Here is a 55,433-nt window from a genome sequence, read left to right as displayed (position 1 = left end):
AAGCCTTGGGCCGACAGGTCTTGCAGCAGGTCGCTCGACGGCACCATCGTGCAATCGGCCAGGTTGTGGAATTTGCGAAGGTAGGCCGCGATCGGCTTGCGAAGCCAGCCGATGCCGTAGTGCTGGCTGTAGGCATGGAAGTTGGTGCGGAAGTCGGTGCTCAGCGGCAGCCGCAGCTTGCGGGCGGCCTGCACGGCCGACCAGCCCAGCGGGCCTTCCGTGGCCACGTGCACCAGGTCGGGCCGTTGCCGGGTCCATTGCGCGAGCAGTGCGCGCTTGATCGGCATGCCCAGGCGAAGCTGCGGATACCGGGGAATCTCCAGTCCCCGAACCAGCAGTTCGTCCGAGGTGGTGTCGCGATCCTTGTCGGTCAGGGGCTGGCGTGGCCGGATCAGCTGGATCTGGTGGTTGCCGGCCTGCAGCCGCTGCACCAGCTGCTGCAATGTGACGGCCACACCATTGACCTCGGGCGGATACGTCTCGGTGACCACGGCAACCCGCAGGCTGGGTCGCGGCACGGGCAGGTGTTCGACCAGCAGGGCATCGCAGACGTCGGATGTGTTCATGGGGACGATGTTCATCGCTTGCGATAACAGTTGTGTGACAGGTGGTCCGCTGCACAACAGCCTGTCGTGTCATTGCCATGTCTCGGTTGATGTCACGGCCGTTTCATGTTGCCGCCTGAGCATCCGATGCAGGACCGCTCATTGTGATCGGGCCCGTCCGTGACTGAACAAGAGGAATTGAATGAACACGTTTTTCAAAGAGCTCGAGACACAGCGCTGGGACGACCACCGCTACTACCACCACAGCCGCATCAACCAGAGCCTGCACCTGCTCAGCGCAGTGAGCTTCCTGGTGGCCTACGCCTTGTTGTTCACCGATCCGGCGCTGGCCGCCCTGGTGGCCTGGCTGGTGTCCATGGTGAGCCGCCAGGCGGGCCACTTTTTCTTCGAACCCAAGGGTTACGACGAGATCAACCAGGCCACGCATGCGTACAAGGAGGCCGTCAAGGTGGGCTACAACCTGCAGCGCAAGGTGGTGCTGATGCTGATCTGGGCAGCCTCGCCGCTGCTGCTGGTGGCACAGCCCGACCTGTTCGGCCTGATGGAGCCCCACACCGACTGGCTGGGCCTCGCGCACAACGTCGGCTGGATGTGGCTCTGGGTGGGTGTTGGTGGTCTGGCATTCCGTGTCATGCAGCTGTGGGTGTTGAAGGACCTGCGCACGGGATTGGTGTGGGCCAGCAAGATCGTGACCGACCCATTCCACGACATCAAGCTGTACCACCGCGCGCCGCTGCAGTTGTTGCGCGGCGAGTGGATGGAGCCGGGACCGCGGGCGAGCTGAATTTTTCAGGCGCGTGCGCTCCAGCGGGCGCGCCACATTTCCTTGACCACCTGCCGCTGCAGATCCCGGGCCGTCGCGCCGGTGGGGTTGGCCCACCAGCCGTCCTCGGTCATGCGCTGGCAGGCCAGCACCAGGCGCCGAAGCACTTCAGCCATGTCCTGCTCGCTGTAGTTCAGGCTGAAGACCATGCGGCCGGTGCCCACCCAGCTCAGCGCCAGCCCCTGCTCGCGCAGGTAGAACTGCAGCATCCAGTGGTAGCGCGAGGGTGCCGTGAAGTTGACGGTCCAGATGCTGGAGAGCCCGGCCACCCGAACCGGCACATCGGCCTGCTGCAGCGCGTGGTTGAAACGGGTCAGATGGTTCTGCCAGCGCTCGTCCAGGCCGTCGTAAATGGCTTGGACTTCAGGCGTCTCCAGCCGCCGCAGGAAAGCGTTCATCGCTCCCATGACGTAGGGGTGCGCATTGAAGGTGCCGCGGGCAAAGCAGATGTCGGCCGGGCGCTCGGGGCGAAACCGCTGCATCCAGGCGGCCTTGCCACACACCACCCCCACCGGCAGACCACCACCGAGCGTCTTGCCGTAGGTGACCAGATCGGCCTGCACGCCGTAGTGTTCCTGGGCTCCGCCGCGCGCCAGCCGGAATCCCACGAAGACCTCGTCAAAGATCAGCGCGATGCCACGCGCGGTGCAGACCTCGCGCAAACGCGCCAGCCACTGCGCGTAGGCCTTTTGATCGGCGGGATCGCTCTGGCGTGCGGTCATCACCGTCGAGTCGCCCGGTGCGTTGCGGTTCGGATGCAATGCCTGCAGCGGGTTGACCAGCACGCAGGCAATGTCCTTTCGGGTCCGCAGCACGTTCAGGCTGCGTTCGTCCATGTCTTTCAGTGTGTAGGTGTGGCCCGGCGGCATCGGGTTGCCGGGCCCGGGCTGCACGTCGTCCCACCAGCCGTGGTACGCGCCGCAAAAGCGCACCAGCTTCTTGCGACCGGTGTGAAAACGCGCCAGCCGCACCGCCTGCATCACCGCTTCGGTGCCGGACATGTGGAACGACACAGCGTCCAGCCCCGAGATGGCTTTCAGCCGCTCCACGTTGTCGGCCACGCAGGGGTGGTAGCCGCCCAGCACCGGCCCCAGTGCGGCGCCCAGTTCGGCGCCTTCGGCCATGGTGGCCTTGTAGAAGTCGACACCGAAGACGTTGACGCCGTAGGAGCCGGTCAGGTCGAAACAGTGGTTGCCGTCGATGTCGGTCAGGCCAACGCCTTCGGCCTGCGCCCAGAACGCGGGCAGCGCCAGGTGTTGGCGCACCAGTTCGCTGAACTGGAACGGCACGCGGTACCGGCCGGTGAACTGCAGGTCCGGCAGTCCACTGCGCAGCTGTGCCGTGAGTGCCAGCCCCTGCGGAGCCTTGGCGTTCAGCTGGGCCGAGAGCCGATAGAAGGCCGCCTTGCGCTGGGCCGCCACGCCGGGCGGCGCACCGTCGGCCGCGAAGAAGCGGTCTTCGGCATAGCTGTAGCCGGGCAACCAGCGCGCCAGGCGCTTGGCCATGAGCGAATGCCCCGCCAGCGAGCGGTGCTTTGCCCGCGACAACTGGATGCGCTGGTGAACGAAAGGAAAGGACGCTGCCAGTGCGCTGGCTGAAAGAACCCATGCGGTGGACATCTGACACACACCTGAAAAGTGAAGGTGTGACATTTGTAGAACATTGCTTTGACAGAACCATGAACAAAAACGCCTGGCGCGAAAAATTCCTTCTCAACGAAGATCTCAACTTCCTGTTCACCAACCGCATACCGCGTGTGGCGGCCACCCGTTTCATGGGCTGGTTCAGCCGCATCCAGAGCCCTGTGCTCACGCGGCTCTCCATCGGGGTGTGGCGGCTGTTCACCGATCTCGACCTGAGCGAGGCGAAGCAGCAAAGCTTCCAGAGCCTGCGCGACTGCTTCACGCGGGAACTCAAACCCGGCTTGCGCCCCTTTGATCCCGACCCGGCCGTGGTGTGCAGCCCCAGCGACGCCATCGTGGGCGCCTGCGGGCCGATCGATGGCACCGACGTGCTGCAGGCCAAGGGCTTCCCCTACCCGTTGCGCGAGTTGCTGCGCTCCGAAGACATGGCGCAGCGCATGCAGGGAGGGCGCTACACCACCTTGCGCCTCACCTCGGCCATGTACCACCGCTTCCATGCCCCGCATGCGCTGGCGGTGGACCGGGTGACGTACATCAGCGGCGACACCTGGAACGTCAACCCCATCGCGCTCAAGCGCGTCGAGCGCCTGTTCTGCAAGAACGAGCGCGCCGTCATCGAATGCCGCTTGCCCGCTCTGGGCGATGCCCCGCTGATCCTGGTGCCGGTGGCCGCGGTGCTGGTGGCGAGCATTCGCCTTCACTGGCTCAACATCCTGCTGCACCTGCGCTGGCCCGGCCCCAACGTGATCCCCTGCGCCGCCAGCATGACCAAGGGCGAGGAGATGGGCTGGTTCGAACACGGCTCCACCATCATCGTGCTCACACCGCCCGGCCTGGACCCGGTGCCGGGCATCGAGAACGGTGTGCGCATCCAGGCTGGCCAGGCCTTGTTGCGGCAACGGGTCGATGGATCGTAGGCAGGCTGGAGCGAAGCCGGTTACTTCCTCTTCACGGACAGCAGTTGCACCTGGAACGTCAGAACGCTGTTGCCCGGGATCACGCCGGGAATGCCCCGCTCGCCGTAGGCCGTGGCGGGTGGGCAGGTTATGTCAGCCGTGTCGCCCACTTTCATTTCCTGCAAAGCTTGTGTCCAGCAAGGCACGACGCGGTTGAGCGGGAAGGTGGCGGGCTCGCCGCGTTTGAATGAGCTGTCGAACTCTTTGCCGTCGGTCAATGTGCCGCGGTAGTGCACCTGCACGGTATCGGTGGCCAAGGGCTTTTCACCCGTTCCGGCCGTGGTCCATTTCAAAGCGACGCCTGATGGGAGGACTTTGTTGGCAGGGAGGGCAGGCGTCGTTTGGGCATGAACAGAAGAGATGACCGACAGGGTGGCCAGGAAGGCGGCGATTTGAAGACGTGTTTTCATGGGGCGAAGGGTGGGGAAAGAAGAGGGTGCACGGGCACGGGTGGGTGATCGGTCCGACTTTAGCGGTCACGCCGCGGTTTGGCTGGCAGATCAATTCATTGAGTAGATCGATGGCTCATGACTGACATTGCACATTCGGCTTGTTGAACGGCGTGCATTCTTCTTCTGCAGAACCATCGCTTCTGCCAAAGCCGACCATTGACCATCATGCGAGCTCCACCAACGCTAGCCCTCAGGAACCCGAATGAACACTCTCTCGCCTCTTCATCTCATCGCCGCGGCCACACTTGCAGCCACCGTCGGCATCGCCACCGCTTCCCCCGCTACCGGACCCGTGCGCCATGTAGTCCTTGTTCACGGAGCCTTCGCCGATGGATCCGGGTGGAAGCCGGTCGCCGACATCCTGCGTAAGGACGGGTACACCGTCAGCATCGTTCAGCAGCCCATGACTTCCGTGGCTGAGGACGTTGCCGCCACCACCCGCATCCTCGATCTGCAATCCGGTCTTGCCGTTCTGGTTGGCCACAGCTATGGCGGCGCAATCATCACCGCCGCTGGCAACCACCCTAAGGTGGCCAGCCTGGTGTATGTCGCCGGCTTCGCTCCGGACGATGGTGAGATCCTGGGCAAACTCTCGAGCACCCGGCCACCCGCCGCCCACAGCATCGCACCGACCGCAGACGGCTACCTGTTCGTCAACGCGGCGCAGTTCCCCGCGGATTTCGCCGCCGACTTGCCGGCTCCATTGGCCAGCTTCATGGCGATCTCCCAGATGCCGATCAACGGAAAAGCCTGGGGAACACCGTTCACCGCACCCGCTTGGAAAGTCAAGCCCAGCCACGGCATCGTCTCGAAGCAGGACCGGATGATCAACCCCGACCTGCAGCGGTTCATGTATGCCCGCGCCAAGGCCCGTGTGACGGAGATCGACGGAAGCCACGCGGTCTTCCTGTCCCAACCACAGGCGGTGGCCAACGTCATCATGGGCGCTGCCTCGGGCGAACAGAAATGAGGACCGGCATCCCGGCTGCAGGCGTCAGTGGCCGTGCCCTCGCAGGCGTGGCATTTGGCGGACCCTAAGCCACCTGCTGCGCCGCGCTCGCCACGCATTCCCGCAGCCACACATGGGCGGGGTCGTGGTCGTTGCGGCTGTGCCAGACCCCGCGAAACGTGGACAGCACCGATGGGTAGGGCGGCTCGCGCATGAGCAGGTCGCCACCCACGGCCAGGCTGCGCGCCAATGACGACGGCATGATGGACAGCATGTCGGAGCCGCGCAGCAAGGCGGGAATGGCCAGCGAGTGCGGCACCGTCGTGCGGTAGCGCGGTGTGGCGCCGATGCCCGCCAGGGCTTCCTCCAGCGCGTGGCGGTCGAACATCTCGGCCTGGCGCGCCAGGCCGCGCTCCAGGATGAAGCCGCCCACCGCCCCCTCTTCCTGCCCACCCACCGACACCGTCACCAGCGGGTAACGCGCCAGATCGTGCAGCGCCAGCTTGCGGCGCGTGGCCGGATGGCCCTTGCGCATGACGATGAGTTCGCCTTGGGTCATCAGCGTGCGCGCGCTCAGGCGCGACGGCACCTGGGCAAAGATGCCCAGGGCCAGATCGATCCGGCCCACGTCGATCTGCTCGGCCAGGTCGATCCGTGTGGAGGGCCGGATCACGAGATCGATGTGGGGGGCCTCCACCGCCATCAGGCGGCTCAGTTCGGCCACCAACACCACCGTCAGGTGGTCGTTGGCGGCGATGGCGAAACGGCGCGTCGACTGGCGGGGGTCGAACGGCTCGACGCCCAGCGTCGCTTCGATCCTGCGCAGTGAACTGCGCAGGTCATCGGCCATGGCGATGGCGCGTGCGGTGGGCACCATGCCCTTGGCCGTGCGAACAAACAACTCGTCGCCCACCACCTCGCGCAGACGCGTGAGCGCGTGGCTCACCGCCGATTGGCTGAGGTTCAGGCGTTTGCCCGCACGCAGCAGGTTGCGGTCTTCGAAGACCGCGTCAAACACCTTGATCAGGTTCAGGTCGATGCGTCCGATGCTCATTGCAGGTTCCTGACATGTTGCATGGCATGCATTCTGCTCTTGCAAAACCTGCGCTTCCGTTCAAGTTGAAGTGTGCCGATCATTCATTGCATTCCCACCACGCAAACACACGGAGCCCCTGATGAAAAACCTCTCACGCCGGCACTTTGGCGCCGCCAGCCTGGCTACCCTGGTCTCCGTGGCCTGGCCGCTGGCCGCGGTCGCTCAGGCTTCTGCAAGCAACCGCAAGATCCTGGTGGGCTACCCCGCCGGGGGCACGCTGGACCAGACGGCGCGCCGCGTGGCCGAGGCCTGGCGCAAGCAGGGCAGCACGACCATCGTCGACAACCGTGCCGGCGCGGCAGGTCGCATCGCCAACGCCATGCTCAAGCGCGAGCGCGCCGATGGCACAGCGCTGCTGTGCACGCACACCTCGGCGCTCAGCATCTACCCCCATGTCTACACCAAGCTCATGTACGACGCGGTGACGGACTTCGTGCCGATCACGCCGGTGGTTTCCGCCACGTGTGCGCTGGCGGTCAGCACGGCCGTGCCGGCGTCCGTCAAGACGCTCGCCGACTACGTGAAGTGGGTGCAGCTCTCGCCCAACCACGCCATGTACGCATCGCCCGCGGCGGGCTCCATGGCGCACTTCCTGGGCTTTCAGCTCTCCGAGGCGGCCCATCTGAAGCTGCAGCACGTGGGTTACCGTGGTTCGGCGCCGGCCATGAACGATCTGCTGGGCGCCCAGATACCCGCTTACCTGGGCTTCGTGGCCGATTTCCTGCCCTACCTGCAGAGCGGCAAGCTGCGCATCCTGGCGGTGAGTGGTGACAAGCGATCGCGCTTCATGCCCGGGGTGGCGACCTTTGCCGAACAAGGCTATCCGGCCATCAACGGCATCGAGACCTACGGCATCTTCGCGCCACCGGGAACGCCCGACGCGGTGGTCAACTCGGTGCACGCTTCGGTGCTGGCCGCGACCCAGGACGCGGCCCTGATCGCGGGCTTCGAGGAGGTCGGCCTCGAGTTGCTCACGCTCACGCCCAAGGCGTACGAGCGCCACATCCAGCAAGAGCGTGACAAGTGGGGGCCGGTGGTGAAAGCCTCCGGCTTCCGGTCGGAGGAATGAACATGCAGAACGACGAGCGAGAAGCGCTGATCCTGCGCAGCGCCCGGTTTCTGGACGAGGTCAAGGACATGACCGCGGGCACCGACGTGGAGCGTTGGCTGAACGAGCGCTGCGGGCCGGGCAGCGAGGTATACGAGACCCTCGCGCGCCTGGTGAAGGCCGGCGTGCGCGATGGCTGGGCCGCCAACATCGAGATCGGTGGGCCCCACTACCGCCGCAGCCGCATCGCCGAGCCCTCGGCGCAAACACACTGGTTCAGCATCACGGCGGTGTACATGGACAGCACCGGCAATGAACAAGGCAACCCGGAGAACAGCTTTCGGGGTCAATACCACGCGCATCCCTACGGCGAGCTGAACATGGTGATCCCGCTCAACCCAGGCGCTGCGCTGGCCGGCCCCAACGGTTGGTGCGAAGCGGGCTGGACGGCGCCGGGCCCCGGCAGCCACCACTACCCGGAAGCCCGTGGGGGCGCCGTGATCGCCTTGTTCTACCTGCCCGCCGGACGCATCGCCTACCATCAACCGCCGGCCGAATCGGCGGTGGAGGTTTGATCATGTCCGAACACGAAACCGCCGACATCACGCGCGTAGTGGACAGCGTGCTGCGCTCGCGCCGCAGCCTGCGCGCCTACAGGACCGACCCTGTTCCACGCGAACTACTGGCGGAAATCCTGGAGGTGGCCGCCAGCGCCCCAAGCAACTCCAACACGCAACCCTGGCAGATCCACGCCGTCGCGGCCGCACCCAAGGCGACCCTCAGCGCGGCGCTGCTAGCCGCCTTTCACGAAGGCACGCTGCCGCCGTCTCTGCATTTTCCCGACCCGCTGCCTGCGGAGTACGCGCAGCGTCAGCAGGACTTTGGTGCGCGGTACTACCAGTCGCTGGGCATTGATGTGGCCGACATGGCGGGTCGTGCACGACAGACCGCCAGGAATTTCGACTTCTTCGGCGCGCCGGTCGGCCTGATCTTCACCATCGACCAGCGCCTGGCGCCACACAGCTGGCTGGACCTGGGGCTGCTGGTGCAGAACGTGATGATCGCGGCCACCGCGCGGGGCCTTGGCACCTGTCCGCAGGTGTCGTTTGCGCGTTTCCACCCGGTCATCGCGCGGCACCTGGCGTTGGGCGAGCACGAACTCACGGTGTGCGGCATGTCCCTGGGCTACCCGCAGCACGACGCGGCTGTGAACCACATCGCCATGCCGCGCCGAGCGGTGCGGGAGTTTGCGAACTTTGACGGCTTCGAATGAACGACTTTCCATGAAACGCCAATTCTGTTGCCTGCGTTGGTTGCTGGCTCCCACCTTGCTGACCTTGGCCGTTTCCTTGACTTTCTTGTTCTGGGGTATGTGGGTACTCGGACCAGCGTGAAGAGTTAGGCCAGTGGGTGGCCGCCTCAAACGGGCAACACGGGCGGATCTGCACACCGAACTCAGGAGGCGATACCACCGTCAGCAATCGCTGAGACCTCAGGTCTGCGTTTGCACATGCGTGCTCCAGACTGGTCTCGGTCATTTGAACCCGGAGTCTGAACGGTCGCGGGTAGGCCGCAAACGGCCATTCGCCTAGAAGGGCGTAAAGCGGCTTCTCGGCCACCCCGCCCGGAAATCCAGATATCGAGTCAGTGGGCCAGAAAGTCGAGCGTGCTGCGCACGAAGTCGGCATGAAACTGGAATGCACCGCCGTGTCCGGCATCGGGATAGATGATCAGTTGGCTGTTCGGCAGCCGGCGTGCCAGGTCGTGCGAGTTGACCGTCGGGACCATGCGGTCATCGTCACCGTTGACCACCAGCACAGGCTGTTTGACCACGGACAGATCGGCCGGTGCTTTCAGACCCCACAAGCGCAGCGCCTGAAGCTGGGCAATGAATGCGCTCACGGAGATTTCCTTGTCACGGTCCTCGGTGCGTTCCTTCAAGCGCTCCAGGAAGGCCTTTCCGGCATCGATGCCACTGGGCGTTCGCGTGAAGAACAGGAACTGCTTCGCATCCTGGCCCGTGAATAAGCCCCGGAGCATGTCGTAGAACGTGACCGCACCCACTGTGCTGATGCCTTCGCCTCCAGCGGGGCCGGTGCCCGCGAGCACCATCTTGCGCACGAGTTGTGGCTCCTTCAGAACGATTTCCTGGGCCACCATGCCGCCCAACGAGAACCCCAGGAGGTCCACCTGCGTGAAGCCCATGGCCTGAATGAAGGTGATGGCATCGTCGGCCATGTGCTCCATGGAGTTCGACGGTGAGCCACTGGATGCCCCGATGCCGCGGTTGTCGAAGGCGATCACGTGGTGCCTGGCCGCGATGCCGTCCATGATCCGCGGGTCCCAGTTGTCCAGCACCGCGGCCAGATGAACCAGGAACACCACGGGCGTTCCGCCGTTGTGCTTGCCCAGTTCCCGGTACGCGAAGTCCACGCCGCCAGCCGTGATGGTTTGGGTGGGGACGTTCTTCCAGGTGACCTCGGCTTTTTGCCCGACCGAGAGCTGGTTGGGGGTCGCCCCCATGACGACAGGCTCTGCCGCAAGCACGGTTGACGTTTGGAGGGTCGTTGACAGGGAAAGACCCAGCACTGCCGTTTGGAAAAGATGTTTCATGGTGGGTCTCCTGTCAGGCGGCAAGGGTTGGGTAGTCGGTGTAGCCCTTGGAGCCGGGCGTGTAGAACGTCGCCATGTCCACGGGGTTCAACGCGGCTTTGACTTGCATGCGCTCCACCAGATCGGGGTTGGCGATGAACGGGCGGGCAAAGGCAATGAGATTCGCGTGACCCGCATTGAGCGCAATTTCCGCAGTGGTCCGGTCAAAGCCACCGGCCAGAATGAACACGCCATGGAACGCCACGCGAAGGCGAAACTTCAACTCCGCGGGCACGGGCGGCGCGCCCATGGCCGAGTGGTCCAGCAGGTGCACATACAGAATGCCCAGCTGCGCCAGTTCTTCGGTGAGGGCCAGGTACTGCGCATCGACGTCGGGGTACCCACCTGTGCCGTTGAACACGCCGTAGGGCGACAGCCTGATCCCCACCCGATCGGCTCCGATGGCGGCGACCGTGGCGCGAACCACTTCCAGTGCGAAGCGGTTGCGCCCTTCGATGCTGATCCCGTACGCATCGGTGCGGCGGTTCACATTGGCGTTCAGAAACTGCTCGATCAGATAGCCGTTCGCGGCGTGCAGCTCGACACCATCGAACCCGGCTTCAATGGCCAGTTGCGCCGACCTGGCGTATTCCGCGACGGCGTGGGCCATGTCGTCTGCGGTCATGGCGCGCGGAGCGCTGTGCGACTGCTTGCCCTGTGTGTCGGTGTGCATCTGGCCGGGGCAGACATCGGCCGTCGGCGCAAGCACTTCGGCACCGGCGGGCAAGTTGGCCGCATGGGCCACGCGCCCGGTGTGCATCAGTTGGACAAAGATCTTGCCGCCTCGGGCGTGCACGGCCTCCGTCACCTGCTTCCACCCCCGCACGTGCGCATCGTTGAACAGACCAGGGATGCGGGCGTAGCCCAATCCGTTGGGCGACGGCGAGGTGCCCTCGGTGATGATCAGACCGGCCGTTGCGCGTTGGCCGTAGTACTCGGCCATCAGGGCGTTGGGCGTGTTTCCTTCCACCGCCCGGCTTCGCGTCATGGGCGCCATGACGATTCGGTTGCGGAGCTGCAAAGAGGGTTCAGTGAGTGTGGCGAAGAGCATGGTTGTCTTTCTATCGGGGTGGGTCGGTGTTGGAGTGGGTCGGATGGTCTGGGCTCAATGGCCTTGGGGTAGATAGACCGGGCGCGGAGCCGTCAGGCCCTGCCGGACCTGTTGGGTGAGCACGTCGGCCAACACCTCTTCGGCGCCCGCCTCCAGCCCGTCCAGCGCGCGCTGCACGATCTCCTCGGCGCTGCTTTTCTGAACCTCGAAACCCCGTGTGAGATCGGTATCGACATACGCCATGTGCAGGCCCAGCACCTGGGTCTTCTGTCCCGCCAGTTCGTGGCGCAGTGCGTTGGTCAACGACCACGCCGCCGACTTGCTCGCCGAATAGGCGGCCAACTCGCCGCCGTTGACCCACGACGCCACAGACAAAACGTTGAGCAGTGCGCCACCGCCGTTGGCATTGAGCACAGGCGCAAAGGCCTTGCTCACGTTCAGAACGCCGAAGAAGTTGGTCTCGAAAATGCGGCGTGCCAGCGCGTCACTGTCCTGCGCAAGGAAGCCACCGGGTTGGGCAATCCCCGCGTTGTTGATCACCAGGTTCACATCGGCGGCCTGCCGTACCGCGGCAGCGACCTCATCGGCCTTGGTGACGTCGAGCTGCAAGGCCTGGACACCTGGCAAGGTCACGGTGGCGGGATCGCGTGCGGCGGCATAGACCTTGCGGGCACCGCGTGCGAGCAGGGCACGCGCAAACGCGAGGCCAATACCACGGTTGGCGCCGGTGACGAGGACAACGGAATTTTCAATGTTCATGGGAGGCTCCAAAAAGTTGAATGAAACGGAATATGACGAACGTCATATTTAAGGGCGTGCGATGGCAGTGCGTTAAAAGGGCTCATCGGACCTTGATGACCACCTTGCCTCTCGAACGGCCGCTTTCGACGTAGGCCAGGGCATCGTTGGTGGATTCGAACGGGAAGACCTTGTCGACCACCGGGCGTATGGCGCCAGACTCGATCAGCGGCGTGATCTGCCGCAACTGGTTTCCGCTGGCCTTCATGAACAGGAATGAGTAGCCAACCTGCAGGCGCCGGGCTTGCCTCCGGGCGCCGAAGCTGATGGCGCGCGTGACCTGCCTAACCAACCATGGGGCCTTGATGTCTTCGGCAAACCGGGGATCGGGTGGCCCCGAGATGGAGATGAGGCTGCCCCCGGGTTTGAGCACGCCCAGGGACTTCGCCAGGGTCTTGCCGTCCTGGCTGTTCAGCACCACGTCGTAGCCGCTCAGGCGTTCTTCAAAAGCGTCCTTCTTGTAGTCGACGATCACATCCGCACCCAGGCTCTTGACCAGGGCGGCGTTGCCAGCGCTGGTGGTGGTGGCCACCGTCGCACCCAGGTGCTTGGCCAACTGGATGGCAAACGTGCCCACGCCACCCGAGCCCGCCTGAATGAACACCTTCTGCCCCTTTTTGAGCTTTGCTCTTTCAACCAGCGCCTGCCATGCCGTCAAGCCCACCAGAGGGATGGATGCGGCTTCTTCCATGGTGATGTTCCTGGGCTTGATCGCCACAGAGTCTTCCTTGACGGCAATCAATTCAGCGAACGTACCGATGCGGAAGTCATCGGCCTTGGCGTAAACCTCGTCGCCCACCTTGAACTGGCGCACGCGCGGTCCGACACGAATCACCACGCCGGCCACGTCGTGCCCCAGGACGAAGGGTGGACGGTACGGCAGGATGAGCTTGAATTCCCCGTTTCGAAGCTTGGCATCCAGCACGTTCACCGCTGTCGCATGCACCTGGATCAAGACCTCGTCTTCACGCACATCCGGTTCCGGCACATCGGCGGCCCGCAGTTGTTCTTTCTTCCCGTAGCGATCCAAGACGAAGGCTTTCATGGCTTTTCCTTTTTCCAAAAAGTGCAAGGGACGACCTCAGCGGACTGGGGCGGGAAGGCATTTGACATGATGGTCATCATACTTATGGGCAAAAAAAACCGGTCCATGGGTCACGCCCCGGAAGGGGACAGGTTCTTCATGGCAGCGCTGCACAGCGATTCCGACAACGCAGGATCATCGACGGCACGGGCCAGCGTCAAAGTGCCCACCAGGGTTGCCACAGTCACCAGCGCACGCTCATGGGCGCCGGGCTGCCCCCAATCCGGCGACTGACGGGCAACCAGATCGATCATCTCCTTGATGCGGCGTGTCGCCGCCCGGCGAACTTGCGGCGACTGGCGGGGCATTTCAGAGCCCAGGGCTGAAACAGGGCAGCCTGTCTCGATGCTCGCCAGGTGCTCTTTGGAAAGATAGACCTGCACCATCGCCTGCAGAGACTGCTCGGGCGGTACGGCGGCAATGACACGTGCCGCCACGGCGTTGGCCTCGGCACCCGCACGGTCCGCAGCCTCGGCCAGCATGGCTTCGCGGGACTCGAAATGGGCATAGAACGCACCGTGCGTCAAACCCGCCTCTTTCATGATGTCGGCCACGCCGGTGCCGTCGTAACCGCTGCGCCGGATGGCGCGGGCGGCGGCCTGCACGATGCGTTCGTGCGAAGCCTCTTTGGCGGCGGAGCGGATGTTGGTTGGCGTTTTTCGCATGACGTCCATCATATCAAAAGGCAATCAACAGTGCAACAGGTGCGTTGAAATGGCCGAGAAAAGAGAGTTCGCTGCGTCAGCTGTGCGCCTGCGAACAGCCGTGAGTCACCGAGGAAAGCTGCTTTTCGAATGTCTGCTGCAGCACAACAACCGGGAGGTCACGACGCACCCACCACAGGCAGCACCCGCTGCCAAGCCGCACTTCAAACCCCCGAAAGCTGCTTCACTGGACTGAGTCATTTCCGGCCGACGTCCTCAAGATGAAGCATTTGAGGAAGGAAAATTGGACCGTCGGCGCTCCGGGTGACCGCTGTACCCTCGAGACAGGGTGGTCGTCGGTCTGTACCAATGCTCGCCCGCCATTCAAGTGAGGCGAATGCGATACCGCGAGACGGGTCATTTGTGAACGCTTTGATGGGGTGCGCTCCCGCAGGTGCCGAGTCCACAGGCCCTGGAGGTGGAGTCTCTGCTGGTACGCTATTGCCTTACTCACATGCGACGCACTGCACTCGCGACCTCGATATGAGCCCGGCCCTGATCCAACATTTGCGCCAAGGTCAATGGGCCGAAACAGCTTCATGTTCGGTAACAAGGGCATGAAGCAAGGCATGTTGCTGGTGTGCGTGATGGCAGACGGGCAGGCACTTCAACTGGTGCGGCACGCCTGCCAGCTCCAGCAGGCCAGAGCGGGCTCCTGGCGGGTGCTGCATCTGGACACGGTCTCCGCACGCTACGCGAGTCAGGCAGTGAAGCGGGATCTCGAGCAAGCCCTTCAACTGGCGCATGTCGAAGGCGCGCAGATCGTGCACTCCAACCTCAACTTGAACGCCAGCGGCCATCTGATGGCGCAAATAGTGCAGCAAGCTCAGGGCGCTATGGTCAGCGACGTGCTGCTGGGTGACCAGGCCACTGGCACTGTCTACTGGCCAGGCTCCGGCGAGCGCCTGAGCGATTTCACGGCACTGCTGGGCGCCAGCCTTCCCAGTGCTCAGGTGCATGTTCTGGTGGCACAGCCTCGGCAAATCCGCAGCTCGGGCCAAGGTGCAGGATGGACCTCGCGTCCTCCGACGATTCGGTCATGGCGGTATTGGAGCTTGCCGCTTGCCATATTGCTGGTTTGCACGGCCTTGGGTGCCCTGATCGCGGACCACCTCCATCCCATCAACCTGATTCTGATCTACCTGGTTGGCGTGCTGTACGTGGCGCTCCAACGCGACCTCGTCGCCTCGGTGCTCACGGTTCTGTGCGCCATTCTGATCTTCGACTGGATTTTCGTGGAACCTCGCTGGTCGCTCAAACCGGCGGATCCAGAGTACTTCTTCACCTTTGCGATTGCGTTGTGCGTGGGGCTCGCAGTCAGTCGACTGGCAACGCGTGCGCGCGCGGCTGCAGCAACTGCCCTGGCGCTGGCCGATCGCGCCCAGTCGCTCAGCCTGATGGCGCAAAGTCTGTCGACAGCGCGCACACCCGATGAAATCGAGCGCACGCTGCTGCATGCGGTGGAGCGTGGTGTGGGCGCCAAGGGGCGGCTGACGCTCGGCGCGGTGATGGCGCCCGAAGCACCGTTGCATCCCGTCCTGCCCGCGCCCGACGGCACCTACCGCTTCGGTCTGGATGCAACCCATGGCCCCTTGGGCGTGCTTCATGTCGAGCAACTTCCGGCCGAGCGACAGACAGCCGAAGACCTTCACTTCCTGCAGGCGCTTAGCAACCAGGCCGCCATCGCTCTTGACCGCTGCAACGCCGACTTGCGAAGCCAGCAGGCGGCGATCCAGGCGGAAACAGAGCGGGTGCGCAACACCTTGCTGGCGGGCATCTCGCACGACTTCCGGACACCTCTGACCACCATCATCGGCGCGGCCACCACCGTGCTCACGCAGGGGAGGCAGATTACACCCGAGCAGCACGAGGCGCTCTTGCGCAATCTGCTCGATCAGGCGCAGCGCCTGCAGTCCCTGACAAGCGACCTGCTCGATCTCGCTCGTTTGCAGGACGGCGCGGTCAGGCCGGAATGCGAATGGTGTCCGGTGGGTGAGTTGGTGCGCGATGCGCTGGCCTTGGTGCACGGCGGCAGTGAAGCAGGCAGAGTCGACGTTCTCGCCAACGAAGATGACATCGTCTGGTGCGACCCGCGACTGATCACGCAGGCCATGAGCAATTTGCTGATCAATGCGGTCCAGCATTCACCGCCGCAGGGCCGCATCGGGGTGGAGGTGCGGCTGGGGCCCGACGACTGGGCTTTGTCGGTGCGCGATCAGGGGCTCGGCCTGCTTCCGGGGCAGGAGGTCGAGGTGTTCCGCAAGTTTCACCGTGACGCTTCCGCCGGCTCCACGTCGGGCACCGGGCTGGGGCTGGCCATCTGTGAGGTCGTCGCGCGGCTGCACGGTGGTCAAGTCAGCGCCCGCAGTGACGGGGGAGCGGTGTTTGAATTGCGCATTCCCTGGCCGGCCAACGAGCCCAGACCCTTGGACCTCTCCGAATGAGTCAAACCTCGCCATTGCAAGTACTCGTCGTTGACGATGAACCCGCCATCCGTGACCTGCTGCGCACCACCCTGGTGGCCGAGGGCTATGCCGTGTTCGAGGCGGCGAGCGCGCGCGAGGGCGCCACGTTGGCGGGCAACCGCCGCATCGACCTGTTCCTCATCGACCTCGGACTGCCCGACGGAGACGGTGTGGCGCTCATCCGTCAGATTCGGGGTTGGACGCAGCGGCCGATCCTGGTGTTGTCAGCGCGCACACAGGAAAGCCAGAAGGTGGACGCGCTGGATGCTGGGGCAGACGACTTTGTGAGCAAACCTTTTGGCGTGGCCGAACTCCACGCACGCATTCGCGTGGCCCTGCGCCATGCGGGTACCTCGCCCGCTGCGGGGCAGACCCTGGCCCTGGGTGACGTGTCCATCGATCTGCTGGCGAGAAGCGTGAGCCGTGCGGGGCAACCGGTCAAGTTGACCGCCACGCAGTGGCGCTTGCTGGAGGTGCTGGCACGCCACGCCGGCCGCGTGGTGTCCGGGCGTCAACTGCTGCGCGAGGTCTGGGGCCCGGGTCATGGTGAGCAAGGCCACTACCTGCGCATCTATGTGCGCCAGCTGCGCCAGAAGCTGGAGGTGGATCCCACCGCGCCGTGCTTCTTGCTCACCGAGATAGGTGTGGGCTACCGACTGCTCGCCACCAGCATCGTGGCCTGAGCCGCACCAGCGCTTTTATACGCGGCGTTTACGGGCCTGGCCGTACGCTGCGTGGCGCCGTGCGGGGTGCCCACATGCATCCCGCTGGACCGTCGCTACATCGCCCCCCGTTCCCAGGAGACCTTTGCATGAAAGCCTTGCTGGCATTGGCCCGGCTGATCGACGCTGTCACGGATCGGTTCGCCTCCGTTGCCAAGTGGGCCATCCTGGCTGCGTGCGCCATCAGTACCACCAATGCGGTGGTGCGCTACTCGCTGGACATCAGCTCCAACGCCTTCCTCGAAATTCAGTGGTACCTGTTCGCGGTGTGCGTCATGTTCGGCGCGGCACAGGTCCTGCGCGTCAACGAACACGTGCGTGTGGACATCTTCTACGGCATGTACCCCACGCGCGCCAAGGTGATGGTTGACCTTGGCGGCCTGGTGCTGTTCCTGTTGCCGATGACGCTGTACATCGCATGGTCTTCACTGCCGGTGCTCATGCGCATGTTTGCCAGCCAGGAAATGTCGAGCAACGCGGGTGGCTTGATCCGCTGGCCGGCGATGCTGTGCATTCCGCTGGGCATGTGCCTGGTGGCCCTGCAGGGTGTGTCTGAAGTCATCAAGCGCGTGGGCTGGTTGATGCATGTGCACGACATGGACACCCACTACGAGAGACCGCTGCAATGAGCATGCAAACCTTTGCTCCGCTGATGTTCGCGGGGCTGATAGTCGTGATGCTCATCGGCTTCCCCGTGGCCTTCTCGTTGGGCGCGCTGGGACTGGCCAGCGGCTTCTACGCGATCCAGATGGGTTGGTTCCCGGCCTCCTTCATGGGCAACCTGCCGCTCAACCTGTTCGGCATCCTGTCCAACGACCTGCTGCTGGCCATTCCTTTCTTCACACTCATGGGCGCCATCCTGGAGAAGTGTGGGCTGGCCGAAGATCTGCTGGAATCGATGAGCCAGCTGTTTGGCCCCAGGCGCGGCGGCCTGGGTTATTCGGTCATCGTGGTCGGCTTCATCCTGGGTGCGATCACTGGAACGGTGGCAGGCCAGGTGATTGCCATGGCCATGATCGCATTGCCCATCATGATGCGCCACGGCTACGACATGCGGTATGCCACAGGCGTGCTTGCCGCCTCGGGCACCATCACGCAACTGGTGCCGCCTTCGCTGGTGCTCGTGGTCATGGCTGATCAGCTGGGCCGTTCGGTCGGAGACATGTACAAGGGTGCCTGGGGGCCGTCGATCCTGCAGGTGTTGATCTTCCTGACGTACACCTTCGTGCTGACTCGCCTGAGGCCCCATGCGCTGCCCGGCATTCCCCTGGAGGCGCGAACCGCCAGCGGCTGGGCGCTGTGGAAGCAGTGCCTGCGCGGCATCATTCCCTCCGCTGTGTTGATCTTCGCGGTGCTGGGCAGCATGGGCGGCCTGCCCGGTATCTCCAACGCCATCTGCACCCCGACCGAGGCGGGCGCCATGGGTGCGGCCGGTGCCTTCGCGCTGGCAGCCCTGCACCGACGACTCAACTGGACACTGGTACGAGAAGCCATGACGGGCACCATGCGCATCACCGCTATGGTCGTCTTCATCCTGATCGGTTCTCGCGTGTTCTCGCTGGTGTTTCAGGGTGTGGACGGAGGCATCTGGATTGAACACTTGTTGAGCAATCTGCCCGGTGGACAGACCGGCTTTCTCATCGTCGTCAACGTCTTCATCTTCTTCCTCGCCTTCTTCCTCGACTTTTTCGAAATCGCCTTCATCATCCTGCCGCTGCTCGGACCTGTCGCCGAGAAGATGGGCATCGACCTGATCTGGTTCGGCGTGCTGCTGTGCGTGAACATGCAGACCAGCTTCATGCATCCGCCCTTCGGATTCGCGCTGTTCTACCTGCGCGGCATTTCCGACTCGTTGTTCAAAGGTGGCGTGCTTCCGCGAAGAGTGGAGTCGCGCGACATCTACCTGGGCGCCATTCCGTTCGTGATCCTGCAACTGGTGCTGGTGGTGGTGGTCATCTTTGTGCCGCAGACCGTCACGGTCTTTCTCGACAAAGAGGTGGTCTTCGACCTGGACAAGGTGGAGATGCCCGCCGTGCCCGACGAGTTCGATGCCGACGAGGCGGCCGCCACCGAAGAGGTGCTCAAAGGCATTGCTCCTGTTACAGAGCCGGAGCCAGCGAAATGACGCAGTCCTACTGCTTCCCGCCCGTCGAGGGACCGTCGTTTCCTGTTGCCATCAAGCTGTTGGCAACTGTGGCCGTGCTTGCTCTGCTGGCCACGGCCTGGGGCGCCCGAACACAGCTGTTGGCCATGCCCCTGCCGCCCGATCTGCTGTGGCTCGCAGGTCTGGCCGCCGCCGTCGTGGCCTGGCACTTTCTCAACATCGTGTTTGCCACCACGGCCATCTCTGCGGAGACCTTGTCGCAGGGTTGGTTGTGGCGAACCACCATCCGTCTGAGCGATATCTCTCAAGTCAAGCTTCTGCGGTTCAAGTTGCTCGACCGCTGGGTGGCACCTCGCCTGGTCGTGCGCACGCAGGGGATCGGAAACCACACCTTCCATACGGCTGACCCTGCCGTGCTGGCCGTCATCGACCTGCTGGTGCACGGACAAGCCGAGCTCGTGCAGAACAACTCCTCGGGAACGGCCCAATGACTTCACTCCACTACGCGTTGACCTTGGGCCTGTTTGCGACCCTGCTCTTTTGGCTCGGCTGGCGCGAACGCGCTCACGACAACCCCCGTGACGGTGGCCTGCTGTACTTTTTCGGAGGCGTTACGGGATTGCTCGCCCTGGTCGTCCCGCTGCTTGAATGATCACCTCGTCCGATGAGGCCGGTGCAGTCCAGGCGTGCGTTGAAGTTGCAAACAAGCCGGGCCAAGGCTCACTGGAGACTGCATGAACACTTTGGAGAGTCTGGCGCGCCTGTGCGCCATCCTGGCGGGTTTGCTGATGACGGCCATCACGCTCGTGACCTGCGCCAGTCTGCTCGGACGAAACACCGTCGGCATGACGCTGGTCGGTGACTATGAACTCACAGCTGCCACCGCCGGTGCCGCAGTCGCGCTGTTCTTGCCTTGGTGCCAGCTGCGCCGAGGCAACATTGTTGTTGACTTCTTCACTGCCAAGCTGCCTGTCGGTATCAACGCGTTGCTCGACCGCTTTGGTGCCGTGGTGCTTGCGGCCGTGATGATTCTGCTTGCCTGGCGCACGGCGGTGGGTGGCTTGAGCTCATACGATTCTCAGACCACCACCATGATGCTCGGCTTGCCCGAGTGGATCGTCTATGCGGCCATGGTGCCGCCCTTGTGCCTCACCGGTCTCATTGCCCTGTACCAAGCCTTCATCGGCAACTTCCCGGAGCCAAGCCCATGACTTCCCTGTCCATGGCCGGCGCCATCTTTGGCGTCATGCTGGGGCTGATGGCATTGCGGGTCCCCATCGCCATTTCGATGTTTGCTGCAGGCGCTTCTGGTTACCTCGGTCAGGTCGGCTGGCTACCGTTCTCCAACAACCTCAACGGCATGGCGTTCGCCCGGTTTGCGAGCTACGACCTCTCGGTGATCCCCTTGTTCATCCTGATGGGCAACTTCGCCACTCAGGGTGGCATTTCCAAATCCTTGTTCGAGCTGGCGGCGACCTTGATGGGCCGCTTCCGGGGCGGCCTGGCCATGGCCGCTGTGATGGCGAGCGCCGCATTCGGCGCGATCTGCGGCTCGTCAATAGCAACTGCAGCCACCATCACTTCGGTGGCCCTGCCCGAAATGAAGCGCCACGGCTATTCCGGACGCCTGTCCACGGGCACGCTGGCCGCGGGCGGCACGCTGGGCATCCTGATTCCGCCCTCGGTGCCGCTGGTGATCTACGCCATCCTGACCGAGCAGAACATCGCCAAGCTGTTCGCAGCCGCCATGATCCCCGGCATCATCGCGATGACGGGCTACATCATCGCCATTGCCATCTACGTGCGGGTCGTGCCCGGTCAGGCGCCAGAACACGACGACGATCGCTCCCGCCTGACCGCCAGGATGGTGCTTGGCGTTGCACCGATCGGTGCGGTTTTCCTGATCGTCTTCGGTGGAATCTACGGGGGTCTGTTCACACCCACCGAAGGCGCGGGGGTCGGTGCCGCGGCGACCTTTTCCGCCGCCATGATCAAGCGGGAACTCACCTGGACGAAGGTCAAGCAGTGCTTCTGCGCCACAGCGCAGGCCAGTGCCATGATCTTCCTGATCTTCATCGGTGCCGACCTCATGAACTCGGCGCTGGCGCTCACCCAGGTGCCCGCGATGCTGGCCGAAGTGGTCAGCAGCTGGGGGCTGTCGCCGCTGATGGTGGTGACCGCGATCCTGCTGTTCTACGTCGTTCTGGGCGCGGTGATGGACGAACTCTCCATGATCCTGCTGACCATCCCGATCTTCTTCCCCATGATCATGGCCATGGACTTCGGCATGTCGCAGGAAATGACGGCCATCTGGTTCGGCATCATGGTGCTGATGACCGTGGGCTTCGGTCTGTTGGCGCCGCCCGTGGGGCTCAACGTCTATGTCGTCAACGGCATGGCCAAGGACGTGCCCATCGGCGAGAGCTACAAGGGTGTGATGCCCTTTCTGATCAGCGACGTGTTCCGAACCACGCTGTTGCTGCTTTTCCCGTCTGTTTCCCTGTGGCTCGTTCAGTACGTCGGGTAGTGAACAGGGAAGCGACCATCGCTTGCGCTTAGCGGGAAGGTCCTCCTCACCTTCGTGAGCTGACCTTGGATCCGGACAATTGCCGGGGCTTGGATGACGGCAAAGTGGCTAGGACCGAAGGCTCCACAGGCCGTCGCCACAGACGGCAACCGTTGCACTACCGCTATCCACAAACCGACGTTGGACGCCCGAAGCGGGTCGGGTGTCCAGTGTCAATAAGCACCCATGTAGTCGCGTTTGCCGATCTCAACGCCGCTGTGGCGCAAGATGGCATAGGCGGTGGTCACGTGGAAGAAAAACTGCGGCAGGCCGTAGTGCAGCAGGTATGCGGTGGCCATCAGCTTCTTTTCCTTGGGGGTGCCGGGGCGCAATACGATCTCGCGGCTCTCACTAGCATCAAATTGATCCGGCTTGAAGGAGCCGATATGGGCCAAAGCCTTGGTGATCAAAGCTTGCAGGTCCGCGAAGCTGACCTCGGTGTCCGGCCAGGACGGCACCTCGGCACCAGCCAGGCGGGAGGAAATGCCCTTGGAGAAGTCTGCGGCGATCTGCACCTGACGTATCAGCGGCAACATGTCGGGAAACAGCCGCGCCTGGAGCAGAGCATTGGGATCGATATTCTTTTGCGTGGCGTGGTCTTCGGCTTTCTTGAGCACATCCGACAGGGCGTGCAGCATCTGCTGCAGGACGGGAATGGAGGCGGTGTACAGCGGGCTGGTCATGATGAATTCACTTGTAAAAAATGGGGCGCGATTGCCGGGGCTGGCATGGCAGAGGCCCTGCCGACCATGTGAGGCTAACAGCATTGGTCCAGCCATCGCGTGTGCCGCTTGCATGCTGCGAACCCACATGGCCCCAGATGTGGCGAAGCACGAGAGGCAGCTACCGCTGCTGCAAAGTGGCTTTCCAGCTTGAGGCTTCAAACTCGAAAGGAACGGCGAAACGGTGTTGCCCAGGGCCAGGGCGGACGAAAATTCGAATTGTGCAAAGTCAAGCTGTGATCTGCGACTCCGCCTCTCGCTTTCCAAGGGCCAGACGGGGAGAGCACATCCCAAGGCATTGCGGGTTCACCCACTTTCCGCACATCTTTCATTGGCGCTGAGAGTTCCGTCTGTGCGCGAGCTGGTGCTATAGCTGGCGCCTGCCGACGACGGGGCCGTCCGCCGCAAGAACGCCCGTGACGCACGCCAGCACCTGGCTGCGCAGCCATTCGATGCCTTCGTCGCGCCAGGTTCCAGCCGACCAGTGCATGCGGATGCCCAGCACCGGCAGCTTGAATGGCAGTTCGACGATGCGCAGAGCGGTGTGGCGCTGCTTGAGCAGCATGGTCGCGAGCCGCTCGGGGATGACGCCTGTGAGAGACGTGCCCATGAGCACCGCCGGGAGCATGAAGAAATTGGGTACGGTCACTGCCGGCTGGATGCCTTGCACATGGAAGCGCTCGTTCACGATCTGGTGCGCTGAATTGGGAACGTAGGCCACCGCATAGCGGGGGGACACTTGCGCGCGCCGCGCCATAGGCAGCGCTGCGTCCTGCACGCCCACGTACCTGTCCTTGAACAGGAAGGCACTGGTCTTGCGGGCCTTGAGCTGGGGGATCCAGCCGAATGCGATGTCGATGCTTCCGTCGTCCAGCCTGTCGGCCAGCGCGCCTTCCCAACTGCTCACGATCCGCAGCCGAACGCCCGGTGCCATGGCCTCCACACGGGCCGCCAGTTTGTTGAGAACGACCGACTGTCCGACATCCGTCATGTAGATCACGAAGGTCCGCCGCGACGCGGCGGCGTCGAAGCCGGAAGGTGCGTTGAGTGCGGCTTCGAAAGCCCTCAGCGCGGCGGCCACCGGCTCGGCCCATTCGCGTGCCAATGCGGTGGGTTGCATGCCTTGCGCGCTGCGGATGAAAAGCGGATCGCCGGCGACATGGCGCAGGCGCGCCAGCAGCGTCGACACCGTCGGCTGCGACATGCCCAGCGCATCAGCGGCACGGCCCACATGCCGCTCCCGGAAGACCGCAACAAAAGCGTTCAGCAAGCGGAAATCAAGCTGATCCAGGGCAATGCGTCGTTCCATTTTTTATCTCCCGGTCCGATGATCATAAGAAAGTGCGATAACAAAAATCGAGAACCATGAATTGCCAGAACTGCGTCCGCGCATCGAAACTTGGCGCATCATGCACTCAGACAAAAACGTTGAATCCCACGGGCAATTGGTCGCGAATGCCGTGATTGCCTGGCTTTTCGCCGTCACCGGGCCTCTTGCCATCCTGCTGGCCGTGGCAAGCAAGGCCCAGCTTTCGCAGCAAGACATCGCCTCCTGGATTTTTGGGAGCTATGCGGTCGGTGGCTTGTTGTCTATCGCAATGAGCTATCTCTACCGGCAACCGGTCGGCATGGCTTGGACCATTCCGGGGGCGTTGCTGGTTGCACCGGCACTGGAGCACCTGAGCTTCCCGGAAGCCGCCGGCGCCTATCTGGCAGCCGGTCTCATGATCACGCTGCTCGGCATGACAGGCTGGGTTCGCAAGCTGATGGTATGTCTGCCGATGCCGATCGTGCTGGGCATGGTCAGTGGGGTCTTCCTGCCCTTCGGTCTCAAAATCATCACCGGGTTTCAGGACAGCTTCTGGATCGCATCGGCCGTTGTCGGGGCCTACTTTTTGGCCGGCGCCGTCCCGGCGTTCGGCAGAGCCGTGCCCCCCGTGCTGGCGGCGCTCCTGGCTGGCATCGCTGCCGTCGCCATTGGCGGGGCTGGCGTACCCACAGGCCTCATCCCCTTCGCGCTGGTCCAGCCCAAGCTCGTGTTCCCCGTGTTCTCGGTGCAGGCGTTGCTTGAACTGGCGCTTCCGCTTGTGGTCACCGTGGTCGGCATCCACAACCCGCAGGGCATTGCCGTGCTCGCGGCCGCGAAGTACAAGCCGCCCGTCAGTGCGCTTACCGTGGCCTGCGGTGTCGGGAGCCTGCTGGCCGCATGCGTGGGCGCCGTGCCGGCGTGCGTCACGGGCCCGTCAAACGCGATCATGTGCGCGAGCGGACGCATGGACCAGCGCTACAAGGCGGGGATGCTCTATGGCCTGCTGATGCTGCTGTTCGGTCTTGCCGCCCCGATGGCGGTGGCCCTCGGCCTGGCGCTGCCAGCGGCCTTCATCGGTGTGCTCGGAGGCCTGGCCATCGTCCGCGTGCTACAGGGCTGGATGTCCACTGCATTCGGCAGCGAGCTGAGTTTCGGCGCGCTGGCGGCTTTTTTGGTCACCTTGTCCGGCGTCAGCATCCTGCACATCGGGGCGCCGTTCTGGGGGCTGGTGCTTGGCGTGGCGGCGAGCTGGCTGATGGAGCGGCCAGCGCTGCAAAAGACATGGAGTTCACGATGAGTTTGGAAAATGGCCTTGGCAGCGCAAACCCGGCGCCGTCTATGCACGCGCCGCTTGAAGTTGCGCGGGCGACCGTTGCCAAGGTCCGGTTAGCAGTCTCATGACCACAGTCACAGAACACTACGAAAAGCACCTCGCCCCGATCTACGTTTGGATGGCGGGTGGCTTCGCCGCAGCACTTGAAGCTGGCACCGCCGAGATCGAAGCGTTGAACTTGCCGCTCCATCAAGGAGCCGTCGTGCTCGATCTTGGCGCTGGCTTTGGCATGCACTCCATACCGCTCGCACGTAGAGGCGCGCGAGTAACTGCCATCGATACGTCGATAGAGCTACTGCGCACGCTCACTGAAATCAGTGGAGGCCTACCTGTCCAAACAGTGAATGACGATTTGCTCGCGTTTCAAAGGCACATTTCTGAAACTCCGTCAGCAATCCTGTGCATGGGAGACACGATTACTCACTTGCCTAGCCTCAAAGCTGTAGAGAGTCTCATTGAACTGGCATCCACTGAACTGCCGCCTGGCGGCACGTTCGTGGTCTCTTTCCGAGACTACTCTGTGCCTCTTGTGGGAGACCAACGCTTCATCCCGGCAAGGAGCGATGACAGTCGAATCCTGACTTGCTTTCTCCAATACGAGCCAGAGTCTGTCCTTGTCCATGACATCCTTCACCAGCGCCAACCGGACGGCTGGCACACTCAGGTAAGTCACTACCGAAAGCTTCGGTTGTCTCCCGGGCATCTGATCACCAAGCTCCAGTCATGCGGCTTCAATGTCCGGCGCGAAGCTGGAATGCTCGGAATGGTTCGCCTTGTCGCACAAAGCGTCTAGCCCTTCCATCGAGAGGACATGCCCTTGCAAACCGGGTCATGCCTCTCTTCTCAAACGTCAGCCCTCAGAAACGAACCATTGACCGCGTACATGTCAACCGAACACCATCACGCAACATCTGTGTCGCTTCCTTCGGAATCGGCGATTGCCAAAGCCTACGCATCGGTGAATCTTGCCGACGCTTACTCGATCGAGCTTCCCGCCGGAACGTCGACCAATCCCGAACTGTTGGCGAGGTTCATCTTCGCTCACCAAGCGCCCTGGATCAGCGGCCTCATGGCGGTTCGAGACGCGGTCGTGGCCGGCTTCGGCCTCAAGACGGCCAAGCATCTCGCATCACTGGAGGCGGAGAGCGGAACGGGCCGACTCGGCATCTTCAAGATCTACAGCACAAGTCCCACTGAAGTTGTTCTAGGAGAAGACGACAAGCACCTGGACTTCAGGCTTTCTGTTCTTTGTTCCGGTCCGTCGTCGCCGGGAGCCAAACATCACTTGATTCTGTCGACCGTCGTCCATTGCAACAATCGCCTGGGTCGTCTCTACATTTCTCTCATTGCCCCGTTTCATCGCTTGGTCGTCCAGTCCAGTCTTCTTAGTGCCGCACGGGCCGGCTGGCCGTCGGCGGCGGAGGCGGAGGCGTAAGCCAAAGTCCAAGGAAGCTTTCCACCACTCTCTCTCAAACCGTCCCTCGCCCCAACTGCTTCAACACCTCCGCCTGAAAATCCCCGCCCTCGCTTTGCGCCATGAACTCGGCGATGGGGCCTTCAAAGCGCACCGCGCCCTCGTGCAGCAGCATCAGCCGGTCGGCGTGCCGGGTTTCTTCAATCAGGTGGGTGGCCCACAGCACACCCATGCCCCGGCTCCGGCACAGGCCGCGCACGGTGTCCAGCAGTTGCTGGCGTGAGGCCGGGTCCAGGCCCACGGTGGCTTCGTCCATGAGCAGCACGCGGGGTTCGTGCAGCAGCGCGCGGATCAGTTCGATCTTGCGGCGTGTGCCGCCCGAGAGGCTGCGCACCACGGCCCTGGCCTGGTCGGCCAGGCCCATGGTGTCCAGCAGCGTGGCGATGCGTGCGTTGGCCAGTTTGCGCGGCATGCCGTGCAGGTCGGTGTGGAAGTGCAGGTTGGCCATCACGCTCAGGTCCATGTCGAGCGCACTTTGTTGAAACACCACGCCCAGGCCGGCCAGCGCGCGGCTGGGGTGCTGGCGCATGTCATGGCCGAGCACTTCGATGCTGCCCTGGTCGGGTGTGAAGAGGCCGGTGAGCAACTGCAGCAGGGTCGATTTGCCCGCGCCGTTGGGGCCGAGCAGGGCCACCATTTCGCCGGCGCGCAGGGTCACGTCAACCCCTTTGAGCGCGGGCTTGGCGCCGTAGGCCTTGTGCAGCTGGTGGGCGTGGAGCAGGGTGACGGGTTCGGTCATCGGGGATCAGGCGCCGTGGGTTGCGGCCAGCAGGTTCATGCGCTGCAGCAGGCGCTTCTCGCGCTCCACCGTGTCCAGCACGGCCTGGCGGTAGTCGCGGGTGTTGAGGTAGTCCAGCGTCTGGTCGTAGCGGGCCAGTTCCTGCAGGTGGCGCTCGCTCCGCATGGCTTTGGCAAACGCGTCGTGCAGGCGCTGCACCACGGGCTCGGGTGTGCCGTGCGGCGCGGCCAGGCCCCAGGGCGAGGTGTAGACGGACTGTTCGTAGCCCAGCTCGCGCAGCGTGGGCGCGTCGGGCCAGCGTGCGCTGCGCTGCGCGCTGAAGATGGCCAGCACGCGGACCTTGCCCTGGTCCACCCAGGGCGCGAAGCCGGTGGAGTTCACGCCGGCCATCACCTGGCCGCCGGCCACGCCGAGCATCTGGTCGGCCGTGCCGCGGTAGGGCACGTGCACGTAGCGGATGTTGTTCTGCAGCAGGATCTCTTCGGTGGCCAAGTGGGCGGTGGTGCCGATGCCGGTGGAGCCGAGGATGAGTTCACCCGGGTGCGCCCTGGCCCAGGCCAGCAACTCGTTGAAGCTTTTCCACGCGCTACTGGCGGGCACCAGCACGCCGAAGGTGGTGCCCGAGACCTGCACGATGGGGCTGAGGTCGGCCACCGGGTCCCAGGGCACCTTGTTCATGAGCGCGTGGCGGTACACGGTGATGGGCACCTGGCCGATGGTGTGGCCGTCGGGCTCAGCGGCCTTGAGCAGCGGCGCCACCTGGGTGCCCGCAGCGCCGGGCTTGTTGATGACCACGATGGACTGGCCCAGCAGCGGCGCGGCTTCTTCGCAGAGGATGCGCAGCGTGAGGTCGGTCGCGCCACCGGCGGGCCAGGGCACGATCAGCTGGATGGGCCGCTGCGCAAACGCGCCGCCGGCCTGCGCGATGGCGCCGTGGGCGAGGCCTGAAACACCCAACGCGCTGCCAGCTCCCCAGGCCAGGAACTGCCTGCGCGAAACAAGCGACTGCGTGGGGCAGGGTGGTGGGGAGCGGTGTGTCATCGGGTGTGCCGTTTTGTCTCAGGGTTTGTCTCTAGCAAGGGGTCCGGCTTCGCTGGAACCCCGCCTTTTCAGGGGTTGGCAGGCAATTTCCAGGCCTGTTGCGCTGGCACTGTTTTTGCAGACCGTCACCGCGCACCCCACAAATACAGGAGACAAACCCATGCTTCGTTCTGCACATCCCGCGCCCACCCCGAAAGGCATTCGCAACGTCGCCTGGGCCGCTGTGATGGGCTGCGCATTGGCCACGCCGCTGGCCGCGCTGGCGCAGGGCAAGGTGTACGTCTCCAGCGAGAAGGACAACAAGATCCACGTGTTCGATGCCCGTGGCGAGCGCCTGTCCGCCATCGACACCTGCGAGCGGCCGCGCCACATGATGTTCAACGCCAACCGCAGCCAGATTTATGTGTGCTGCGGCGACAGCAACCAGCTCGGCGTGGTGGACACGGCCACCGGCAAGATGACCGGGACTGTTCCATTGGGGGACAGTCCGGAGATGTTTGACCTCAGCCCGGACGGCAAGACGGCCTACGTGTCGATCGAGGACGAGAACGTGATGGCGGCCTACGACCTGGCCACGAAGAAGCCGCTGTTCGAGGTGAAGACCGGCGGCGAGCCCGAAGGCGTGCTGGTCACGGCCGATGGCAAGTTCGCCTACGTCACGTCCGAGGTGGCCAACGTGGTTCACCTCATCGACCTGGGTCAGAAGAAGGTGCTCAAGAACATCAAGGTGGGCAAGCGCCCACGCCGCTTCGTGCTGGCCGAGGGTGGCGCCGAGCTGTGGGTCACCAACGAGCTCGACGCCACCGTGAGCGTGGTCAACACGAAAGACCACGGCGTGAAGGCGACCATCAAGTTCGCGGTGCAGGGCATGCGCGAGGCCGACATCACGCCCGTGGGCATGACGCTCAGCGCTGATGGCAAGACCATGTGGGTCGGCCTGGGCAAGGCCAACCACGTGGCCGAGGTGGACGTGGCGACCAAAAAGGTGGGCCGCCAGGTGCTGGTGGGCAAACGCGCCTGGGGCCTCACCATGCACCCCGATGGCAAGACGCTGTATGTGACCAACGGCCTCTCGGACGACATGACGCTGATCGACACGGCGAGTGCCAAGGCCATCAAAACCGTGGCCGTCGGCCGCGTGCCGCACAGCGTGCTGGTGCAACCCTGATGCCCATGCCGCTCATGCGCCGGGTGATGACCACGCTCGCACTGGCCACGCTGCTGGCCTGGCCGGCGGTGCAGGCCGCCACCACGCAGATGACGATGGCGGTGATCTCGCTGGCCGGGGATGCGCGCTACGCCAACCGCCGCGTGGAGCGCGGCTATCCGGGCCATCCGCAGGGCAGGGCGTTGCAGGGTGTGCAACTCGCTCTGGATGAGGCCGCGTTCGAGCTCGACACGGCCGGCGTGACGCTGAGCGTGCGCGACGTGGTGCTGCCCGACATGGCCGCCCTGCCCAAAGCGCTGGCCGAGCTCAAGGCCGCCAAGGTGCAGCACCTGGTGGCCGACCTGCCGCTGGCCGAGCTGCGCCAGCTGGTGCAGGCCGCACCCGCCGCGCTGGGCGGTGCCGTGGTGTTCAACACCGGGCTGGACGAGGACAGCCTGCGCGCGCAGCACTGCGCCGCGCACCTGCTGCACACGCTGCCCAGCGCGAGCATGCGCGCCGACACGCTCGCGCAGTACCTGGCCGCGCGCAACTGGCGCAAGGTGCTGCTGCTGCAAGGCCCCGAGCCGGCCGACGTGTTGATGGGCGAGGCTTTCAACCGCGCGGCCAGACGCTACGGCCTGAAGATCACGCAGACCAAGGCCTTCAGGCTCAGCGGTGATCCGCGCGAGCGCGACCTGGCCAACACGCGCCTGCTCACCGGCGAGCGCGAGCACGAGGTGGTGGCGGTGATGGATGCCAACGGCGAATTCGCCCGCACGCTGCCCTACGCCACGCAATGGCCGCGCCCGGTGGTGGGCGCCAGCGGCCTGGTGGCGCAGGCCTGGCACCCGCAGTGGGAGCGCAACGGTGGCCCGCAGCTCACGCGACGCTTCCACAAACTTGCACAGCGCCCGATGCAGGGCCACGACTGGGCGGCCTGGGCCGCGGGCAAGGCGGTGGCCGCGGTGCTGGTGGACGACCCCAAGGCGGGCGTGCCGCAGCAGCTCAAGAAGCTGCGCTCGGGCGCGGTGGTGATCGACGGTTTCAAGGGCCCGCGCCTCAGCTTCCGTGCGTGGGACGGTCAACTGCGCCAGCCCATGTTCGTGAGCCACGTGGACGGCGTGGTGGGCCTGGCCCCGCTCGACGGTGTGTTGCACCCCAGGGAAGTGCTGGACACGCTGGGCGTGGACGAAGCGGAGAGCGCATGCAGACAACGACCCTGATCCCGCCGCCCGGGCGGCCCTTGCCCATGCACCTGGCACGCGCGCTGCGCGCCGTGGTGGGCCGCGAGATCGGGCGATTTTTGCGCCAGCCTTCGCGCCTGGGCTCGGCGCTGGTGCGCCCGCTGCTCTGGTTCGTGGTGTTCGCGGCGGGTTTCCACAACGTGTTCGGCGTGGCCATCATCCCGCCCTACGAGACCTACATCGAATACAAGGTCTACATGGTGCCGGGCCTGCTGGGCATGGTGGCGCTGTTCAACGGCATGCAGAGTTCGCTCTCCATGGTTTACGACCGCGAGATGGGTGTGATGCGCCTGCTGCTCACCGCGCCGCTGGCGCGCGGCTGGCTGCTGGCCTTCAAGCTGCTCGCGGGCACCTGCCTGTCGGTGCTGCAGATGGTGGTGTTTCTCGCCATTGCCGGGGCCTTCGGGGTGGAGATTCCCTTGCTGTACCTGCCGGGCCTGCTGGTGGCCATGGCGTGCGGTGCCACGCTGCTGGCCGCGCTCGGGCTCATGCTCTCGGTGTACGTGAAGCAGCTGGAGAACTTCGCCGGCACCATGAACTTCGTGATCTTCCCGATGTTCTTCATCAGCCCCGCGCTGTATCCGCTGTGGAAGCTGGAGGAGTCTGGCGCGCACTGGTTGCTCAAGCTCGCCGAGTTCAACCCCTTCACGCATGCGGTGGAGGCCATGCGCTTTGCGATGTATGGGCAGTTCAACGCCACGTCGTGGGCGGTGGTGGTGGTGTGCAGCATCGCCTTCTTTGTGCTGGCGCTGTGGGGCTACGACCCGCAGCGCGGCTGGATCCGCCAAAAAGGTTCCTGAAAGTTCTTCATGTCACAAGACAACACCCGCCGCCTGTTCCTGGGCGCTGCGCTGGGCGCGGCGAGCACTGCGCTGTGGGCCACCGACGACCCCACCGGCGGCGACCCGCTGGGCTCCATGCAGTGGCCCGGCCTGCGCAAGCAGTACCTGGGCGACGCGCCCATGCGCTTCTCCAGCGCCGTGGTGGTGAACGGCCCGACCTTTGCCGACGATGCGATGAACGTGCCGCTGCTGGTGGACGCGCGTGCGCTCGGCAACACCGGCGGTGGCGTGGCGCGCATCCAGGTGGTGGTGGACCGCAACCCGGTGCGCGAGGTGCTGGAGTTCGAACCACTCAAGGCCTTGCCCATGCTGGCGTTTCGCATCCGCATGGAGCAGGCCTCGCCCGTGCGCGCCCTGGTGCAGACGCGCGACGGCGCCTGGCACGTGGGCAGCACCTGGGTGCAGGCGGCCGGTGGTGGCTGCACGGTGCCGGGCGCCACGCGCGCCGATGGTTCGTGGAGCCGCACGCTCAACCAGGTGCAGGCGCGTTTCTTCAACAACGTGCTCGAAGGCAGCCGCCGCCTGCGCGTGCGCGTGATGCACCCCATGGACACCGGCCTGGTCGCCGGCATCCCGGCCTTCTACATCGAACAGCTGCAACTGGTGGACGGCGCGGGCGTGCCCTGGTGGCGCCTGGCGCTGCACGAACCGGTGTCGGAAAACCCGCTCATCACGGTCGAGCTGCCGCCGCAGACCGGCAGCGGCTTCCGGCTGCTGGGGCGCGACAACAACGGCAACCGCATCGACGCCGAGGTGAGCGCTTGAGAAGCCTGCTGCCGTGGCTGGCCGCGGCATGGGCCAGCGCCGCGATGGCGCAGCCCGTGCCCGACATGGTCCGCCTCGACCACGACCTGCGCCCACGCCAGATCGCCGAGCGCACCTGGGTCATGGAAGGCGCGGTGGACGACTTCTCGCGCGCCAACGGCTGCAACATCATCAACACCGCCTTCATCGCCACCGGCGCGGGCGTGGTGGTGGTCAACACCGGCCCATCGCGCGGCTACGGCGAGCAGCAGCGCCGCGCCATCGAGCGCGTCACGCGCGAGCCGGTGGTGCGCGTGCTCAGCCTCAACCTGCACCCCGACCACTTCTTTGGCAACCAGGCCTGGGCCGACCGCCCCACGCAGGCGCTGCCCGGCAGCATCGGCGGCATGCAGGCCGAGGGTCGCGCCTACGCCGACAACCTCTACCGCCTGTGTGGCGACTGGATGAAGGGCACCGAGTCCACCCCCTCGCGCCAACCCGTCGAGGCCGGCGTGTTTCAACTCGGGAGTCACCAGCTGGAGCTGCGCCGCCTGAGCGGCCACACCAGCGACGACCTCGTGTTGATCGACCACACCACCGGCGTTCTGTTTGCCGGCGGCCTGGTGTTTGCCGAGCGCGTGCCCACCACGCCGCACGCCGACTTTGACGCGTGGCAGGCCAGCCTGGCGAAGCTCTCGCGGTGGATCACCACCGAGAACATCCGGCTGGTGGTGCCCAGCCACGGTCCGCTGCACAGCGGCCAGGGCGGCGTGGACCAGACGCGCGACTGGCTGCGCTGGCTCACCACGCACATGCGCGAGAGCGCCGAGCGCGGGCTCGATCTGAGCGAGGTGCTGCGCCTGCCGGTGCCCGCGCGATTCCAGGCCTGGGCCGCCCAGCCGGCCGAGCTGCACCGCAGCATCACGCAGTGGTACCCGCGCTACGAGCAGCAGGTGCTCAGCGGCCCCGCGACACGGCGTTGAACGCAGCCTGTTGCAGGCCGGGCGGCCGGTGATTCGTTTTTGAACACTCTCGCCACAACGTGACAGCCGCCACCGGCGGCATGGCGCAGTGGCCCCCGTTTTTCGCGGCAACAGGTGCTCGAAAACCCTTGGAAAAACCGCTGCGCGGTGCACCACGAACCCTGGCACAGATGTTGCCATTCAAGTCGCGTGCAGCCCACGACTGACCTGTCGCGCAGGGCATCACAAGCGGCCGCGCATGTTGCACGGCAGCAGCCATCCAACCCACGAACGAGCAGGAGACACACTGTGAAACGCACCCTACTGAGCCTCATGATCATGGCCGCCACGGCCCACGCAGGCGCCCAGGGCGTCACCGACGCCATGATTGCCGACGACGCCAAGTCGCCCGAGAACGTGTTGAGCTGGGGCCTGGGTACCCAGGGTCAGCGCCACTCGGATCTCAACGGCATCACCGCCCGCAACATCAGCAAGCTGGTGCCGGTGTGGTCCATGTCGTTTGGTGGCGAGAAGCAGCGCGGCCAGCAGTCGCAGCCGCTGGTCAACAAGGGCAAGATGTTCGTGACGGCCTCCTACTCGCGCATCTACGCGGTGGACACCAAGACCGGCCAGAAGCTCTGGAAGTACGAGCACCGCCTGCCCGAAGGCATCATGCCGTGCTGCGACGTGATCAACCGCGGTGCCGCGCTCTACGACAACCTGGTGATCTTCGGCACGCTCGACGCACAACTGGTGGCGCTGGACCAGGACACCGGCAAGGTGGTGTGGCGCGAGAAGATCGACGACTACGCCGCCGGCTACAGCTACACCGCCGCACCGCTGATCGCACAAGGTCTGCTCATGACCGGTGTCTCCGGTGGTGAGTTCGGCGTGGTCGGCCGTGTGGAAGCGCGCGATCCGCGCACCGGCAAGATGGTCTGGTCGCGCCCCGTGGTCGAAGGCCACATGGGCTTCAAGGACGGCAAGGAAAACGGCATCACCGGCACCACCAACGCCAGCTGGCCCGGTGACACCTGGAAAACCGGCGGCTCCAGCCCATGGCTGGGCGGCACCTACGATCCGAAGACCGGCCTGGCCTACTTCGGCACCGGCAACCCCGGCCCGTGGAACAGCCACGTGCGCAAGGGCGACAACCTGTACTCCGCCTCCACCGTGGCGATCGATCCCAAGACCGGCAAGATCGTGTGGCACTACCAGAACACGCCGAACGACGGCTGGGACTACGACGGTGTGAACGAGTTCATCACCTTCGACATGGACGGCAAGCGCATGGGCGCCAAGGCGGACCGCAACGGCTTCTTCTATGTGAACGACGCCACCACCGGCAAGCTGGTCAACGCCTTCCCGTTCGTGAAGAAGGTGACCTGGGCCACCAGCATCGATCTGAAGACCGGCCGGCCGAACTTCGACGACACCAACCGCCCGGGCGACCCGACCGCAGCCGCTGCCGGCGGCGACGGCGCCAAGGGCAAGTCGGTGTTCTCCGCGCCCGGCTTCCTGGGTGGCAAGAACCAGATGCCCATGGCCTACAGCCCGCGCACCGGCCTGTTCTACGTGCCCACCAACGAATGGGGCATGGAGATCTGGAACGAGCCCATCACCTACAAGAAGGGCGCTGCCTTCCTGGGTGCGGGCTTCACCATCAAGCCGCTGTTCGACGACCACATCGGCTCGCTGCGCGCGATCGATCCCAAGACCGGCAAGGTGGCCTGGGAAGTCAAGAACAGCGCGCCGCTGTGGGGTGGTGTGCTGACCGCCGGCGACCTGGTGTTCTGGGGCACGCCCGAGGGTTACCTCAAGGCCGCCGACGCCAAGACAGGCACGGTGGTGTGGCAGTTCCAGACCGGCTCTGGCGTGGTGGCCCCTCCCATCACCTGGACCGAAGGTGGCGAGCAGTACGTGAGCGTGGTCTCCGGCTGGGGCGGTGCCGTGCCGCTGTGGGGCGGTGAAGTGGCCAAGAAGGTCAACTTCCTCGAACAGGGCGGCTCCGTCTGGACCTTCAAGCTGATGAAGTGATCGCCCGGGGTGTCGGCCAGGTGCGGTGCACGCACCGGGCCGGCACCTTTCTCTTTGGACCTTTCAGTTTTCAGGTGGACCTGCCATGCGCTCGACCTTCTTCATCGCGACCTTGATCACCAGCGCCAGCGCCTTCGCGCAAGCCGATCTGGCCGGCGCTCCCGACCTGGCCAAGGCCAGCGGTTGTTACTCATGCCATGCCAATGGCGAAAAAGTGGTGGGCCCGGCCTTTGCCGCCATCGCCGACAAATACGCGACCGAGAAAGACGCCGCCGCGTCGCTCGCGCAATCGATTCAAAACGGCTCCAAGGGCAAGTGGGGTCGCATTCCCATGCCCGCGCACTCGAGCCTGAGCACGGACGACCTCAAGACCCTCTCCACCTGGGTGCTGACCGTCAAGCCATGACGGCGCGCACCGAGCGAAGGCGCTGGTGTGGCATGACGAGCGTGCGCTGGCACACACGCGGTTGACTTCTGGTGGCTCAAAGCTACCGCTGGTAACCATTCAGCGTGCTCCCAGGTACATGGCCGCCTTAGCATGGGCCGTGACACAACAACTCAGGAGCCGTTCATGAAATTTGCCCATCCCCTTTTGCTCAAGACGGGCGTGTGCGTCGCGTTGTTCGCGGCGACCGGAGCATTCGCGCAGACGACCGTTGGCGTGACGGTGACCACCACCACGCCGACCACCACGACCGCGGCCGCGCCAAAGCAGGACTTTGCGACCCACATCGCCAAGGCCGACCTCGCCAAGCAAGGCATCACCAACCCCACCAGCGCCCAGCTGGGCACGGCAACCAGCAGCGTGCAGGGTCTGCGCGACAGCGGCATGGGCTGGGGTGCGATTGCCAATTCGCTGGGCTTGCGCCTGGGTGATGTGGTGAGCGACGCCAACCAGGCAAAGAACGCGGACGACGCGCGCGCTGCTGCCGCGGCGAAGTCGCAGAAGACGACCAAGTCCTCCCCCGCCGCCACGAGCCGCTCGACGGTGGCGTCGGCGTCCATCGGTCCCGGCCTGTCCGTGGGTGCTCAGGGCGGCCTGGGAGCTGGCAAAGGCGGTGGCAAAGGCGGTGGCAAGGGAGGGGGCAACGGCGGTGGTGGCGGCAACGGGGGTGGAAACGGTGGTGGTGGCGGCAAGCGCTGACCCACCTGCGCATCCGTGTCCCCCATGCCATCAGCCGCCCTCGGGCGGCTGATGCGTTTCCTTCAGGCCCTACACCACGTAGGCCAGCGCCACCAGATGCTCGCCCGGACCGCCGGCCAGGGACTTGGTCACGCGCGCTTTCAGCTCCTTCAGGCTGAAGTGCTCGCGACCGCTCCAGCATCGGTTACCTTGCGCCAGCGCTACGGACTGGCTGGGCTGCCCGGCGGTCTGGAAGACGAACAAGGTGCAGGCCTTCTGCCCCAGCGCGAGTTCCACGTCGGCGGCCTTGGGGGCGTGGATCACGCGTGTCTTGTCCTGCGGGGCCAGCGTCTTCAGGAGATCGTCGAGCAGTTCCACGGGCCACATCACCCACACCTCGTCCCGGCGCAGGGCCAGGTCGCGTCGCGTGAGGTCGATCAGGCGGTCGATCGGCTGTTTGATCACGCCACTGGCCAGCCAGGCCGCCTCTTGTGCGTGATGCGCAACCAACTGCCGTTCGATCACCGGCTGCAAGGTGTCGTGCCAATGGGTGCCGATCAACCCTGGCACGTCCACACTGGCATCGATGCACTGGATCGCGCCGAGGAAGAGCGGCACCTGCCAGGCGCCGCTGGAAAGCCGCACGGGTCCGCTGGAGGATTGCAGATCGTGCAGCGGTGCGGGGCGTGCCTGCCGCAAGGTCTGGATCACGGCCGCCGGCGTGGGGCCTGTGGGGTCGTTCGGCAACTGCACATGCGGCATGTCCAGGCGCATGTGAGACCAGCGCCGCGTCTTGTGCGAAAAGATCGCCGCCACGAAGGGACCTTCGTCGGATATCACGTCCATCATCCCGATGAAGAAGGTCTGGAACATGCTGTTCTCGCGCGGGTAGTTCGTGCGGCAGGCCAGTTCGATCATGTTGGCGTCGCCTGGTGACACGAAGGCGCCGCGGGTGGTGTCGTCGAGATCGTGCCAGCCCGCCAGCGCGGGGTCGGGGTGCGAGCGCACCAGCAGGCCCTGGTCGAAGACCATCACCGAGATCGCGCCCGACTGCACGTGGGCGAGGTAATCGCTGCGTTCGGCGTGCGGCACCAGAGCCAGGCTGCAGACCTGGGCCACCACCGAGTTCGCCACCAGCTGGCAGGCGTGCTGGGCGGTCATGGCTTGTTGCTGGTGCTCGACGTTGCCCGCGGCATGCCAGGTGCCGTCCCAGAGCATCACCTGCAGTTGGCCGAACATCTGCAAGGCCACCATCGTGGCATCGCCCGGGCTGCCCACCGGCTGCGGGTTCCAGTGGCCGCCCTTGAGCTGCGCCACGAAGGCCTGAAGTTCGTCGGGGCCCTGGAGCGCTTTGTAGGCGTTGATGGCCCTGAGGGTCACCGGACCGACGTGCACCACGGCCTCGCACGGGTGCCAGCCCAGAAGCGCCCCGGACGGGGACCACCCTGGATGGGGTCGCGCGTCCGGGCCGTTGCGGGGTGTTGCCGGGCTGCCCGGCCGCGATGCGGCCGGCGATGCCGAACCCGAGCGTGAGGAGGAAGTGCTGGCGGAGCTGTCCGCGCTGAACTCGCTTTCGGAGAGGCTGTCGATGACATCGCTGTCGCTTCGCGAGGACCCGTTGCCGGAGCGGGAGCCGGAGGGTGAATGGGCGGGCGAGTCGGACATCAACCGATCCAGTGTCAATGGCGACATGCAGCCCCAGCCCGGCTGGTCCCTGTCGAGGATGAGCACACCTTCCTGAAACACCATCAGCACGCTGTGGTGTCGCGGGGCCATGCCGAGGTAGTGAAAATGTTCTGCGCCGTCGATCATGAAAACTCCTTGGAATTGAGGGGTTTTCAGTTTGGGAGCGATGCGCGTGCCGTGGCGCATGCATGCGGCGCCGAGCCCAGGCCATGTGTGGGTGGCAAGCCACGAAGGGCACGAATGCCCAGGCGCTCAGGCCTGCGGGTGCAATGCGCGCGACGCGGTGTCGCCGCGAAACACGATGGGAATGTGGCGCTGCGCGGGTGCCTGTTTCACCAGTTGCACCACCTTGTCGTGGTGCGGTGATTTGCTGCACACCGGGTCGGCCTGGGTGGCGTCGCCGGTGATCAGGAAGGCCTGGCAGTGGCAGCCGCCAAAGTCCTTGTGGCGCTCGTCGCAGGTGCGGCAGGGCGGCTTCATCCAGTCTTCGCCACGGAAGGCGTTGAAGGCCTGGCTCTTCCGCCAGATGTCGGCCAAGGCCATGTCGCGCACGTTGGGCAGCTTCAGGCCGGGCAGGTCGCGCGCGTTGTGGCAGGGCATGGCCACGCCGTCGGGCGCGACCGAGAGGAACACCGAGCCCCAGCCGTTCATGCAGGCCTTGGGGCGCTGTTCGAAATAGTCAGGCACCACGAACAGCAGCTTGCAGCGCTGGCCGATGGTTTCGCGGTAGCGGTTGACCACGGCCTCGGCCTCGATCAGCGCTTCGTGCGTGGGCATGAGGTGGTCCCGGTTGATCCAGGCCCAGCCGTAGTACTGCGTGTTGGCGAGTTCGAGGTATTCGGCATCGAGCGCGAGCGCCATCTCGATGATCTCGCCCACGTGCGGCAGGTTGTGCCGGTGCAGCACGCAGTTCATCACCATCGGCCAGTCGTGCGCCTTGATCAGGCGTGCCACCTTCTGCTTGAGCTCGAAGGTGCGCGTGTGGCTCAGGAAGTCGTTGAGCTCGCGCGTGCTGTCCTGGAACGAAAGCTGGATGTGGTCCAGCCCGGCGTCCTTCAAACGCTGTGCACGCGCTTCGTTCAGGCCCACGCCGGAGGTGATGAGGTTGGTGTAGTAGCCCAGCGCGTGCGCTTCCTGCACCAGTTCTTCGAGGTCGTCGCGCACCAGCGGCTCACCGCCCGAGAAGCCGAGCTGCGCGGCACCGAGCTTGCGCGCCTGGCGCATCACGTCGACCCACTGCGCGGTGGTCAACTCGTTCCTGATGTGCGCGTGTTGCGTGGGGTTGTAGCAAAACACGCAATGCAGCGGGCACTGGTAGGTGAGCTCGGCCAGCAGCCACAGCGGTGGGCCGGCCGGGTGCGTTTTCGCGGCCAGCATGGCGAGCGCTTCGGAGACCGGCGCGAACTCAGTCGATCCAGCCACGGCGACCTCCTTCTTCCAGCAAAGATTCCACCTGCGGCGTGAGGCCTTGAACCGAGAACGCAGCTTCCAGCTCGCTCACAATCTCAGCCACGCTGCGCTCACCGTCGCAGCGCTGGAGGATCTCGGCCGCGCTGTCGTTGAGCTGCACCATGCCCTCGGGGTAGAGCAGCACCCAGCGCGTCTGCGCTTCCTCGTACTGCAGGCGGAAACGGCGCGAGAGCTTGGGATGATTCATGAAGGTGCTCAAGTCAAAGTGCTGGCAAACGGCAGATACAGCGGGCAGGAAGAGGTCTCAAGACCAGCACACACCACGGAACTGGCTTTGCCAGGCCGCAGGTGTGGTCCCCCTGCGGGGGGAAGACGCGAAGCGGCGCAGGGGGGCTTTCATTCATTGACAGGCTTTCTCGATGGCATCCAGCATGTTCCAGAGGATGTCCAGCTTGAACTGCAGGATGTCGAGCGCGCGGTGTTGCGCGGCGCGTGTGGTGAAGTGGTCCAGCGTGACCTGCAGGCCGTGCTCCACGTCGCGCCCGGCCAGCGGTATGCGCTTGCGGAAATAGCCCAGGCCGTCGGCTTCGATCCAGGGGTAGTGCGTGGGCCAGCTGGCGAGACGGTCCTTGTGGATCTGCGGGGCGAACATCTCGGTGAGCGATGAGCACACGGCTTCCTGCCACGGTGCCTGGGCTGCGAAGTTCACATAGGCGTCGCAGGCAAAGCGCACGGCGGGCGCCACACCTTGGAGCGAGAGCAGGTCGTCGCGTTCGATGCCCACCGCTTCGCCCAGCCGGATCCAGGCCTCCAGGCCACCGCAGGCCGAACCCTCGTAGTCGCCATGGCCGTCGTGGTCGAGGATGCGCTCCACCCACAGGCGGCGGTGCGCGCGATCGGGCATGTTGGCCAGGATGGCGGCGTCCTTGCGCGGGATGCAGAGTTGGTAATAGAAGCGGTTGGCCACCCAGCAGCGCAGCTCGTCGGGCGTGCAGCCGCCGGCGTTCATGCGCACGTTGAACGGGTGGTGGATGTGGTACGAGCGGCCCTTGTCGCGCAGCTGTGCCTCGAACTCGTCGCGTGTCCAGGCGGGCAGGCCTGCGAGGGGGCGTGGGGTGGTGGCGATGTCCATGGGGTGGTGGGTGTCAGAACACGATGTCCATGCCGTCGCGCGCCACCTCGATGCCGTGGCGGGTGAGCTTGGCGCGCTCGGCGGAATCCTCGATCAGCATCGGGTTCGTGTTGTTGATGTGGATGAGGATCTTGCGGATGGAGCGCGGCAGCTGGTCCAGCTGTTCGATCATTCCGCCCGGGCCGCTTTGCGGCAGGTGGCCCATCTCGGCGGCCTTCTTCGTCGAGAGGCCGAGCGTGATCATTTCGTCTTCGGTCCAGAAAGTGCCATCCACCAGCAACACCGAGCAACTCGCCATGAGGGTGAGCAGCTCGGGTGTGACGGCGCCCAGGCCGGGCGCGTAGAACACGCGTGCGCCGGTGGCGGGGTTCTGGATCACCAGGCCGATGTTGTCACCGGCGCGCGGGTTGCCGCGAAAGGGTGAATACGGTGGTGGCTTGGAGGCAATGGCCACGGTCTGCATCTCGATGCCGGGCAGGCCGTCGACCGTGATGGTGCGGCCGTCCGACGGCAGTTCGGTGGTGGCCACGCCGCAGTAGTGCGAGAGGATGCCGGTGATGGGGAAGCCGCTGGAGATGTCGGACAGCACCTCGGGGGTGGCCAGCAACGGCAGCTTCGAACCACGCTCGCGCAGCATGATGAGACCGGTCACGTGGTCGATCTGCGCGTCCATGAGCAGCACCGCGGCAATGCCGCTGTCGCGCACGGCGCGGGCCGGCTGCAGATCGGGGGTGTCGCGGATCTGCGTGAGGATGTCGGGTGAGGCATTGACCAGCAGCCAGTCCAGGCCGTTGGCCGTGACGGCGATCGACGATTGCGTGCGCGCGGTGGCCCGGATGCGACCCTGGCGCAAGCCGTCGCAGTTGGGGCAGTTGCAGTTCCACTGCGGGAAGCCGCCACCGGCCGATGAACCCAGAACACGGATGCGCATGTCAGGACACCTGAAAGAGCAATGAAAAGGCGCACGCGTTGTTCACCCGTGCGCCCCGAACCGAGTGATGCAGATCAGCGGTTGGCGATGTACATCGTGATTTCAAAGCCGAAGCGAAGGTCGGTGAAGGCGGGGGTCGTCCATTGCATAGAAGGTCTCCAATAATGGGTTGGCACGAAACATGTCTGCAAGCTCGCCAGCACCATTGCCACAAGCCGCCCCTCATGAATAGCAATATCGATGCCACGAAAACTGTGCCACCCCCACCGGTGGCCAGCCCCGCGTGGCCACGTCCGCAACACCTGCCGCTGGGCGGCCTGCACCGCATGGCCTGGCGCGCTGTGGGGGCGCCAGAGGGTGAGTCGTGGCTGCTGCTGCACGGTGGTCCTGGCAGCAGTTGCCAGCCCGGCATGCTGAGGCCGTTCGACCTGTCGCGGCAACGGGTGGTGGCGCCCGATCAACGCGGCTGCGGCGCCTCGCTCCCGAAGGGCCGCACGGCCGGCAACCACACGGCCGCGCTGGTGGCCGACATGGAAGCGCTGCGCGAACACCTGGGGCTGGAGCGCTGGTCGGTGCTGGCCGGTTCGTGGGGCACGGTGGTGGCCTTGGCCTACACGCTGGCGCACCCGTTGCGTGTGCAACGCCTGGTGTTGCGCGGTGCGTTTGCGCTCAGCGCGCGAGAGCTCGGCGGCTTGCTGTTGCCCTCGTCGCGCGTGCGGCACTCGCTCGGCTGGGGCGCACTGTGGCCGGTTTTTCCCGGTGCCGTGTTGTCTGTTGCGTTGCAGCGCCTGACACAACTGATTCAAAGTGGGACACCCGGTGTGGCATCGCTGCGCGCCGCGCGCGGCTGGGGATTGCTGGAAACGGCATCGGCCGCGCGCAGCCAGCGGCGCAGCCTGTTGCATGCGGCGCTGGGCACACCGCGCCTGGCGACGGCGATCCGGCGCGAATGGGCGAGCCTGCGCAAGGCCGAGAAGCGTGCCATCGCCCGGCTGAACAGACCCGGGAAAACCCGCGCCGACCGCAACGCGCTGGGCAAATTCCGCATCCAGGCGCACTACCTGCGCCACGGCGGTTTCGTGCGCTCTGGCCAGCTCGACCGAGGCGTGTTGCAGGCCGCTCGACACGGCCTGCCGGTGGACTGGGTGCACGGCCGCTTCGACGCGATCTGTCCCCCCGCCAACAGCCGGCGCTGGGCCGCGCTGGGCCGCGCCGCGGGCGGGGCGGTGGTGCATGTGGAGCCGCACAGCGGCCATCTGGGCCACGAGCCCGACATGCTGAGCGCCCTGCGCAAGAGCGTGCGCAGGGCGCTCGCATGAACGGCCTGCGCCGCGCGTTGGGGGCGGGCTTGCTCGCGCTGTTGATGGGCTGTGCCTCCACCGCACCCAGGCCCGACTGCAGCGCCGCCCACGCGGTGCCGTGGCAAGCGGTGGTGCCCGGCGTGTGGGTGTGGCCGCCCGACGTGGTGGGTGAGGTATCGGCCGCCAATGCCGGTCATGTGGTGCCCACCTCGGTGGTGGTCTCGGGCGGTGAAGCCCTGGTGATCGACCCCGGCCCGAGCCACCGCCACGGCCTGCGTGTGCGCGACTCGCTGGCCTGCCGCTTCGGCGCGCAGGTGCGCTGGGTGGTCAATACCCACGCCCACGCCGAGAACGTGCTGGCGAACTCGGCGTTTGCCGACCGGCTGGCGGCGGGCCAGCTGGAGATCCTGTCCAGCGAAGGCACGCGCAGTGCGATGCGGCAGCGTTGTCCGGCCTGCCTGGCCAGCCTGGGTGAGCGCGCTGGTCAGGGTGCGATGGCGGGCACGGGCATCGTGCTGCCCAGCCGCGTGTTGATGTCCGGCGAGCTGCTGCGCGTGGGCCCGCACACCTTGCGTGTGCTGCTACCGGCGCCGGGCCACACCGAGAGCGATCTGGTGCTGTGGGACGAGGCCAGCCGCGTGGTGTGGGCCGGCGGGCTGGTGGTGAACCAGCGCCTGCCCGAGCTGGCGCAGGGTGGGGTGGACGCGTGGTTGTTGGCGCTGGACCGCATCGCTGCGTTGCGGCCGAGGCATGTGATCGGCAACACGGTGTCCAGCACCTGGGACGACGGGGCGCTGCCGCCGGCGGTGGTGGCGACCCGCGCATACCTCGCCGAGCTGCGCGCGCGCGTTCTGGCGGCGATGGACGAAGGTCGTCATGCGGGCGAGAGCGCTTTGATCGCCATGCCTGCGTACGCCAACTGGGCGGGCTACGCGCAGCGCCAGGGCTTCAATGTGCAGCGCGCGTGGCGCGAACTGGAGCCGGTGTGGATGGAGCGTGGACCGGGGCAATGACTCAGTTCAGCACGTCCGGCGGCAGCAGGTCTTTCTTGCGGTAGATGGTGTTGCGCGAGACGCCCAGCGCCTTGGCCGCGGCCGACACATTGCCCTTGTGCAGTCGCAGCATCTGCGCCATGGCGCACAGCGCCACGTCCTGCAGCTTCTGGCCTTCGGCGGCCACCTCCACCACCGGCTCGGGCAGGCTGCACACGGGTGCGGCCTCTGGTGGCACGCTGATGTGGGCGGGGAGTGCCGTGGCGGTCATGGGCAGCTGGGGCCGCGTCAGCAACTGGTCGTGGTCCAGCTCTTCGAGGAAGTCATCGGGCAGGTGGCCCATGTCGATCACGCCGCCCTGGCCGACCATCACCACCGCCGTGCGCAGCAGGTTGTGCAACTGGCGGAAGTTGCCGGGCCAGGTGTAGCGCTTGAAGAGGTCCATCACGGGCGCCGACACGCCCACCGGCTGGCTGCCCTCGCTCAGCGCAAGCAGGATCTTCTGCACCACGAGTTCGAAGTCGCTTCGCTCGCGCAGCGCGGGCAGGCGCACCACCAGGCCGTTGAGGCGGTAGTAGAGGTCTTCGCGGAAGTCGCCGCGCGCGATCATGCCCTTGAGGTTCTTGTGCGTGGCGCTGACCACGGCCACATCCACCTCGACCTCCTTGCCCGCGCCCAGCGGGCTGACCTTGCGCTCCTGCAGCACGCGCAGCAGCCGCGCCTGCAGGTGCTTGGGCATGTCGCCGATCTCGTCGAGGAACAGCGTGCCGCCGTGGGCCTGCAGGATCTTGCCGATGGAGCCCTTCTTGCGCGCGCCGGTGAAGGCGCCTTCTTCGTAGCCGAAGAGTTCGGACTCGATCAAGGTGTCGGGGATGGAGGCGCAGTTGACCGAGACGAAAGGCTGGGCCGCGCGCGTGGAGTCGCCGTGGATGGCTTGCGCGAGCAGGTCCTTGCCGGTGCCGGTCTCGCCCAGGATCATGATGGGGATGTCGCGCCCGCTGACCATGCGCAGCTTGTGGATCACCGAGGTCACCTGCGCGTCGCCGGTGTCCAGGTAGTGCAGCGAGGAGAACTGCATCTTCTTGCCGGTCTGCTTCAGCGGCTCGGGTCCTGGTTGGGCCGCTGCGGGCGCGGACTGCGCCTGGCCAGGCGCCTCGCTCGTGTGGCCACCGGGCTTGGCGGCCCACATGTTGGAGGTCTTGAGCTTGACCCGGCACCACACCGACACGCCGTTGTGCATGCACAGTTGCTTGGGGTTGGGCGTGGCGCCGCTGAACAGCTCGACCAGGGCCGAGACCGGCAGGCCGAACAACGAGAAGAAGGTGTGTGCCTTGAGCGCGCTGAAAGGCAGGCCGATCTGGAACTGCGCGCTGCGGTTGGCCGAGAGGAAACGGCCTTCGGGCGAGAACACCGCGATGCCCTCGACCAGCGTGCCGAGGAATTCGGAGCGGGTGTGGAAGTGGATGCGGATCGCCTTGGGGAAGATGTCGGCGAACATGTGGTTCTCGATCATCTGTGCCGACATGCGCACCAGCGCCAGCGTGTGCTGGTGGTAGCTGCGGTGGTCACCGGTCACGTCGAGCGCGCCGATCACCTGGCCGTAGGGATCGAAGATGGGCGAGGCCGAACAGGTGAGGAACTTGTTGGCGTTCATGTAGTGCTGGCCGCCGTGCACGGTGAGCGCTTCCTCTTCGGTCAGCGCGGTGCCGATCGCGTTGGTGCCCTTGCTCTTCTCCGACCAGTCCATGCCGGGCGTGAGCGCCACCTGCGAGGCGCGCTCCAGAAAATCCATGTCGCCCAGCGAGTGCAACACGAGGCCCTTGGCCGAGGTCAGCAACACCATGCTGTGGGTGTTGACGATCTGGTCGTAGAGCGTCTCCATCACGGGTGCGGCGTGCTGGAACAGGAAGCGGTTTTCTTCCAGTGCGTCGGGCAGCACGCCATGAGAAGGGCTCGAGAAGTCGGGCTCGTCGGTCACGGTGATGCCGTACGACTGCGAGCGGCGGTGCGACTGGTCGATCAGGTCGTGGAGTTCGGTGGTGACCATGCCCGATGGCGGGGATTCAACCCGACGACCCGGGATGGGGCTCGTGAAGAGGGCAGAACTCATGTTGTCTCCAGGGTCCGGGGGAATGACGCCCCAGTAGTCCACCGACCAGCGTGCGTCGTCTGCCGCAGGGGGGGTGGCTCCGGTGTGTTCGCTGTCTTGGTGGCTCATGCAATTTTCTTCATAACTGTCCCGGGAAACAACACTGGTAATCCCGGTGTGCAACAACCCGGGCCGGATGTGCCCGTGCCTGGGTAGCAATTTGCCGGCCTGCTGCTTCCGGTGAAAAGGTGGTCCAGAAGGCACCAGTTGAGCAAGAGGGTGTGTCACGCGTCGCGACGACGGACTGTGCAACTGATGCAATTTGGAACACGTGGGTGGTGGCTGTCCGGTTTTTGGTGGAAGGCCTGCTTCTTGCTGACCAGCCCCGGTGAACCCGCCTTTTCACCCTGGAGACCTCGCGATGAAAACCCGATCCTTTTCTCTCTCGAAGCGCGCCGCTCGCGGCCTGCTGGCCGTGGCCGTGACATGCGGCGTGGCCGCCGTGATGGCCCACGGCGACGTGATCCCGCAATCGGTGGACACCAGCACCTTGCCGCAGCTCGGCGCCAAGTGGCTGGACGCCAACCCGTTCAGCACCGGCCCGGCCAACAAGGAAGCGCTGCGCATCGGCACCTCGGCCTACAACCAGAACTGCGCCCGCTGCCACGGGCTGGAAGCCATCTCGGGCGGCATGTCGCCCGACCTGCGCAAGTTCGACAGCGACTGCTCCGGCATGGCCGATGCGGCCAGGAAGGCCGCCTGCTACAAGGAAATGGACGAGTTCTACGTGGCCACCGTGCGCCGTGGCCGCGTGCGCGATGGCCGTGTGTACATGCCGCCCTTTGAAGGCACGCTCACGCAGGAAGCCATCTGGTCGATCAAGACCTACCTCGAAACCCGCCGCGAACAGTGATGAGACCCGCGAGCCGCTTGCGGCGCGCACCGCGAGGAGACAGGACATGACAGAAAAAAACAGACAGCTGGATCGCCGCCAGATCCTGGCCGGCCTGCTGCCCCTGCTGGCAGGCATGCCGCTGCTGGCGCAGGCGCAGACCGAACTGAGCGATCTGGCGAAGATCCGCGCCAGCGGCGTGCTCAAGGTGGCGGTCTACAAGGACAACGCGCCGTTCTCCGACGGCCCCGCCAACGACGTGCAGGGGCTGGACGTGTCGATCGCCACCGCGCTGGCCAGACAGCTCGATCTCAAGCTCGCGCTGCTGCCGTTCGATGCGGGCGAGAACATGAACGACGATCTGCGCAACATGGTCTGGCGTGGTCACTACCTGGGCTACGGCCCGGCCGACGTGATGCTGCAGGTGCCGGGCGACAAATACCTCATGGCGCGCAACCGCCAGGTGCTGATCCTGGCGCCTTACATGCGCCAGTCGCTGGTGCTCGTGTATGACACCTCGCGCATTGCCGATGTGAGCAGCCCGGACGATCTCAAGGGTTTTCAGCTCGCGGCCGAGCGCGGCGCCGGGGCCACCAGCGCGCTCATGGGTTACAGCGGCGGCCTGCTGCGCACGCAGGTCGGCATCCACAACACCGGCACGCAAGCCGTGCAGGCCCTGCTGGAGGGCAAGGCCGCCGCGGCCTACGTGACGCGCGCGCAAGCCGAGTCGGTGCTCTCGCGCGCCGAGGTCAGGCCGGGGCAATACCGCCTCACGCCGCTGGCGCTCAGCGGCCTGCCCGACAACGGCTGGCCGGTGGGCATGGCGATCAAGGCCGAGAACAAGGACCTGGGCCAGGCGCTGGAAGCCGCCCTGCAATCGATCCGCGGCAGCGGCGAGTTGCTCGCGATCTTCAGGCAGCACGGCATGACGCTCACCGCGCCCTGAGCGCCACTCAGTTCGCCCCGGGTGTGCCTTGTTGATACAGCTGTTCCACGTGCCCGGGCGGATTCGGGACAGTGCCTCGCCTGGATGTGTGCTGTCTTGCAGCGATTCGCCTGAAAACGCATGTGGCATGGAACTTGAGGTGTGAAGAGGGCCTGACGAAACAGGCTTCGTCATCAACGTTCACCCCCGAGGAAGACAACATGCTCTATGCAGCCCCTGGCGCCGCCGGCGCCAAGATCACCTACAAAAACCAGTACGACAACTTCATCGGCGGTCGCTGGGTCGCACCCGTCAAGGGCCAGTACTTCGACGTCATCACGCCCGTGTCGGGCAAGGTGTACACCCGCGCTGCGCGCTCCACGGCAGAAGACATCGAGCTCGCGCTCGACGCCGCGCACGCCGCCGCCGATGCCTGGGGCAAGACCGATGCCGCCACGCGCTCCAACGTGCTGCTGAAGATCGCCGACCGCATCGAACAGAACCTGGAGCTGCTGGCCTACGCCGAGACCGTGGACAACGGCAAGGCGATCCGCGAAACGCTCAACGCCGACATCCCGCTCACGGTGGACCACTTCCGCTATTTCGCGGGCTGCGTGCGCGCGCAGGAAGGCGCCTTGAGCAACATCGACGAGACCACGGTGGCGTACCACATCCAGGAACCGCTGGGCGTGGTCGGCCAGATCATTCCGTGGAACTTCCCCATCCTCATGGCGGCCTGGAAGCTCGCGCCCGCGCTGGGCGCCGGCAACTGCGTGGTGCTCAAGCCGGCCGAGTCCACACCCATCAGCATCCTGATCCTGGCCGAGCTCATTGCCGACCTGCTGCCCGCGGGCGTGCTCAACATCGTCAATGGCTACGGCCGCGAAGCCGGCATGCCGCTGGCCACCAGCAAGCGCATCGCCAAGATCGCGTTCACCGGCTCCACCACCACCGGCCGCGTGATCGCGCAGGCCGCGGCGAACAACCTGATTCCCGCCACGCTGGAACTCGGCGGCAAGTCGCCCAACGTGTTTTTCGCCGACATCATGGACAAGGACGATGCCTTCCTCGACAAGGCCGTTGAAGGCCTGGTGCTGTTCGCGTTCAACCAGGGCGAGGTGTGCACCTGCCCGTCGCGCGCGCTGATCCAGGAAAGCATCTACGACAAGTTCATGGAGCGCGTCTTGAAGCGCGTGGCCGCGATCAAGCACGCCAGCCCGCTGGACACCGACAGCATGATGGGCGCGCAAGCGAGCAAGGAACAACTCACCAAGATCCTCTCGTACCTCGATCTGGGCAAGCAGGAGGGCGCCGAGGTGCTGGCCGGCGGCGGCCAGGCCCACCTGGGCGGTGATCTGGAAGGCGGCTACTACGTGCAGCCCACCCTGTTCAAGGGCCACAACAAGATGCGCATCTTCCAGGAAGAGATCTTCGGCCCGGTGCTGGCCGTGACCACCTTCAAGGACGAGGCCGAAGCCCTCGAAATCGCCAACGACACGCTGTATGGGCTGGGTGCCGGCGTCTGGAGCCGCAACGGCAACGTGGCCTACCGCATGGGCCGCGCCATCAAGGCCGGGCGCGTGTGGACCAACTGCTACCACGCCTACCCGGCGCACGCGGCTTTCGGTGGCTACAAGGAATCGGGCATCGGGCGCGAGACGCACAAGATGATGCTCGACCACTACCAGCAGACCAAGAACCTGCTGGTTTCGTACTCGGAAAACAAGCTGGGGTTCTTTTAAACCCCCCGCGCCGCGCCTGCGGCGCGTCACCCCCAGGGGGCAACGCGGTGCGGCCCGGCAAAGCCGGTTCCGCCGCGTTCTGGTTGGGGCACTCCGCTCCGGAAAGGTATCTCGGGAAATGCCCATGGTTGAAAAAGTCATTGCCACCCCTGCCGCCGTGGAACTGATCGAGCAGCTCAAGCGGCAGCACGGTCCCGGTCTCATGTTCCACCAGTCCGGCGGCTGCTGCGACAACAGCGCAGCCAACTGCTACCTGCTGGGCGAGATCACCACCGGCGCGGGCGACGTGTACCTGGGCGACATCGGGGGGTGCCCGTTCTACATCGGCAAGGCGCAGTACGTGACCTGGCGCCACACGCAGCTCATCATCGACGTGATCGAAGGCCACGGCGGCACGTTCTCGCTCGAGGGACCGGAGGGCAAGGCGTTCCACACGCGCTCGCGTGTGTTCAACGAGGCCGAGCTGGCCGAACTGGACGCACAGGATTCAGCCCCCCGCTGAGGGCCGGGCGGGTCAGCCCCGGTCGCGCTGGGCGCCGAGCTTGCGGTACACCGTGGCGCGGCTGATGCCCAGCGCGCGGGCGGCTTCCTTGACGTTGCCACGCGCGTCGTCCACCGCCTTGCGGATCATGGCGGTCTCCACGTCCTTGAGCGGCAGGCCATGGCTGGCGCCATGCACCGGGCCGCGTTCGCCGCCCTGGTTGAGCTGGGCCAGCACGCTCAGACGCAGGCCCGACCACAGCGGCACGTCGAGCGGGCCGCGCTGCAGGTGCGCGGCGTCGAACAGCGTTTCCACCGGCACGGCAAACACGTCGCTGCAGTGGCCGGGCGCCATGCCGGCCACGATGCCGAGCATGTCGGCCGCCGAGCGGTTGAGCGCGGTGATCTGCCCGTCGGCGTCCACGCAGACCAGGCCTTCGCTGGCGTCGCCCGGCAGGCTGCCCGGCCAGCTGAGGCACAGCAGCAGCCGGTGGGGTCGGGCCAGCGCCAGCGCGTTCTCGATGCTGCGTGCCGACTGCGTGACGAGGTGCTTGAGGGCGGGTTGTTCCACCACGTTCACACCGGTGAGATCGAGCATGCCCACGCACTGACCGTCGGGCCCCCAGATGGGCGCACCGGCGCAGCTGTAGACACTGGTGGCGTCAAAGAAGTGTTCGCCGCGGTGCAGCCACACCGGCTGCAGCTCGGCCAGCGTGGCGCCGATGGCGGTGGTGCCCACGGCGCGTTCGGACAAGTCCACGCCCACGCGCGCGATGGTCGACGCCTGCGGGTTGTGGCGGTCCACCGGGCCATTGACGTCGATCACCAGGCCGCTGGCGTCGGTGAGGATGGCGAAGTAGCGCGTGTTGGCCATGGCCCGCGTGAGCGACTGGATCACCGGTGCCGCCGCCCGCAGCAGAGGCTGGTTGGCCTCGATGGCGTTGCGCACGGCGCTGTGGGTGACCGCATCGAAGGCGACCGGCTGGTGCGGGTTGAAGCCCATGCCCAGGCAGCGCCGCCACGAACGGTCGATCCACGGCGAGAGTTGCACCGGGGTGCTCGGGTCCCGCGTGTCCAGAACCGATTTGCGCGCCTGCTCGATCAAGGCCAGGCGGTGCGGATGGGTCAAGGGTGACTGCATGTGGGAGTTCACCCAGGAATTAGAGCAGCGTTTGAACGCCCATGCACGCGGATCAACGGCTCACGGGATCGGTGTTAACCCCCGTCGGGGCCACCGGCCAGCGGCAGACCCAGCCGGTGTCGCGGGCCAGGGCGACAAGGTCCTCGGGCGTGTCCAGGTCGCGCGTGTGGTGCGGGTTGTCCACAACCCAGGGCAGGGTGGCTTGTGGGTGGGCGGCGCGCCACTGCCGCAGGCTGGTGCCGGGCGCTGCGAGCAGCTCGGCGCGCACCGCGGCATCGAACATCACCGGATGGCCGGGCACCCCGTTCACCATCGGCATCAACACCCGGCATCCGGCCGGGCGGCGCTGGAACGCGCCAAGCACGGCCCCGATGTCGTCGGCGTCGATCAGGGGTTGGTCGGCCAGCAGCACCATGACCGCCTGCACGTCGCTGCCGAGCGCGTGCAGGCCCAGGTGCAGCGACGAGGCCGGATCGTCTTCGGGCGTGGGGTTGACCACCTGGCGCGGGCTGAGGTGCCCGGGCCATTGCGCCAGGTGTGCCTGGATCTCGGTGGCGTGGTGGCCGAGCACCAGCACCGGCGTTTGAAGCCCGACGCTGCGCACCGAACGCGCCAGCCGCTCCAGCAGGCTGTGGCCCTGCACCTCCAGCAAACACTTGGCCCGCCCGCCCATGCGCCGGCCGGCGCCCGCGGCGAGGATGAGCACGCCGGTGCGCAGCGGCGGTGGCAGGGCGGCGGTGTTCACCGGGCGGTGGTGGGGGAAAAGCAGGCCGGGCCCGACGGCTCGGCGGTGACGTCTGTCAGCGCGTTTTTGGCGTGGGTCACGTCCATGTCGCGCGGCAGCGGCACGCCGTTCTTCACCGCCAGCACCTCGGCCATGATGCTCACCGCGATCTCGGGCGGGGTCTTGCTGCCGATGTAGATGCCGATCGGCCCGCGCAGCCGCACCAGGCTCTCGGGCGTCTGGTCGAAGTGCTCGATCATGCGGGCGTGGCGCGCCTCGTTGTTGCGCCGCGAACCGATGGCACCCACGTAGAAGGCCTCGGTTTCCAGTGCCTCGAGCAGGGCCAGGTCGTCGAGCTTGGGGTCGTGGGTGAGCGCGATCACGCAGCTGCGGCGGTCGACCTTGAAGTCGCGCACCACGTCGTCGGGCATCTCGGTGAGCAGGGTGACGCCGCTCACCTGCCAGGCCGCGCGGTATTCCTCGCGCGGGTCGCACACGGTGACCGCGAAGCCGCTGAACAGGGCCATGGTGGCGAGGTATTCGGTGAGCTGGCCGGCACCGATGAGCAGCATGCGGTACTCGGGGCCGAAGGTGTTGGCGAGCACCTCGCTGTCGTCGATCAGCGGCGAGGGCGCGGTGACCGCGCGCAACTCCACGCGGCCGCTGGCCATCTCGGTGCGCCGCTGCACCATCTGGCCGTCGGCCAGGGTCTGCACCAGCGCGAGCAGCGAGGCCGCGTCCGGGTTGAATTCGAGCACCAGCTCCAGCGTGCCGCCGCAGGGCAGGCCGAAGCGGTGCGCTTCGTCGGCGCTCACGCCGTACTTCACGCGCTCGGGCGCGCCGTCGGGGATCTCGTGGGTGATGCCCGCCATGGGTGCCGCGCCGGCGGGGGCTGTGTGCGCGCGGCTGTAGCGGTAGATCAGGTCGTCCTCGATGCAGCCGCCCGAGACCGAGCCGACCACCGCGCCGGTCTCGCACAGCGCCATGATCGAGCCCACCGGGCGCGGTGACGAACCCCAGGTGCGGACCACGGTGGCGAGCAGGGCGCGCTGGCCCTGGGCGCGCCAGCCGTGCAGCGTGCGCAGGACGGTGACGTCGAGGTTTTCCATGAGGAAGTTGGTGTGTTTTCAGGGTGAATGAATGGCACTGGAGGGAACGGTCACCACCAGCGAGGAAGAGCATGCCACGAAGCGGGCCTGGCGCGCCGCGTTGTGGCTTGTCTCAATCTGAGACTATTTCGCGCAGCGTTCCATAAACACGGGTAAACCCTGAACCTGAAATGGCGGCAGACACAAAAAATCATATGAGCAGATGTGCATAGGCGCTGTTCGTGCGCACCGCGTCTGTTACCCACACGGAGACACAACGATGCAAAAAGTTCTACACATCAATCCCGACAAATGCACCGGCTGCCTGCAGTGCGAAATGGCCTGTTCGTTCGAGAACTACGGCACCTACGCCACGTCGAAGTCGCGCATCAAGGTTTTTGACTTCCACCACACCGGCAAGAAGGTGCCTTACACCTGCACACAGTGCGACGAGGCCTGGTGCCTGCACGCCTGCCCGGTGGAAGCGATCACGGTGGACAGGATGACGGGTGCGAAGGTGGTGAACGAGACCACCTGCGTGGGTTGCAAGGTCTGCACGATCGCCTGCCCCTTCGGCACGATCAACTACGTGCAGGAAACCGGCAAGGTCCAGAAGTGCGACCTGTGCGGTGGCGAGCCGGCCTGCGCCGAAGCCTGCCCGACCGCCGCCATCACCTTCATCGATGCCAACTGGACCGGCATGGACAAGATGAAGCAGTGGGCCGACAAGCTGGGCAACCAGCCATCTGCAGCCTGAAACCTTGTGGGTCAGACCCCTCGCAAAGCGATGTGCTCTGACCCCAACCGATCAACCGAAGGAGCATCAACATGTCATGGGCTGGAAAAATCCTCCGCGTCAACCTGACCGCGGGCACCGTGAAGTCCGAACCGCTGAACACCGAGTGGGCACGTGCCTATATCGGCTCGCGCGGGCTGGGCAGCAAGTACCTGGTGAGCGAGGTCGACCCCAAGGTCGATCCGCTGTCACCTGAGAACAAGATCATCTGGGCCACCGGCCCGTTGACCGGCACGATGGCCTCCACCGGCGGCCGCTACACCGTCATCACCAAGGGCCCGCTGACCGGCGCCATCGCCTGCTCGAACTCGGGCGGCTACTGGGGCGCCGAACTCAAGATGGCCGGCTGGGACATGATCATCTTCGAGGGCAAGTCCCCGAAGCCGGTCTACCTCTACATCAACGACGACGAGGCCGAGCTGCGCGACGCAGGCCACCTCTGGGGCCAGAGCGTGTGGAAGACCGAAGAGGTGCTCAAGTCGAGCCTGCAGGACCCGCTGGTGCGTGTGTCGAGCATCGGCAAGGCCGGTGAAAACGGCGTGCTCTATGCGGCGGTGGTGAACGATCTGCACCGCGCGGCTGGCCGCTCGGGCGTGGGCGCCGTGATGGGCAGCAAGAACCTCAAGGCCATTGCCGTGCGTGGCACCAAGGGCGTGGGCAACATCCGCGACCCCAAGGCCTTCATGAAGACCACCTTCGAGAAGAAGAAGATCCTGGCCGAGAACGCGGTGACGGGCCAGGGCCTGCCAGCCTACGGCACGCAGGTGCTCATGAACGTGATCAACGAGATCGGCGCGCTGCCCACGCGCAACCACCGCGACGTGCAGTTCGAAGGCGCGAAGGACATCTCGGCCGAAGCCATGGTGACGCCGCGTGAGAGCGACGGCAAGAAGCACCTGGTGACCAACCAGGCCTGCTTCGGTTGCACCATCGCGTGCGGGCGCATCAGCAAGATGGACGAAAACCACTTCACCGTGAAGAACAAGCCGCAGTACTGGGGCGCCAATGGTGGCCTGGAATACGAAGCGGCCTGGGCGCTGGGCGCGGCCAACGGCGTGAACGATCTGGAGGCCCTGCAATACGCCAACCTGCTGTGCAACGAAGAGGGCTTCGACCCCATCAGCTTCGGCGCCACCGTGGGCGCGGTGATGGAGCTCTACGAGATGGGCGTGCTCACGAAGGAGCAACTCGGCATCGACGCGAATTTCGGCTCGGCGCAAGCGCTGGCCCACTTCGCCGAGATCACCGCCAAGGGCGAAGGCTTCGGCAAGGAAATCGGCATGGGCTCCAAACGCCTGACCGAAAAGTACGGCCACCCCGATCTGTCCATGAGCGTGAAGGGCCAGGAATTCCCGGCCTACGACGGCCGCGCGATCCAGGGCATCGGCCTGGCCTATGCCACCTCCAACCGCGGCGCCTGCCACCTGCGCGGCTACACCATCGCGTCTGAAGTGCTGGGCATTCCGGTCAAGACCGATCCGGTCGAGAGCGAAGGCAAGCCGGAACTGGTGAAGGCGTTCCAGGACGCCACCGCCGCGTTCGACTCGTCGGGCCTGTGCGTGTTCACCACCTTCGCCTGGGGCGTGGCCGATCTGGCGCCGCAATTGCAGGCCGCGTGCGACGAAGAGTTCACCACCGAAGAGCTGGAGAAGATCGGTGAGCGCATCTGGAACATGGAGCGTGAATTCAACAACGCCGCCGGCTTCAC

56 protein-coding genes (2 of these 56 cut by a window edge) are annotated in these 55,433 nt (G+C 65.4%); 33 read left to right on the top strand and 23 right to left on the bottom strand.

All coding sequences use genetic code 11. The annotated features are described in order from the left end of the window. Positions 1–566 carry the beginning of a glycosyltransferase family 4 protein gene (locus V6M63_RS08835; RefSeq protein ID WP_332741210.1) on the bottom strand. 646 nt of this gene lie to the left of the window's left edge, so the window shows 566 of its 1,212 coding nt (coding positions 1–566); the start codon lies at positions 564–566; the stop codon falls past the left edge of the window. Positions 567–747: 181 nt separating this feature from the next. Between V6M63_RS08835 and V6M63_RS08830 the strand changes: the two genes are divergently transcribed. Further along, entirely contained in the window at positions 748–1,350 is a 603-nt protein-coding gene (locus V6M63_RS08830; protein WP_332741209.1) for a hypothetical protein, read from the top strand. 5 nt (positions 1,351–1,355) lie between these two features. Here V6M63_RS08830 and V6M63_RS08825 read toward each other — a convergent pair whose 3' ends face one another. Then, a complete protein-coding gene (locus V6M63_RS08825) occupies positions 1,356–3,008 on the bottom strand; it encodes an aminotransferase class III-fold pyridoxal phosphate-dependent enzyme (protein ID WP_332741208.1) in 1,653 nt (550 codons plus the stop codon). A gap of 59 nt (positions 3,009–3,067) precedes the next feature. Here V6M63_RS08825 and asd point away from each other — a divergent pair, with 59 nt between their 5' ends. Next, positions 3,068–3,949, top strand: a complete 882-nt coding sequence (gene asd, locus V6M63_RS08820; protein ID WP_332741207.1) for an archaetidylserine decarboxylase — start codon at positions 3,068–3,070, stop codon at positions 3,947–3,949. A gap of 20 nt (positions 3,950–3,969) precedes the next feature. Here asd and V6M63_RS08815 read toward each other — a convergent pair whose 3' ends face one another. Then, complete coding sequence (locus V6M63_RS08815) at positions 3,970–4,398, bottom strand: FKBP-type peptidyl-prolyl cis-trans isomerase (protein ID WP_332741206.1); 429 nt, start codon at positions 4,396–4,398, stop codon at positions 3,970–3,972. A 244-nt stretch (positions 4,399–4,642) separates the two neighbouring features. Here V6M63_RS08815 and V6M63_RS08810 point away from each other — a divergent pair, with 244 nt between their 5' ends. Next, positions 4,643–5,410, top strand: coding sequence for an alpha/beta fold hydrolase (locus V6M63_RS08810; RefSeq protein WP_332741205.1), 768 nt, complete (start codon positions 4,643–4,645; stop codon positions 5,408–5,410). Between the two features lie 64 nt (positions 5,411–5,474). On the opposite strand, the gene V6M63_RS08805 is transcribed toward V6M63_RS08810, so the two are convergent. Then, on the bottom strand, positions 5,475–6,443 hold the full coding sequence (locus V6M63_RS08805; protein WP_332741204.1) for a LysR substrate-binding domain-containing protein: 969 nt from the start codon (positions 6,441–6,443) through the stop codon (positions 5,475–5,477). Between the two features lie 121 nt (positions 6,444–6,564). Between V6M63_RS08805 and V6M63_RS08800 the strand changes: the two genes are divergently transcribed. Genes V6M63_RS08800 through V6M63_RS08790 form a run of 3 tightly spaced genes read left to right on the top strand, consistent with a single transcriptional unit; the run spans position 6,565 to position 8,806 of the window. Continuing rightward, entirely contained in the window at positions 6,565–7,554 is a 990-nt protein-coding gene (locus V6M63_RS08800) for a tripartite tricarboxylate transporter substrate-binding protein (protein ID WP_332741203.1), read from the top strand. 2 nt (positions 7,555–7,556) lie between these two features. Then, positions 7,557–8,108, top strand: coding sequence for a DUF4863 family protein (locus V6M63_RS08795; protein WP_332741202.1), 552 nt, complete (start codon positions 7,557–7,559; stop codon positions 8,106–8,108). A 2-nt stretch (positions 8,109–8,110) separates the two neighbouring features. Then, positions 8,111–8,806, top strand: coding sequence for a nitroreductase (locus V6M63_RS08790; RefSeq protein WP_332741201.1), 696 nt, complete (start codon positions 8,111–8,113; stop codon positions 8,804–8,806). Positions 8,807–9,177: 371 nt separating this feature from the next. Here V6M63_RS08790 and V6M63_RS08785 read toward each other — a convergent pair whose 3' ends face one another. The 5 genes from V6M63_RS08785 to V6M63_RS08765 all read right to left on the bottom strand — a co-directional run bounded on the left by V6M63_RS08785 (position 9,178) and on the right by V6M63_RS08765 (position 13,795). Beyond that, positions 9,178–10,056: an alpha/beta fold hydrolase gene (locus V6M63_RS08785; RefSeq protein WP_332741200.1), complete on the bottom strand. Its 879-nt coding sequence runs from the start codon at positions 10,054–10,056 to the stop codon at positions 9,178–9,180. Positions 10,057–10,159: 103 nt separating this feature from the next. Further along, positions 10,160–11,236, bottom strand: a complete 1,077-nt coding sequence (locus V6M63_RS08780) for an alkene reductase (protein WP_332741199.1) — start codon at positions 11,234–11,236, stop codon at positions 10,160–10,162. 54 nt (positions 11,237–11,290) lie between these two features. Beyond that, positions 11,291–11,995, bottom strand: a complete 705-nt coding sequence (locus tag V6M63_RS08775; RefSeq protein ID WP_332741198.1) for an SDR family oxidoreductase — start codon at positions 11,993–11,995, stop codon at positions 11,291–11,293. Positions 11,996–12,077: 82 nt separating this feature from the next. After that, positions 12,078–13,079 (bottom strand): NADP-dependent oxidoreductase, encoded by a 1,002-nt coding sequence (locus V6M63_RS08770; RefSeq protein ID WP_332741197.1) that lies wholly within the window; start codon positions 13,077–13,079, stop codon positions 12,078–12,080. A gap of 110 nt (positions 13,080–13,189) precedes the next feature. Beyond that, the gene (locus V6M63_RS08765) at positions 13,190–13,795 is read right to left on the bottom strand and encodes a TetR/AcrR family transcriptional regulator (RefSeq protein WP_332741196.1); all 606 of its coding nucleotides are present in this window, start codon (positions 13,793–13,795) and stop codon (positions 13,190–13,192) included. A gap of 548 nt (positions 13,796–14,343) precedes the next feature. Here V6M63_RS08765 and V6M63_RS08760 point away from each other — a divergent pair. The 8 genes from V6M63_RS08760 (at position 14,344) to V6M63_RS08725 (ending at position 21,640) form a co-directional block, all read left to right on the top strand. Beyond that, positions 14,344–16,266, top strand: coding sequence for an ATP-binding protein (locus V6M63_RS08760; RefSeq protein WP_332741195.1), 1,923 nt, complete (start codon positions 14,344–14,346; stop codon positions 16,264–16,266). After that, positions 16,263–16,970 carry a response regulator gene (locus tag V6M63_RS08755; protein ID WP_332741194.1) on the top strand — a complete coding sequence of 236 codons (708 nt, stop codon included), beginning with the start codon at positions 16,263–16,265 and terminating at the stop codon, positions 16,968–16,970. Before V6M63_RS08760 ends, V6M63_RS08755 begins: the two co-directional genes overlap by 4 nt. A gap of 128 nt (positions 16,971–17,098) precedes the next feature. Then, the gene (locus V6M63_RS08750) at positions 17,099–17,638 is read left to right on the top strand and encodes a TRAP transporter small permease subunit (RefSeq protein WP_332741193.1); all 540 of its coding nucleotides are present in this window, start codon (positions 17,099–17,101) and stop codon (positions 17,636–17,638) included. Then, positions 17,635–19,134, top strand: coding sequence for a TRAP transporter large permease (locus V6M63_RS08745; protein WP_332741192.1), 1,500 nt, complete (start codon positions 17,635–17,637; stop codon positions 19,132–19,134). Before V6M63_RS08750 ends, V6M63_RS08745 begins: the two co-directional genes overlap by 4 nt. Next, positions 19,131–19,604, top strand: a complete 474-nt coding sequence (locus V6M63_RS08740) for a hypothetical protein (protein WP_332741191.1) — start codon at positions 19,131–19,133, stop codon at positions 19,602–19,604. Before V6M63_RS08745 ends, V6M63_RS08740 begins: the two co-directional genes overlap by 4 nt. Further along, positions 19,601–19,765 carry a hypothetical protein gene (locus V6M63_RS08735; RefSeq protein WP_332741190.1) on the top strand — a complete coding sequence of 55 codons (165 nt, stop codon included), beginning with the start codon at positions 19,601–19,603 and terminating at the stop codon, positions 19,763–19,765. Before V6M63_RS08740 ends, V6M63_RS08735 begins: the two co-directional genes overlap by 4 nt. Before the next feature lie 82 nt (positions 19,766–19,847). After that, the gene (locus tag V6M63_RS08730) at positions 19,848–20,324 is read left to right on the top strand and encodes a TRAP transporter small permease (protein WP_332741189.1); all 477 of its coding nucleotides are present in this window, start codon (positions 19,848–19,850) and stop codon (positions 20,322–20,324) included. Next, positions 20,321–21,640: a TRAP transporter large permease gene (locus V6M63_RS08725; protein ID WP_332741188.1), complete on the top strand. Its 1,320-nt coding sequence runs from the start codon at positions 20,321–20,323 to the stop codon at positions 21,638–21,640. The genes V6M63_RS08730 and V6M63_RS08725 overlap by 4 nt, the downstream gene beginning before the upstream one ends. A 212-nt stretch (positions 21,641–21,852) precedes the next feature. Here the strand turns inward: V6M63_RS08725 and V6M63_RS08720 are convergent, their stop codons facing one another. Beyond that, on the bottom strand, positions 21,853–22,362 hold the full coding sequence (locus tag V6M63_RS08720) for a DUF1993 domain-containing protein (protein ID WP_332741187.1): 510 nt from the start codon (positions 22,360–22,362) through the stop codon (positions 21,853–21,855). 406 nt (positions 22,363–22,768) lie between these two features. Beyond that, positions 22,769–23,710 (bottom strand): LysR family transcriptional regulator, encoded by a 942-nt coding sequence (locus V6M63_RS08715; RefSeq protein WP_332741186.1) that lies wholly within the window; start codon positions 23,708–23,710, stop codon positions 22,769–22,771. A 100-nt stretch (positions 23,711–23,810) separates the two neighbouring features. Between V6M63_RS08715 and V6M63_RS08710 the strand changes: the two genes are divergently transcribed. From V6M63_RS08710 to V6M63_RS08700, 3 genes are all read left to right on the top strand, one after another. Beyond that, the gene (locus V6M63_RS08710) at positions 23,811–25,007 is read left to right on the top strand and encodes a benzoate/H(+) symporter BenE family transporter (RefSeq protein WP_332741185.1); all 1,197 of its coding nucleotides are present in this window, start codon (positions 23,811–23,813) and stop codon (positions 25,005–25,007) included. Between the two features lie 100 nt (positions 25,008–25,107). Further along, entirely contained in the window at positions 25,108–25,836 is a 729-nt protein-coding gene (locus V6M63_RS08705; RefSeq protein ID WP_332741184.1) for a class I SAM-dependent methyltransferase, read from the top strand. Positions 25,837–25,926: 90 nt separating this feature from the next. Continuing rightward, positions 25,927–26,478 (top strand): DUF2867 domain-containing protein, encoded by a 552-nt coding sequence (locus V6M63_RS08700; RefSeq protein ID WP_332741183.1) that lies wholly within the window; start codon positions 25,927–25,929, stop codon positions 26,476–26,478. A gap of 34 nt (positions 26,479–26,512) precedes the next feature. Here the strand turns inward: V6M63_RS08700 and V6M63_RS08695 are convergent, their stop codons facing one another. Both V6M63_RS08695 and V6M63_RS08690 read right to left on the bottom strand, forming a co-directional pair. Beyond that, positions 26,513–27,256: an ABC transporter ATP-binding protein gene (locus tag V6M63_RS08695; protein ID WP_332741182.1), complete on the bottom strand. Its 744-nt coding sequence runs from the start codon at positions 27,254–27,256 to the stop codon at positions 26,513–26,515. Between the two features lie 6 nt (positions 27,257–27,262). Then, the gene (locus V6M63_RS08690) at positions 27,263–28,297 is read right to left on the bottom strand and encodes a Bug family tripartite tricarboxylate transporter substrate binding protein (protein ID WP_332741181.1); all 1,035 of its coding nucleotides are present in this window, start codon (positions 28,295–28,297) and stop codon (positions 27,263–27,265) included. 160 nt (positions 28,298–28,457) lie between these two features. Between V6M63_RS08690 and V6M63_RS08685 the strand changes: the two genes are divergently transcribed. From V6M63_RS08685 to V6M63_RS08650, 8 genes are all read left to right on the top strand, one after another. After that, positions 28,458–29,465, top strand: a complete 1,008-nt coding sequence (locus V6M63_RS08685; protein ID WP_332741180.1) for a PQQ-dependent catabolism-associated beta-propeller protein — start codon at positions 28,458–28,460, stop codon at positions 29,463–29,465. Then, a complete protein-coding gene (locus V6M63_RS08680) occupies positions 29,465–30,667 on the top strand; it encodes a branched-chain amino acid ABC transporter substrate-binding protein (protein ID WP_332741179.1) in 1,203 nt (400 codons plus the stop codon). The genes V6M63_RS08685 and V6M63_RS08680 overlap by 1 nt, the downstream gene beginning before the upstream one ends. Further along, on the top strand, positions 30,649–31,488 hold the full coding sequence (locus V6M63_RS08675) for an ABC transporter permease (RefSeq protein ID WP_332741178.1): 840 nt from the start codon (positions 30,649–30,651) through the stop codon (positions 31,486–31,488). The genes V6M63_RS08680 and V6M63_RS08675 overlap by 19 nt, the downstream gene beginning before the upstream one ends. Positions 31,489–31,497: 9 nt before the next feature. Beyond that, complete coding sequence (locus V6M63_RS08670; protein ID WP_332741177.1) at positions 31,498–32,295, top strand: quinoprotein dehydrogenase-associated SoxYZ-like carrier; 798 nt, start codon at positions 31,498–31,500, stop codon at positions 32,293–32,295. Then, positions 32,292–33,257, top strand: a complete 966-nt coding sequence (locus V6M63_RS08665; RefSeq protein WP_332741176.1) for a quinoprotein relay system zinc metallohydrolase 1 — start codon at positions 32,292–32,294, stop codon at positions 33,255–33,257. The genes V6M63_RS08670 and V6M63_RS08665 overlap by 4 nt, the downstream gene beginning before the upstream one ends. A 312-nt stretch (positions 33,258–33,569) precedes the next feature. Then, the gene (locus V6M63_RS08660) at positions 33,570–35,273 is read left to right on the top strand and encodes a PQQ-dependent methanol/ethanol family dehydrogenase (protein ID WP_332741223.1); all 1,704 of its coding nucleotides are present in this window, start codon (positions 33,570–33,572) and stop codon (positions 35,271–35,273) included. Between the two features lie 85 nt (positions 35,274–35,358). Next, entirely contained in the window at positions 35,359–35,679 is a 321-nt protein-coding gene (locus V6M63_RS08655) for a c-type cytochrome (RefSeq protein WP_332741175.1), read from the top strand. A gap of 165 nt (positions 35,680–35,844) precedes the next feature. Then, positions 35,845–36,417 carry a hypothetical protein gene (locus tag V6M63_RS08650; protein WP_332741174.1) on the top strand — a complete coding sequence of 191 codons (573 nt, stop codon included), beginning with the start codon at positions 35,845–35,847 and terminating at the stop codon, positions 36,415–36,417. 69 nt (positions 36,418–36,486) lie between these two features. Here V6M63_RS08650 and V6M63_RS08645 read toward each other — a convergent pair whose 3' ends face one another. The 6 genes from V6M63_RS08645 to pqqA form a co-directional block, all read right to left on the bottom strand. After that, positions 36,487–38,208, bottom strand: coding sequence for a hypothetical protein (locus tag V6M63_RS08645; RefSeq protein WP_332741173.1), 1,722 nt, complete (start codon positions 38,206–38,208; stop codon positions 36,487–36,489). A 126-nt stretch (positions 38,209–38,334) separates the two neighbouring features. Then, on the bottom strand, positions 38,335–39,459 hold the full coding sequence (gene pqqE, locus V6M63_RS08640; RefSeq protein WP_332741222.1) for a pyrroloquinoline quinone biosynthesis protein PqqE: 1,125 nt from the start codon (positions 39,457–39,459) through the stop codon (positions 38,335–38,337). 28 nt (positions 39,460–39,487) lie between these two features. Beyond that, complete coding sequence (pqqD, locus tag V6M63_RS08635; RefSeq protein ID WP_332741172.1) at positions 39,488–39,739, bottom strand: pyrroloquinoline quinone biosynthesis peptide chaperone PqqD; 252 nt, start codon at positions 39,737–39,739, stop codon at positions 39,488–39,490. 153 nt (positions 39,740–39,892) lie between these two features. Further along, complete coding sequence (gene pqqC, locus V6M63_RS08630; RefSeq protein WP_332741171.1) at positions 39,893–40,624, bottom strand: pyrroloquinoline-quinone synthase PqqC; 732 nt, start codon at positions 40,622–40,624, stop codon at positions 39,893–39,895. A gap of 13 nt (positions 40,625–40,637) precedes the next feature. After that, the gene (gene pqqB / locus V6M63_RS08625; RefSeq protein ID WP_332741170.1) at positions 40,638–41,555 is read right to left on the bottom strand and encodes a pyrroloquinoline quinone biosynthesis protein PqqB; all 918 of its coding nucleotides are present in this window, start codon (positions 41,553–41,555) and stop codon (positions 40,638–40,640) included. A gap of 74 nt (positions 41,556–41,629) precedes the next feature. Then, complete coding sequence (pqqA, locus tag V6M63_RS08620; RefSeq protein ID WP_068167214.1) at positions 41,630–41,704, bottom strand: pyrroloquinoline quinone precursor peptide PqqA; 75 nt, start codon at positions 41,702–41,704, stop codon at positions 41,630–41,632. A 75-nt stretch (positions 41,705–41,779) separates the two neighbouring features. Between pqqA and V6M63_RS08615 the strand changes: the two genes are divergently transcribed. Then, positions 41,780–42,874, top strand: a complete 1,095-nt coding sequence (locus V6M63_RS08615; protein WP_332741169.1) for an alpha/beta fold hydrolase — start codon at positions 41,780–41,782, stop codon at positions 42,872–42,874. Beyond that, positions 42,871–43,869 (top strand): MBL fold metallo-hydrolase, encoded by a 999-nt coding sequence (locus V6M63_RS08610; protein WP_332741168.1) that lies wholly within the window; start codon positions 42,871–42,873, stop codon positions 43,867–43,869. Before V6M63_RS08615 ends, V6M63_RS08610 begins: the two co-directional genes overlap by 4 nt. Position 43,870: 1 nt before the next feature. Here V6M63_RS08610 and V6M63_RS08605 read toward each other — a convergent pair whose 3' ends face one another. After that, positions 43,871–45,958 (bottom strand): sigma-54-dependent Fis family transcriptional regulator, encoded by a 2,088-nt coding sequence (locus V6M63_RS08605; protein WP_442909565.1) that lies wholly within the window; start codon positions 45,956–45,958, stop codon positions 43,871–43,873. 400 nt (positions 45,959–46,358) lie between these two features. Between V6M63_RS08605 and pedF the strand changes: the two genes are divergently transcribed. The 4 genes from pedF to V6M63_RS08585 all read left to right on the top strand — a co-directional run bounded on the left by pedF (position 46,359) and on the right by V6M63_RS08585 (position 49,998). Then, a complete protein-coding gene (gene pedF / locus V6M63_RS08600; RefSeq protein ID WP_332741166.1) occupies positions 46,359–46,850 on the top strand; it encodes a cytochrome c-550 PedF in 492 nt (163 codons plus the stop codon). 46 nt (positions 46,851–46,896) lie between these two features. Next, positions 46,897–47,775: a substrate-binding periplasmic protein gene (locus V6M63_RS08595; protein ID WP_332741165.1), complete on the top strand. Its 879-nt coding sequence runs from the start codon at positions 46,897–46,899 to the stop codon at positions 47,773–47,775. A 200-nt stretch (positions 47,776–47,975) separates the two neighbouring features. Beyond that, complete coding sequence (gene exaC / locus V6M63_RS08590) at positions 47,976–49,496, top strand: acetaldehyde dehydrogenase ExaC (RefSeq protein ID WP_332741164.1); 1,521 nt, start codon at positions 47,976–47,978, stop codon at positions 49,494–49,496. Between the two features lie 124 nt (positions 49,497–49,620). After that, entirely contained in the window at positions 49,621–49,998 is a 378-nt protein-coding gene (locus V6M63_RS08585; protein ID WP_332741163.1) for a DUF779 domain-containing protein, read from the top strand. A gap of 12 nt (positions 49,999–50,010) precedes the next feature. Here the strand turns inward: V6M63_RS08585 and V6M63_RS08580 are convergent, their stop codons facing one another. Genes V6M63_RS08580 through V6M63_RS08570 form a run of 3 tightly spaced genes read right to left on the bottom strand, consistent with a single transcriptional unit; the run spans position 50,011 to position 52,950 of the window. Then, positions 50,011–51,117: a helix-turn-helix domain-containing protein gene (locus tag V6M63_RS08580; RefSeq protein ID WP_332741162.1), complete on the bottom strand. Its 1,107-nt coding sequence runs from the start codon at positions 51,115–51,117 to the stop codon at positions 50,011–50,013. A 52-nt stretch (positions 51,118–51,169) separates the two neighbouring features. Next, the gene (locus V6M63_RS08575; protein ID WP_332741161.1) at positions 51,170–51,862 is read right to left on the bottom strand and encodes a nucleotidyltransferase family protein; all 693 of its coding nucleotides are present in this window, start codon (positions 51,860–51,862) and stop codon (positions 51,170–51,172) included. After that, on the bottom strand, positions 51,859–52,950 hold the full coding sequence (locus tag V6M63_RS08570) for an XdhC family protein (RefSeq protein ID WP_332741160.1): 1,092 nt from the start codon (positions 52,948–52,950) through the stop codon (positions 51,859–51,861). The genes V6M63_RS08575 and V6M63_RS08570 overlap by 4 nt, the downstream gene beginning before the upstream one ends. Positions 52,951–53,209: 259 nt before the next feature. Here V6M63_RS08570 and V6M63_RS08565 point away from each other — a divergent pair, with 259 nt between their 5' ends. Together V6M63_RS08565 and V6M63_RS08560 are read left to right on the top strand one after the other, a co-directional pair. After that, complete coding sequence (locus V6M63_RS08565; protein ID WP_332741159.1) at positions 53,210–53,686, top strand: 4Fe-4S dicluster domain-containing protein; 477 nt, start codon at positions 53,210–53,212, stop codon at positions 53,684–53,686. 71 nt (positions 53,687–53,757) lie between these two features. Next, positions 53,758–55,433, top strand: the 5' portion of a protein-coding gene (locus V6M63_RS08560; RefSeq protein WP_332741158.1) for an aldehyde ferredoxin oxidoreductase family protein. Its footprint extends 172 nt past the window's final position; 1,676 of the gene's 1,848 nt are visible here — the first part of the coding sequence; its start codon is at positions 53,758–53,760; its stop codon lies off the right edge, out of view.

It is taken from the genome of Hydrogenophaga sp. (assembly GCF_036675665.1).
Lineage (GTDB): Bacteria > Pseudomonadota > Gammaproteobacteria > Burkholderiales > Burkholderiaceae_C > Hydrogenophaga.
Note: the sequence above shows the minus strand (reverse complement) of the source record. Positions and strands in the feature narration are given on the sequence as shown.

Coding starts and splice junctions, on each gene's coding strand:
- V6M63_RS08765 (WP_332741196.1), bottom strand. CDS start 13,795: ATGATGGACGTCATGCGAAAAACGCCAACCAACATCCGCTCCGCCGCC.
- V6M63_RS08810 (WP_332741205.1), top strand. CDS start 4,643: ATGAACACTCTCTCGCCTCTTCATCTCATCGCCGCGGCCACACTTGCA.
- V6M63_RS08715 (WP_332741186.1), bottom strand. CDS start 23,710: ATGGAACGACGCATTGCCCTGGATCAGCTTGATTTCCGCTTGCTGAAC.
- V6M63_RS08650 (WP_332741174.1), top strand. CDS start 35,845: ATGAAATTTGCCCATCCCCTTTTGCTCAAGACGGGCGTGTGCGTCGCG.
- V6M63_RS08780 (WP_332741199.1), bottom strand. CDS start 11,236: ATGCTCTTCGCCACACTCACTGAACCCTCTTTGCAGCTCCGCAACCGA.
- V6M63_RS08615 (WP_332741169.1), top strand. CDS start 41,780: ATGAATAGCAATATCGATGCCACGAAAACTGTGCCACCCCCACCGGTG.
- V6M63_RS08785 (WP_332741200.1), bottom strand. CDS start 10,056: ATGGGGGCGACCCCCAACCAGCTCTCGGTCGGGCAAAAAGCCGAGGTC.
- V6M63_RS08800 (WP_332741203.1), top strand. CDS start 6,565: ATGAAAAACCTCTCACGCCGGCACTTTGGCGCCGCCAGCCTGGCTACC.
- V6M63_RS08815 (WP_332741206.1), bottom strand. CDS start 4,398: ATGAAAACACGTCTTCAAATCGCCGCCTTCCTGGCCACCCTGTCGGTC.
- V6M63_RS08830 (WP_332741209.1), top strand. CDS start 748: ATGAACACGTTTTTCAAAGAGCTCGAGACACAGCGCTGGGACGACCAC.
- V6M63_RS08670 (WP_332741177.1), top strand. CDS start 31,498: ATGTCACAAGACAACACCCGCCGCCTGTTCCTGGGCGCTGCGCTGGGC.
- V6M63_RS08750 (WP_332741193.1), top strand. CDS start 17,099: ATGAAAGCCTTGCTGGCATTGGCCCGGCTGATCGACGCTGTCACGGAT.
- V6M63_RS08790 (WP_332741201.1), top strand. CDS start 8,111: ATGTCCGAACACGAAACCGCCGACATCACGCGCGTAGTGGACAGCGTG.
- V6M63_RS08680 (WP_332741179.1), top strand. CDS start 29,465: ATGCCCATGCCGCTCATGCGCCGGGTGATGACCACGCTCGCACTGGCC.
- V6M63_RS08565 (WP_332741159.1), top strand. CDS start 53,210: ATGCAAAAAGTTCTACACATCAATCCCGACAAATGCACCGGCTGCCTG.
- V6M63_RS08695 (WP_332741182.1), bottom strand. CDS start 27,256: ATGACCGAACCCGTCACCCTGCTCCACGCCCACCAGCTGCACAAGGCC.
- V6M63_RS08645 (WP_332741173.1), bottom strand. CDS start 38,208: ATGATCGACGGCGCAGAACATTTTCACTACCTCGGCATGGCCCCGCGA.
- V6M63_RS08700 (WP_332741183.1), top strand. CDS start 25,927: ATGTCAACCGAACACCATCACGCAACATCTGTGTCGCTTCCTTCGGAA.
- V6M63_RS08675 (WP_332741178.1), top strand. CDS start 30,649: ATGCAGACAACGACCCTGATCCCGCCGCCCGGGCGGCCCTTGCCCATG.
- V6M63_RS08745 (WP_332741192.1), top strand. CDS start 17,635: ATGAGCATGCAAACCTTTGCTCCGCTGATGTTCGCGGGGCTGATAGTC.
- V6M63_RS08705 (WP_332741184.1), top strand. CDS start 25,108: ATGACCACAGTCACAGAACACTACGAAAAGCACCTCGCCCCGATCTAC.
- V6M63_RS08655 (WP_332741175.1), top strand. CDS start 35,359: ATGCGCTCGACCTTCTTCATCGCGACCTTGATCACCAGCGCCAGCGCC.
- V6M63_RS08735 (WP_332741190.1), top strand. CDS start 19,601: ATGACTTCACTCCACTACGCGTTGACCTTGGGCCTGTTTGCGACCCTG.
- V6M63_RS08805 (WP_332741204.1), bottom strand. CDS start 6,443: ATGAGCATCGGACGCATCGACCTGAACCTGATCAAGGTGTTTGACGCG.
- V6M63_RS08730 (WP_332741189.1), top strand. CDS start 19,848: ATGAACACTTTGGAGAGTCTGGCGCGCCTGTGCGCCATCCTGGCGGGT.
- V6M63_RS08710 (WP_332741185.1), top strand. CDS start 23,811: ATGCACTCAGACAAAAACGTTGAATCCCACGGGCAATTGGTCGCGAAT.
- V6M63_RS08795 (WP_332741202.1), top strand. CDS start 7,557: ATGCAGAACGACGAGCGAGAAGCGCTGATCCTGCGCAGCGCCCGGTTT.
- V6M63_RS08770 (WP_332741197.1), bottom strand. CDS start 13,079: ATGAAAGCCTTCGTCTTGGATCGCTACGGGAAGAAAGAACAACTGCGG.
- pqqE (WP_332741222.1), bottom strand. CDS start 39,459: ATGCTGGCCGCGAAAACGCACCCGGCCGGCCCACCGCTGTGGCTGCTG.
- V6M63_RS08825 (WP_332741208.1), bottom strand. CDS start 3,008: ATGTCCACCGCATGGGTTCTTTCAGCCAGCGCACTGGCAGCGTCCTTT.
- V6M63_RS08570 (WP_332741160.1), bottom strand. CDS start 52,950: ATGGAAAACCTCGACGTCACCGTCCTGCGCACGCTGCACGGCTGGCGC.
- V6M63_RS08720 (WP_332741187.1), bottom strand. CDS start 22,362: ATGACCAGCCCGCTGTACACCGCCTCCATTCCCGTCCTGCAGCAGATG.
- asd (WP_332741207.1), top strand. CDS start 3,068: ATGAACAAAAACGCCTGGCGCGAAAAATTCCTTCTCAACGAAGATCTC.
- V6M63_RS08595 (WP_332741165.1), top strand. CDS start 46,897: ATGACAGAAAAAAACAGACAGCTGGATCGCCGCCAGATCCTGGCCGGC.
- V6M63_RS08725 (WP_332741188.1), top strand. CDS start 20,321: ATGACTTCCCTGTCCATGGCCGGCGCCATCTTTGGCGTCATGCTGGGG.
- V6M63_RS08685 (WP_332741180.1), top strand. CDS start 28,458: ATGCTTCGTTCTGCACATCCCGCGCCCACCCCGAAAGGCATTCGCAAC.
- V6M63_RS08740 (WP_332741191.1), top strand. CDS start 19,131: ATGACGCAGTCCTACTGCTTCCCGCCCGTCGAGGGACCGTCGTTTCCT.
- V6M63_RS08580 (WP_332741162.1), bottom strand. CDS start 51,117: ATGCAGTCACCCTTGACCCATCCGCACCGCCTGGCCTTGATCGAGCAG.
- pqqB (WP_332741170.1), bottom strand. CDS start 41,555: ATGCGCATCCGTGTTCTGGGTTCATCGGCCGGTGGCGGCTTCCCGCAG.
- exaC (WP_332741164.1), top strand. CDS start 47,976: ATGCTCTATGCAGCCCCTGGCGCCGCCGGCGCCAAGATCACCTACAAA.
- V6M63_RS08585 (WP_332741163.1), top strand. CDS start 49,621: ATGGTTGAAAAAGTCATTGCCACCCCTGCCGCCGTGGAACTGATCGAG.
- V6M63_RS08760 (WP_332741195.1), top strand. CDS start 14,344: ATGGGCCGAAACAGCTTCATGTTCGGTAACAAGGGCATGAAGCAAGGC.
- pedF (WP_332741166.1), top strand. CDS start 46,359: ATGAAAACCCGATCCTTTTCTCTCTCGAAGCGCGCCGCTCGCGGCCTG.
- V6M63_RS08775 (WP_332741198.1), bottom strand. CDS start 11,995: ATGAACATTGAAAATTCCGTTGTCCTCGTCACCGGCGCCAACCGTGGT.
- V6M63_RS08610 (WP_332741168.1), top strand. CDS start 42,871: ATGAACGGCCTGCGCCGCGCGTTGGGGGCGGGCTTGCTCGCGCTGTTG.
- V6M63_RS08660 (WP_332741223.1), top strand. CDS start 33,570: ATGATCATGGCCGCCACGGCCCACGCAGGCGCCCAGGGCGTCACCGAC.
- pqqD (WP_332741172.1), bottom strand. CDS start 39,739: ATGAATCATCCCAAGCTCTCGCGCCGTTTCCGCCTGCAGTACGAGGAA.
- V6M63_RS08755 (WP_332741194.1), top strand. CDS start 16,263: ATGAGTCAAACCTCGCCATTGCAAGTACTCGTCGTTGACGATGAACCC.
- V6M63_RS08605 (WP_442909565.1), bottom strand. CDS start 45,958: ATGAGTTCTGCCCTCTTCACGAGCCCCATCCCGGGTCGTCGGGTTGAA.
- pqqC (WP_332741171.1), bottom strand. CDS start 40,624: ATGGACATCGCCACCACCCCACGCCCCCTCGCAGGCCTGCCCGCCTGG.
- V6M63_RS08690 (WP_332741181.1), bottom strand. CDS start 28,297: ATGACACACCGCTCCCCACCACCCTGCCCCACGCAGTCGCTTGTTTCG.